This window comes from Streptacidiphilus jiangxiensis (assembly GCF_900109465.1).
GTDB lineage: Bacteria > Actinomycetota > Actinomycetes > Streptomycetales > Streptomycetaceae > Streptacidiphilus > Streptacidiphilus jiangxiensis.
On the sequence record NZ_FOAZ01000038.1, the window covers coordinates 1 to 49,871 of the forward strand.

The following is a 49,871-nucleotide window of genomic DNA, read 5'->3' on the forward strand; positions in this document are numbered from 1 at the left end:
GTCGCGGACCACGGGGGTCAGGCCGAGCTGGAAGCGCGGGCCCTTGCTGCGCAGCCCCCTGCGGGTGCTGCGCATCCGCGGGTTGACGATCTCGTCGATGCCGAAGTTGAGCAGCGCCAGGGCGATCCCGACGAAGGCGACGCACAGGGCCGGCGGCCCGTACCACCACCAGGTGCCGCTGGTGGTCGCGCTGAACTGCTGGGCGGTGTTGAGCATGGTGCCCCAGGAGGCGGTGGTGGGATTGATCAGACCGAGCCAGGCGAGCGAGGCGTAGGCGCCGATCCCGTAGATCACCGTGAAGATGAACGAGGAGGCCAGGATGGGCAGCAGATTCGGGAGGATCTCGAAGACGATGATCCGCACCCGGCTCTCGCCCACGACCCGGGCGGACTCGACGTAGTCCTGGTTGCGCAGGGCCAGCGTCTGCGCCCGCAGGACCCGGGCCCCCCACGCCCACGCGCTGAGGGCGATGACGGCGCCGATGAGCAGCGGGTTGCCGGTGTCGCCGTCCGGCATCATCTTCATGACGACCATCAGGATCAGCAGGCCCGGCAGCGCCAGGAAGATGTTGGTCAGGATCGACAGCACCTCGTCGGCCTTGCCGCCGAGAAAGCCGGCGCTCACGCCGACGATCACGGACAGCGCGGTGGCGACGAGCCCGCCCACGAAGGCGATGAGCAGCGTGTCCCGGCCACCGGCCAGCAACTGCGAGAACAGGTCGTGCTGCTGCACGTCCGTGCCGAGCCAGAACTGCGACGAGGGCGGGTGCGGCACGTTGTCCAGCGTGGACGCCTGCCACTCGGGCGAGTGCGGGGCCACCATCGGCCCGAAGACCGCCAGCAGCACGAAGAAGAGCAGGATCAGCGAACCGGCGGCCACCTTGGGCGAGCGCAGCCAGCGTGGGCGGCTGCCACTGCCGCCGGAGCGACGTCGGGGTCGAAGGACAGGGGACACGGCTCAGGCCACCTTCCTCGCGCGCGGGTCGAGCGCGACGTAGACGATGTCCGCGAGCAGGTTGGCGCCGAGCACGGTGAACGTGACGACCAGCAAGATGCCCTGCATCACGGGGTAGTCGGCGGCCTGGGCGGCATTGAAGATCTCACGCCCCACACCCGCGTAGTTGAAGACGATCTCGGTGACGATCGACCCGGTGACCACAAGACTGATCGACAGAGCGAAGTTGGAGATGCTCGGCAGCAGCGCGTTACGGGCGGCGACACCGACCACCCGCCAGCGCGGCAGACCCTTGGCCGCGGCCACCAGGACGTAGTCCTCGTCCATGGTGGTGATCATCATGTTGCGCATCCCGATGATCCACCCGGCGATCGAGGCCAGCGCGACGGTCGCCGCCGGCAGCGCCGCGTGGTCGATCACGTTCGCGATGAACGGCCCGTTCCACCCGGGCGTGACCGTCGCGAAGCGGCCGGTGTCGTACGCGCCGCCCGTCGGGAACATCCCACCGTAGAAGCCCAGGGTGAGCATCAGCAGCGACGCGAGGATGAAGTAGGGGACGGCCTGGAAGAAGGTGGCCGCCGGGAGCAGCGAGTCCAGCAGACCGCTGCGCCGCCACCCGGCCAGCACGCCGATCAGCGTGCCGACCAGGAAGGCGATCACCGTGGCCGAGCCGACCAGGCCGATCGTCCAAGGCAGGTCGTTGCCGAGCACGGTGGAGACGGGCGTGGACAGCGAGGTCGACATGCCCAGATTGCCGTGGAACAGGTTGCCCAGGTAGGTCAGATACTGCGCCACCAGCCCCTGGTGACCGCCGCCGTACTGGGCCTCAAGGGCCTGGAGCTGGGACGGGGTCAGCGAGGCGGTGTTCATCTTGGCCAGGAAGTTCTGCAGGGCACTGCCCGGCACCATCCGGGGAATGAAGAAGTTGAGCGTGATCGCGGCGAACGCGGCGACCAGGTAGAACCAGAGCCTTCGCAGGAGCGCTCTCATGTCGGCCTCCGCTCAGACGAGGCGACGCCAGAACGGCGTCGCGGGGTCGGGGGAACAGCCGCAGCTCTCGCGGCGGACCGGCCGGGTGGGCAGAACGATGTCGGTGCTTGCCTCAGCGGGGACGGCGTACAAGCCGACCGCAGGCGTGACCGGAGGAGCTGAAGTGATCATGGAGTGCAGGACCTCGAAGGCTCGCGCGCCGATCTCCTGGATCGACTGACGCACAGTGGTGAGTTGCACCGAGGACGATGGAAGCGCCTCAAGCGAGCGCTTACAGGATCGATGCGGAAAAACTAGGTGCGCTTTCCATCAATTTCAAGAGCTGCCATGCGGTGTTACGGTACTGTGATGCCCCGGGGGGTATCGTGGCACGCAGGAACTCAGGGCAGCCAAAGGCGAATGATCAGCACACGGACAACGTCTGGCCTGCTGTCCTCCGAAGGGAGAAATGGCAGGTCAAGGCCGCATAAGCGATGCATCAGTAAAAAGCGCGTCAGTTTCCAGGCCGGGGAATCGCCCCCTTACGCGCCGCCTCCCCGTACCAGTGCGCGCTCGACTTGAGTGTGCGCCGCTGCGTGGCGAAGTCCACGTAGATCATGCCGAAACGCTTGGCATAGCCGTAGGCCCATTCGAAGTTGTCCAGCAGGGACCACTGGAAATAGCCGCGGACGTCGATACCCGACGAGATGGCGCGATGGACGGCCGCCAAGTGGTCGTGGAGATAGCCGACGCGTTCCGGATCGCGCACCTCACCCTCGGGGTTCGGGTAGTCCTCACAGGCCATGCCGTTCTCGGTGATCAGCAGCGGCAGATCGGGCCGCTCCCCGTGCACGCGGGAGAGCAGGTCGAACAGCCCGGTGGCGTCGATCGGCCAGCCCATGCTGCTGGCGGGGCCCTCCGGCTGATGAAAGGCGACGGACTCCGATCCCGGCCACGGCGAGCCCCCGCCGGTGCCGTGCGTCGTGCTGGTGCTCGCCCCGTCGGCCGAAACCCATGCCGGGGTGTAGTAGTTGATCCCGACCGAGTCGAGCGGGGCGTGTACGGCGGCGAGGTCTCCAGGCCGGACCAGTTCGTCCCAGTCGACCAGGTGGGCGGTGTCGGCGAGCAGGTCCTCGTCGTAACGGCCGTGCAGCATCGGCCCCGTGAAGATCCGGTTGCCCACGGCGTCGATGCGTCGGGCCGCCTCGGCGTCCGCCGCACTGTCGGTCAGCGGCCGAACCTGGTGCAGGTTGAGACTGACGGACAGACGGGCGTCCGGTACTGCGGCGCGGATCGCCGCGGCCGCCCGCCCGTGGCCCAGGTTGAGGTGGTGCGCGGCGCGGAGGGCGTCGGCCGGATCGGTCCGGCCGGGCGCGTGCACGCCGGAGCCGTAGCCGAGGAACGCCGAGCACCACGGCTCGTTCAGCGTGGTCCAGCAGGTCACCCGGTCGCCCAGAGCCTCCGCAGCCAGGGCCGCGTAGGCGCCGAAACGCTCGGCCGTGTCCCGGGCCGGCCAGCCGCCCCCGTCCTCCAGTTCCTGCGGCAGATCCCAGTGGTACAGGGTGGCGACCGGGGTGATGCCGGCCTCCAGCAGGGCGTCCACGAGCCGGCGGTAGAAGTCGAAGCCCCGCTCGACGGCCGGGCCGTGACCGGTCGGCTGGACCCGGGGCCAGGAGATCGAGAAGCGGTAGGCGGTGAGGCCGAGATCGCGCATCAGGGCCACGTCCTCGCGGAAGCGGTGGTAGTGATCCACCGCGATGGCTCCCGTATCGCCGTGATGCACCTTGCCAGGCGTGGCACAGAAGGTGTCCCAGATGGAAGGCGTGCGCCCGTCCTCGTCGGCCGCGCCCTCGATCTGGTAGGCCGAGGTCGCCGCGCCCCACAGGAAACCGGATGGGAAGTGCAGCAGGCCGTCGTCAGCCGGCAGGGACCGCGGCGCGGCCAGGAGGCCGGGCCGGCGAAGGGATGGCGAGGCGCCGACGGAGGTCATTGCAGCGGGCTCCCGAGGTTTCCGAGGCGGATGCGGTGAGGCGGAGATCGAAGGCGCTCCGGTTGCAGCCGGTGGTCGACTCCGGGCGAGGCCGGATGGGAGCGCTCCCAAATCTTTCCGTGCCGGAAGCCTGAATCTTCCTGCATGCGGATGTCAAGACCCTCCCGGACATCTGCCCGAAATCTGGGAGCGATCCCAGATGACGGATGCGTTATGGTGAGAACCACGAGGCCAGCGACTCGGACCCGTGCGCAACACCCCGGGCACAACCTGGCCACGCCCCGGTCGCAGCTGGGGCGATCCAGGGAAGGCCGTAGTGGGCGCGCTCCCAAATCGCTCTCGCGGCGACGGCGTAGACTCCGGGCCCACGACGGCCACGCCCCCGAGCGAGCCGGGCCGACGGGTCCTGGCGGGCCATGTGGAGACCAGGGTCCGCCCACCGGCTGTCTGTCAGTGGCCGGCGGCAGGACGGACGTTGCGCCCACATCACGACCATGGACAGCAAAAAGGAGCGGCAGGATGGGCAGCAGGCTCGGCGACCGCGGCACGGGACGACCGACGCTGGAGGCTGTGGCCGCGCTGGCCGGCGTCGGCCGCGGCACGGTGTCGCGCGTGGTCAACGGCGCCGCCGGGGTCAGCCCCCGGGCGCGGTCGGCGGTCGAGCACGCGATTGCGGAGCTCGGCTACGTGCCGAACCGAGCCGCCCGCTCCCTGGTCACCAGCAAGGCCGACGCGATCGCATTGATCATTCCGGAGACCGAGACCCGGCTCGCCTCCGAGCCCTTCTTCGCCTCGATCATCCGCGGTGTGGCCAGCGAGCTCTCCGACACCGAGCTCCAGTTGCTGCTGATCCTCGTCAGCACCCAACGCGAGCGCGAGCGACTCGCGGGCTTCCTCGACGGGCGCCGGGTCGACGGGGTGCTCATGGTCTCCGTCCACGCGGACGACCCCGTGGCCGAACTCGTGGAGCGGACCGGCCTGCCGGCCGTTCTCGGCGGCCGCCGTTCCGAGATGGAACCTCTCAACTACGTCGATTCGGACAACCTTCGCGGCGCCTGGGCCGCTGTGCGGCATTTGGTGGGCCTGGGGCGGCAACGGGTGGCGACCATCACCGGTCCGCCGGACATGGAGGCTTCCGGCGTCCGCCTGGAGGGCTACCGGAGGGCCCTGGAGGAGGCCGGGCTCGCTGTCGAGGCCAAGCTGATCGCTCACGGAGACTTCTCCGAGGCCTCCGGTGAGCAGGCCATGGCCGAGCTGCTGGAGCGGGAGCCGGCCGTCGACGCCGTCTTCTGCGCCTCCGACCTCATGGCCGTCGGCGCGATGCGCGCACTACGCCGCGCCGACCGCCGCATCCCGCAGGACGTCGCGGTCGTCGGCTTCGACGACTCGCCCGTGGCTCGCCACACCGAGCCCCCGATGACCAGCGTCCGCCAGCCGAGCGAGGAGATGGGCCGGGCCATGGCCCGGCTCCTGCTGGAGGACATCGCCACCCCCGGCCGCAGCCACCGGCAGATCATCCTTTCCACGGAACTCGTGGTCCGCGAATCCGCCTAGCCGGCGCCGAGCCGGCCTCCACGAAGTCTCCGCCGTGCGACTGCCGCCGATGAGCGAGCGCGAACCCACACCGTCTTCCGCGGCCCGTGAACCGGACGCCCCATCGGTCCCCCGCCGTCGGTGGGCGGCCGGTACGTCGACGACGGTGGGAGTAGTCCCACCGCTTCGCGATCAGCCTGCGGTGCCACGCCAGCAACGTCCCCCGGGGTGACCGCGAAGACACGGCTCCAGTCGCAGCGCGGTATCAGCGACGACAGCGCGGCCAACCAGACCCGGTCCGCGGGCTCGTAACGGACCGGACCCGCGAGCTGACGGCGCAACACCGCGTTCTCATGCCGCAGCACCAGCAGTTCGGCGTCCTTGGCCGTGTTGCGGCGCAGCAGGACGCCCGGCACGGACAGCAACGCGCGGGTGATCCGGTACACCGTCGAGATGATCACCCGCGCAGCATCCCCGCCGCTGGCGAACGCCTCTCACGCGGGCCCCACCTGCAGCGATGACTTTGCGAGCCCCACAGGGTCGCGACCACCCGTTGGGCGTCCAGGTGAAATCGGTCCCGACCCACCGGCAAGGACGCGGCATTTCGACCTGAGCCGCCCACAATCAGGCGAAGTACCTGATTCCGATCTCCAGAAGGAGCTGCCGAGATGTCCGAGCCCGTAGCGCCTCCCCAGGTCAACCCGACTTCACCGACACGGCGGGGTGTCCTGGTCGCCGGAACGACAGCGCTCGCGACAGCATCGCTGTGGTCAGCTACCACCGCGGGGCCGACACCCAGCGCCTACGCGGCCGAGACTGACACCGGGGCCGGTGGCGTGGCCGGTGGCGGCCCACTCACCCCGGAGCGCGTCCTGCACATCCTCGAAGACGGGAACCGGCGCTGGGTCGCAGGACGACTCCAGCACCCGCACCAGAGCGTGGCGCGTCGTCAACAGGTAGCAGCCGGCCAGCATCCGCTGGCCACAGTCTTCTCGTGCATCGACTCACGCGTTCCCCCCGAGATCGTGTTCGATCGGGGTGTCGGTGACCTGTTCGTGGTGCGGACCGCCGCACAGACGAACGACGGACTGGTCCAGGGCGCAGTGGAGTACGGCGTACAGGAAGCACTGACGCCGCTGCTGGTCGTGATGGGTCACCAGCGCTGTGGCGCAGTCGTGTTCGCGGTGGAGACACTGAACGCCGGGCGGGAGGCACCCGCCCATCTCAAGGACGTCGTGGACGCACTGCGCCCGGCCTACGAGGCCGCCAAGGGACTTCCGGGCGACCAGGTCGACAACACGGTCCGCGCCCAGATCCGGCTGACCGTTATGCAGTTGCAGCACGACGCACTGCTGGAACCTTTCGAGCGCGTCGGCCGCGCCCGAGTCATCGGCGCCTACTACTCCCTGGACACCGGAACGGTCGACTTCTGCCTCTGATCCGCACCGACCCGCGCGGAAATCCGCCGTCGGACAGGTCTCCGTGCGGGGGTAGGACCGGACAAGCGGAGCGTAGGGCTACTGCCCGAGCCGGGGTCGACGTCGTGCATGCGCGGCTCCTTTCATGATGGGCGTCCCGTTCCGAAGGGCGTCTGGTCCGGTTGGCAGGTCGTGCCGTTGGCGGGGGTGACGAGATCGACGAGGTAGCGCACCCTGGCCTCGTCGACGCATGTGCTGGGGACCTGGTAGCTGGGGTGGCCGTAGCCGTTCAAGGTGAGCAGCACGGCGTTGCCGAGTCGCCGCTGCGCTGCCTGGGCGCTGCGGTATCCGGTGGCGGGGTCGTAGCGGGCGTTGATCAGCAGAATCGGGGTTCTGGTCCTGGCGTTCCAGGGTCCGGCGTAGCGGTCGGCGTCGGGGGACGGCCAGTGCGAGGCGCACGGTGACCACAGCCACCAGCCCAGCACCGCGCCCCAGAGCTTGCTGGTGTCGGTGAAGTCGGCGATCTGTCGGGTCCAGGCGGAGGACGGGACGCGGGCCGCGGCGTCCGCGCAGGAGATCGCCGACGAGGTCGTCGCGCCGACGCCCAGGGCCTCGGGTGTCTGCTGGGCCTCTGCCGCTCTCTTCAGGTTCGACGCGTCGCCGCCTACTGCGGCCTCGAGGTCACGCGCGAAGGCGGGCCAGGTCAGCGGCGACCGCAGCGGGTTGAATGTGGAGACCTGCAGGTCTCCGTAGGTGAGCAGCCCGGGCGGGTTGGCGTGGCGGGCGGGGATCGGCGCCCGGCGGGCGGTGGCGAACAGCCCCGTCACGCGGTGCGCGACCGTGTCGCCGTGACCGGCGAGCGCGCAGCGCCCGGGACCCGCCTGCTGGCACAACGCTTCGAACTGGGCCAGCACTTGGTCGGTGGAGGAGACAGCGCTGGTGATGTTCGCCTCCATGCTGGTGGTCTGGGCCACCGTGTCGACGATGCCGTCCAGCATCATCGCGCGCACCCGGCGGGGGAACAGGTTCGCGTAGGTCTGGCCGATCATGGAACCGTAGGACAGGCCGACGTAGGTGAGCTCGGGGTCGCCGACCAGGGCGCGGAGTCGGTCGAGGTCGCGGGCGGTGTCCGCGGTGGAGATGTGCGCGAGCAGGTCTCCGCTGAGCTTGGCGCACCGGGACGCCAGCTCTTCGGCCTTGCGCTGGTACGCGACCGATTCCGCCGTTGTGCTCGGGATCGACACGCCCTTCCAGAACCGATCCCGCTCAGCGCGGCTGGTGAAGCACTCCACATGGGTGCTGGCATTCGAGCCGCGAGGGTCCCAGCCCACCACGTCGAAGCGTCCGTCGCCGAATCTGTCGAGCTCCTCTCCCGAGTCCCGTACCAGTCCAACACCGCTCTGGCCCGGGCCGCCGGGATTGACGAACATCGACCCGATGCGCGCGTCCGGTCTGGTCGCGAGACGGCGGATGACGGCCAGTTCGATCTGCCTGTCGGTCGGCCGGTTCCAGTCCAGCGGCACCGGAACCCGCGCGCACTGGAACTCCCTGCCCAGTCCGCTGCAGCTCGTCCAGGCGATCGCGTCCGGTCGGGCAGCAGCTTCGGTGCCGAGCGTGCCGTGCGTGCCGTGCGTGCCGTGCGTGCCGTGCGACGCGCACGCGGCTGCGGCCAACGACACGAGCACCGCCGCGACGGCCGGCCCCGCGCGCCGCCCCCATCGAGCGGCCCGCAGGGACGGTGGGGTGGTCTCGTCAGTCATCCGTCAGCCGGTCCTCGGCTCAGCATCCAGTTTGCCTGAGCCAGCCTCCGGCGCGAGCAGGCGATGAGCGCGACGCCTCGCCGATCCCGGTCCGCAACCCACCCGCTTGGTGCACCCGCCTCGCTCGCCTCCACCCCGTCACGCCTGCCGGCTCCTTCTCGCCACGCCGACCAGATCGACGCACTTGCCGCGCTCTCTCCGGCCACGCGGTGACCTGCGCCTTCGCGCCGATCCGCCGCCTGGGACGGATGCGAGGAAGCCGGGGCGAATCGGCCCCGGCCTCCCGCTTGGTGGTGCTGCCGGTCAATCAGTTGGCGAGCAGAGGCACCGGGTCACTGGTCCCAGCGACGTCCGGCGAGGCCGGGAAGAACCTTCGTGTGCTCAACCTTGACGGCTGTCAGCTCGTGCGGGTTGAGCCCCAGAACGGACAGGATCGTGGGGGCGACCTGGGTGGTCTCGACCGAGGCGGACTCGACCTGAGCGGGGATGCCCGGGCCGTCGACAATCATCAGGACGTGCCGGTCGCCGGTGTTCATGCCACCGTGCTCGGCCAGCTTGGTCGGCTTCGCGTAGACGATGCCCTGCTGGACCTCGCCGAAGACGTCCGGGTAGTGGCCGTTGTTCACCGGGACGCCGAAGAAGTGCGCGGCGGCTGCGCCGGCCCAGATCTGCGCCAGGCCCGAGTGCTTGACGGTGACCGGCTTCTTGTTGACGTCGTAGCCCTGCGCGGTGTGGTCCCACAGGTAGCGCTTGACGAAGTCGCTGGCGGCCTGCGAGTTGTCCGACAGGTAGGACTGCCACAGGTCGTCGTCGGTTCCGGCCACGATGAGGCTCTTGTTGCTCGGGTGCGTCTTCGCCCAAGCGGCGTTGATCGCGCTGACGATCGGACCGTCCTGGACGGTGACGAGCTTGTTGGGGTCCTGCGGGGACTGACCGTGCTTGGCCGTCACAATGATCGTCGTCGAGCCCGCGAGGCCGTCCTTGTGAATGGCGCGGACCATGCGGCCGAGCTGGGCGTTGACATAGTCCAGCGCGCTGGACAGCACCGGCCCGGGGACCAGCTTGCCGTGCACCCACTGGTAGCCGCCCGCTTCCGGAGCGCTGGTGGTGTAGTTGCCGTGGGCGTCCGGACCGATCAGCGTCGTCGGGGTCGAGCGGATCTTCTGCGCGACCGAGACGGTCTGGAAGTTCATGCCGAAGATCGCCGGGGTGCCGACCTTGGTCTTGCCCGAGTGGTCGCGGCCGCCGATCTCGTCGAGGACGGCCTGGACCTTGTAACCGTCGTACTGCTTGGTGGCGGCGTCGATGTGGGCCCAGTCGTCATCCTGCGGGTACGGGACGCCGTTCGGCATGACAGCCTGCGAGTCGATCTCCGGCGAGAAGAGGTCGTCGATGCTCTGACCGTTCGAGCCGGGACCGTTGAAGGACGCGTAGACCTCGTGCTTGTCGGACCACGCGGTGCGCAGGCCGGCGTTGTGGATGACCTGGAAGATCGTGTTGTCGCCGAGGTAGTCCCACGGGGTGATCGGCTTGCAGGTCTTGGGGTCGACCGGGAACGTCTTCGGGTTGAGCGACGTCTTCGGGTCGAACTTCAGGTTCATGATCGCGGCAGGGTTGGTGTCGACACCCTGGGCGTAGACCGAGCCGTTCTCGTCGAACGACGGGAAGGTGCCGTTCGCCGGGTTGATGAAGTCGTTGACGTTCGCGAGTGCGTCGTCCGGCGAGTCGTAGATGACGTCACCACCGGTAGCCGGCCGGCCGGGCGTGCAGGCGGCCCCGGGCTCGTCCGTCTTGTGGCTGTACTCGACGTCGTAGTAGACGCCGGTGGATCGGGGGTTACCGCCGGTCATCAGCGCGGTGCCGCCCGGGTCGGAGTCCGACGGGTTGGACGTCTCCGCATTGGTGTACTCGCTGCCGGTGTGCGTCAGTCTGGCGAGCGTTGAGCCCGGGTGGTTGGCGATGTACCAGTCGAGATCACTCTGGTGCATGCCGTCGATCGAGATGAGCAGGACGTGCTTACTGGCGGACGGGCGTCCCTCGGCGGCGTTGGCATTCAGGGCCGGAAGTCCACACAGCGCGGCTGCGGTCGCCGTGGCCAGTCCGACCAAGGCCGGACGGGTGTACCTGGGCATCGTGCTCTCCCTGCAAGTCGAGCCAATGAAGTCGCACATTTGCAGTGCGCGCGTATGCTCCACCGCCCAGACGGGCACACGAGAAAGACTGGGTGTCCATCAAGCAACCGTCAGGCCACGTCCGGATGTTGCGGAACCGTGCAAACCGTCGCCGGGCACCACAGACAGACACACGTCGCCCCGGCCTCCCGACGCGAGCAGCTTCCTGAGATGAGACAAAGGCCCGTCAGTGGACGATCCGCAGATCCCGCTTCCGCTCGCCCTGGGGGACCACTGAGGGGCCAGCGGCCACTTGGGCTATCCCTCGTCGCCGTGTCCACGCAACGCTTACGCGTACCCGAAGGAGGGCGAATGCGACACGGACAGACGACTGTCGTCGACGATCCGGCAGCCGACGGACCACCTGCGACGGAGAGGCTGATTCTCCGGTGGCTCGGAGTCTCGGGGTGGGAACTTCGCTTCGGAAGGAGCGGGATCCTCTTCGATCCGTACCTGAGCCGGATGCCTTTCCAATCGCCCGACGGAGCGATCGATCCATCCCTTCCCTTACGACTCGACCGGGCGGCCGTTGCAGGGATCGCGGGGCACCGCCTCGCGGGCCCTCCTGACCTGGTCCTCGTCAGCCACGGCCATTTCGACCACCTGGCGGACGTCCCGCAGTTGCTCGCGCATCCCGGCTGGGCCGGGCACCGCATCCGCACCCTGTGCGACGAGACCGTCGACCACCTTCTGGCCGCACTGGGCACCCCCGCCCGACGACTCGCCGACGTCATCCGCGTGCGAGGCGGGGAGCATCTGCGGTTCCCCGGCTTCAGCGTCGCGGTCCTCCCGAGCCTTCACAGTCAGCACAGCGATCACGGCTACTTCGCGCCCGGCACACGGGTACTCCCGCCGTCGGCTCCACGTTCCATCGGCGACCTCGTCGAGGGTCGGACCCTGGCCTACCTCATCAGTTTCGACGAGGGCCCGTCGGTCTACCTCGCCGGGACGAGCAATCTCGTGGAGCGGGAACTCGTCGGGCTTCGGCCGGATGTGGCTGTCGTCGGAATGACCTCGTACTCGGCCGTGGAGCGGTACCTCGACCGCCTGCTGGACGCGCTCGGCGACCCGCGGCTGCTGATCCCGACCCACCACGACGACATGATCTCCCCGTTGCCGGGGGCCAACGAGGGCACGGCACGGGAAAGCGCCACCACCAGGTCATCGGCGGCCCTGCTGCTGGAAGAGTCCGTCGCGGCCCGAGGAGCCGCCGGGACGCTGGTGGTTGATCCCGTCCCGCTGCGGCCTTTCAGCGTCTGACCCCCAGGGCCGCCGGCGGGTACCAGCTCCCGCACCTGCCGATGAGCTCATCCGCTCCGGCGGGGACATGGGCGCCTACTGAGGTGGCCCGGTGGCCGCCGGAGCCGACGCGCCGGCAGGGTCCTTGCGTGATCGGTGCGGCCGCTGCGGCTTACCGCGTGCGCTCGGTGCGGTCGTCGTATGCCTCGCGGGCGGCGATGACTTCCCCGATGTGCTGCACCGACCAGTCCGTCAGCGCCTTCAGCGGCTCCCGTAGCGTCTGGCCCAGCGCGGTCAGTTCATACTCCACGTGCGGCGGCACCTCCGGGTAGACGGTCCGGCTGACCAGACCGTCGCGTTCGAGGGTGCGCAGCGTCTGGGTGAGCATCTTCTCGCTCACGCCCGCCAGCGCCTGCCGGAGCCGGCTGAACCGGGAAGTCCCGTTCCGGCCGAGCTCGCCCAGTACGAGGACCGCCCACTTGCTGCCGATCTGGTCGAGCAGGTCCCGCGACGGGCAGCCGCGCTCGTACGGATCGAAAGACGGTGGGGGCGCGGTTACCTTCCCGACAGTCGCCATGCGGCTCACCTCAATGCTTTCGTTCGGGTAAGTACCCTACCAAGAAGTGGCTACTTCCGAATGGAGAGTGTGCAGGTCATCCTGAGTTCCGCCCCGCCGCAGACGAACCGCGACTGGCGCGCGAGGCACGCGCGGAAGGAAGGAATGACCATCATGTCGATCGTCGTCACCGGAGCCACCGGCCAGCTGGGCAGGCTCACCGTCGAGGCGCTGCTGCGGCGCGGGATCCCGGCCGCGGACATCATCGCGACGGGCCGGGACATCGCCGGGATCAAGGACCTGGCCGACCGAGGTGTCACGGCACGGCGCGCCGACTTCGCGGACGCCGACAGCCTGGCCGAGGCCTTCGCGGGGGCGGAGAAGCTGCTGCTGATCTCGGCCTCGGTCCCCGTGGACGAGCGGGTCGCCAACCACCGCCGCGTGACGGACGCCGCGGTGGCCGCCGGCGTGTCGCTGGTGGCGTACACGAGCACGACGCACGCGGACACGGCCACCACCGTCATCGGCGCCACGCACCGCGAGACCGAGGCGTACCTGCGGGACCGCGGAATCCCCAGCGTGGTGCTGCGCAACGGCTGGTACCTGGAGAACTACACCGGCCAACTGCCGCAGATCCTGCAGCACGGCGCCGTCGTCGGCGCCGCGGGCGAGGGGCGGATCAGCGCCGCATCGCGCGCCGACTACGCCGAGGCTGCGGCGGTCGTCCTCACTGCCGAAGGCCATGCGGGCGCCGTGTACGAGCTCGGCGGCGACGCATCCTTCACGCTGGCTGAGCTCGCCGCCGCGATCTCTGTTGCGACCGGGGAGCAGGTGGCCTACGCCGACCTCCCGGTCAGGGAGTTCGCGCAGGTCCTGGCCGCCGCAGGCCTGCCCGCCGAGCTGGCGGAGGTCCTCGCCGACGCCGACCTCGGCCTGAGCCGCGGTGAGATGTACACCGATTCCGGCGACTTGCGCCGCCTGATCGGCCGCCCGCCCGTGACCCTGACCGAGGCACTCGCGGCGCTGCAGCCTCTCTAGTCGCCGGGCGGCTGCGGAACGCGAGCCCGTAGCGAACCCGGACTAGTTGTCGGGGGCTGAGGACTACCGTTCGCCCGGGGTCACCAGGCCGCTCTCGTAGGCGGTCACCACGGCCTGGGCCCGGTCCCGCAGGCCGAGCTTGGCGAAGATCCGACCGACGTAGGTCTTCGTGGTCTGCTCCGCGATCACCAGCGCGCTGCTGATCTCGGTGTTGGACAGGCCGCAGGCGATGAGCCGCAGGACCTCGGTCTCGCGCTGGGTGAGCACGTCGAGGGCAGGTGAGGACGGCGGGTCGAGGCGTGGGGTGCGCGCGAAGTCGGCGATCAGACGTCGGGTGACCGACGGGGCGAGCAGCGCCTCGCCGGAGGCCACCACCCGGACGGCCTGGACCAGTTCGGCCGCGGTGGCGTCCTTGAGGAGGAAGCCGCTGGCTCCCGCGCGCAGGGCCGCGTAGACGTAGTCGTCGACGTCGAAGGTGGTGAGCATGAGCACCCGCGGGCCCGCCGGTCCGCTCGCGGCGCGCAGGATCTCCCGGGCGGCCTGGAGGCCGTCCAGCACCGGCATCCGGACGTCCATCAGCACCACGTCGGGCGAGAGTTCCCGGGCGAGGGACACGGCGGCGGCGCCGTCCGCGGCCTGGCCGACGACCTGAAGGTCGGCCTGGGCGGCCAGCACCGCGGCGAAGCCCTCGCGCACCATCGCCTGATCGTCGGCGATCAGGCAGCGCGTCAGGGCGGGGCCCGCGTCCGGGCCGACGGCGCTCATCCGAACTCCCGCAGCGGCAGCACCGCGGACACCTCGAAACCGCCGGCCGACGTCGGTCCGGCCGCGAGCGATCCGCCGAGCAGGGCCACGCGTTCGCGCATGCCGGTCAGGCCGTGGCCGTGGGCCTCTTGGCCGGCGGGGCCGGCTGGGCGCGCGGGCCCGGCCGGCGGTGGACTCGGTCGGTCGACCGGGGCGCCGGGGCCGTTGGCCACGCGCACCAGCACGGTGTCCATGCCCTGGTCCACCGTCACGGTGACAGTGGCGCCCGAGGCGTGGCGGCTCGCGTTGGAGAGCGACTCCTGCACGATCCGGTACGCGCACACGCCGACGCCCGCAGGCACCGCGTCCAGCCCCGGCGACACCGACAGGTCGACCGCGACGCCCGCGCGGCGGGCGCTGTCGACGAGTGCGGGCACCTCCGTCAGCCGGGGCTGCGGCGCGAGCTCGGCGGACCGGTCCTGGCGCAGCACGCCGAGCAGCCGTCGCATCTCGGTCAGCGCCTCGCGGGCCACCTCGCTGAGGGCGGCGAACTCCGCGCGGGTCGGCTCCGGCAGCTCCCCCAGACGGAACGGCGCCGTCTCCGCCTGGACGGCGATCAGCGAGAGGTGGTGCGCCACGACATCGTGCAGCTCCCGGGCGATCCGGGCGCGCTCCTCGAGCACGGCGCGCCGGGCCCGCTCGGTGTCGGTGCGGACCGTCTGGGTGGCCAGCGCACTCTGCGCGCGCAGGCGGGAGCCGACGCTGCTGACGGCGATCGTCACGGCGGTGAACACCAGCGTGGCGCTGGCCGGGCCGTTCAGGTTCGGGATGTCCCGCACCAGCCACCAGCCCCACGGCAGCACCGACAGCCCGAACATCCACCACAGCACCGGGCGTGGCTGTCGCATGCCGGCCACGCAGAAGGCGACCAGCAGCACCAGCAGCTGCGGTGCCGCCCACGGCCAGCCTCCCCACCAGCCGGCGGACAGCAGCGGGGAGAGCAGCAGCGCGAGCCAGCCGAGCCGCCAGGCGAGCATCGGCCGGGAGGGGACCAGCAGCAGCGGCAGCACCACAGCGACGGCGACCAGTACCTGCTCCGTGCTGGCCGGGTCCCGGGCGACGCCGGCAGCAGCGTACACGTGCGTGCCGTTGAGGGCGGCCAGCAGCGCCGTCGCGAGGACGAGCGCGGCGTGACCCGCCGCGCGCCTGCGGCGCGAGCCCGGGCGTCTCGAGCCTGCCGGGGCCGGCTCCGCGCCGACCGACACCTGGACGGGGGGCCGACAGGCGGCCCGGAGCCACTGTTGCAGCCGATTCACGGACTCAGCGTAGGGGGGCGCGGCCGCCCGGACATCCCGCCTGGATGGTCATACCCAGGTATGACCCGGGCCCGGAACGATGCCTGATGTCCCCTCCGGTACCACCGCGGTTCGCCCGCTCCGGTGCGACGACCCGGCCCCCGTTCCCGGGGCAACCTGGCGTCGTCACCGCCCGGCGTGCGACCGGGACGACGCCACGCAGGACGACAGCAGGACGACGAGGGGGAACGAACACGATGAACGTCGAGATCAGCGCGCTGACGCGGCGCTTCGGCACGGTTCAGGCCGTGGCCGGGGTGGACCTGCAGGCCGGTCCAGGGGTCTTCGGCCTGCTGGGGCCGAACGGCGCGGGCAAGACCTCGCTGCTGCGGATGATGGCCACGGCGCTGCCGCCCTCCTCCGGCACCCTGCGGCTGCTCGGCCGGGACCCGGGCAGCCACCGCCCCCGCTGCGAGATCCGCCGCCGGCTCGGCTACCTGCCGCAGCACCCCGGCTACCTCCCGGGGTTCACGGTGACGGAGTACGTCGAGTACTTCGCGCTGCTGAAGGAGGTGCCGTCGGCCCGGATCGGCGCGGCGGTCGCCACCGCCGTCGAGCGGGTGGGCCTCGGCGACCGGAGGAAGGCCCGACTGCGGACCCTGTCGGGCGGCATGCTCCGCCGGGCCGGCATCGCCCAGGCCATCGTCAACCAGCCGGACCTGCTGCTGCTCGACGAGCCGACCGCCGGCCTCGACCCGCAGCAGCGCGTCTCCTTCCGGGCGCTGCTGCGGGAACTCGGCGAGCACGCCACCGTGGTGGTGAGCACCCATCTGGTCGAGGACGTCGCCACGGCCTGCGCGGAGGTGGCCCTGATGGACCGGGGCAGGATCGCCTTCCAGGGAACGCCTGCGGGCTTGGCCGCGCGGGGTGACGAACGGGACGTCGGCGACACCCCGATCGAGCGCGGCTACAGCGCCGTCCTGTCGGAGGCACGGTCGTGAGCGCGGGAACGTCGGCGACGGCGGCTCCGGCGGCGATCGCGCGCCCGCGCCGGGTGACGGCGCACCTGCGGCGCCTGCTGCGGCTGCTCCAGCTGGAGCTGCGGCACTCCGCGATGGTCTGGATGCTGCCGGTGGCGATCGCGCTGTTCTGGCTCACCACCTATCGCAAGGACATGGCCATGCCGCCGCTGTGGAACCTGCGCGCGGCCGGGCTGCAGACCGGCGCGGTGGCCTGCTTCGCCGTCCCGGTGACCGGCGCGGCGGCCTGGGAGGCCTCGCGCGAGGCCCGGCGCCGCCTCGGCGACCAACTGACCGTCACCGTCCGTCCGCGCTGGGAGCGGCAGGTCGCGTCCTGGCTGGCCATCACGGTCTGGGCCACGGCGGCGTATCTGGGATGCGTCGCCTGCCTCTACGGGGTGACTGCCAGTCAGGCATCGTGGGGTGGTCCGCTGTGGTGGCCCGTCGTGGTCGCCGGCGCGAGCCTGCCGGCGTTCGGCGCCCTCGGGTTCGTCCTGGGGACGCTGTTGCCGGGGCGGTTCACGGCGCCGGTGGCGACCGTCGCGGTCTTCTTCGCCCTCGTGCTCAGCACCCAGCCCATTCACGGGGGCCGGTCCGCCTGGCAGGTCACACCGATCGTCACCGGCGGCGGAGGCATGGGCCTGTTCGGAGGATCGGCGACCTTCCACCCGTTCGCCGCCGACCTCGCCAAGGCGCAGGTGATGTTCCTGGCGGGGCTCACCGTCGCGCTGCTCGGGCTCCTCGCCCTGCTCCCCGGCGCGGCCGGCCGGGCGGCGCGGTGGGTCGGCGCCGCCCTGGCCGGCGCCGGGTTGGCGAGCGTCGTCACCGCGGTCGCCCTGACCGGAACGGGCACCCTCGGCGTCGACGGGATGCTCGACATCCCGGCGCTGCACGATCCCGCCACGGACCGGCCGCTCCGGTACACCCCCGTCTGCGACCGCGGGCCGATCCCGCTCTGCGTCAACCCCGCCTACGCACCCCTCCTGCAAGCCACCTCGCACGCGCTGGCACCGGTCACCGCCCAACTGGCCGGACTCCCTGGCGCGCCCACCCGGATCGTGCAGACGTCGACGACCTACGGCCAGGACGCCGGCAGCAGCCGGACCACCGGCCGCGGGACCGGAGCGCGCGGGGACGGAGCGCGCGGGGGTGACGGGGCGAGCGGTTTCCATCTGATCCTCCCCGTGCAACAGCCGGGGCCCACCATGACGGCCGACCAGATGGCGGCCCAGGTGGCGGCGGACTACGGCCCGCAGCTGGTGGCGCGCGTGGTCGGTGACGGCCCCGACGCCTCCGATGCGCAGAACGCGGTGGCCAGGGCGCTGCTGCTCGCGGCGGGCCTGGCTGACCCGGCGGCATCGTCCGGTGCGGCCGGGCCGGGTCACCCCGGCCTGGATGCGCCCGACTGGCCGACCCTGACGCGGGGATCGGCGGCGTACGCGGCCTGCGAGCGTTTCACCGCCCTGCCGGAGACCGCGCGTCGGGCCTGGCTGGTCCAGCACCTCGCCGCGCTCCGGGCCGGCTCGCTCACGCCGGAGCAGCTGCCGTGAGCGCCCGCCTGCTCGTGCTCCACGCCCTGGGGCGCCGGGCGCACGTCGCCCTGCTCGTGATCGCGGGCTGCGCCCTCGGACTGCGACTCGCGCTGCTCGGGCACTGGGACGCCTACGGGGCGCTGCAGCTGCCGCTGATCTTCGAGACGGCAGCCGCCGTCGCCGTCGCCGCCGCGACGGCGAGCCCGTTCGGCGAGCCGGAGCGAGTGGCGGGGCGGTGGCTGCCGCACCTGCGGGTGGCCGTCACGCTGACGTTGACCGCCGCGGCGGTCGGGCTGCTCGCCACCGCCGGTCTCGGCGGCCACCTGGCCGACGGCACCGCGGGCGTGCTGCGCAACGTCACCGGGATCACCGGCATCGGTCTGCTCTGCGCTGCCGCACTCGGCGGGGGCCTGTCCTGGACGGGACCGACCGGGTTCCTGGTCGCGGCCCTCTACGCCCTGTACGCGCGGTGGCATCCGCCCGGGCTGACCACCCCGTTGCTCTGGCCCGCCCGCCCACCGCACGACCTGGGCGGCGCCCTGTGCGCCGGGTTGGTGTTCGCCGGCGGGCTGACAGCGGCGACCCTGCGCGGCGCCCGCGACCGACCCACCGACCCGGACGCGGCCTGAGCCTGTCAGGCAAGGTCCTGGCTCTGGCCATCGGTCCCTCTGGGAGCCCGCTTCAGGGCGGTCCGGCAGCGCGGACACAACTGACCGACTTCGATGTCTTCGCCGTCAGCATCGGTGATGGGGCGCACCTCCGCGATGGACGACAACAGTCTGTGGCACAGGGTGGCGCCGTCGGCGTCGGGGACGACGTGCCACAGTACGGCGGTCGCGACTCCGTATTCGGCTTTCAGCGTGGTCATGGCCGGTGGCCTGCTTCCCCTGACTCCTGGTGCACCCGCGCGTGGACGGAGCGGATGAGTCGTTGCTGAGGTTCGCTCAGTCCACACAGGCCGGTCATGGTGTCACCGGGTACGTCATGGGTGCCGCAGATGGCCAGGGCGCCGTGGATCGGCGGATCGGGGCCACCGAAGGCGGCCACGAGCGCCTGGCCGACCGGGTTGGGGGGCCGGCCGGAGGCGCGGAAGTCATCCTCTGTGCAGCCACACAACCCTTGGGCTCTGCCCCGGGCACGCAGAATGGTGAAGGCCACGGTGCTCGCGTGCGCGGCGTCGGGGTCCATGAGCATCGCGCGGGTGTCGCCGTCACGGAAATGCAGCCGTCCGTCCGGATCGATGAGGGCATAGATGCCAGGTATGGCGGAACATCCTCCTGTTCCAGGAGGTTCGGGCGCCAGTTCCGGACGCGGCGACGTGCCCTCCCGTTCGCTGACCTCGACGTCTGTCGTCGGCCGAGGCCCGTTCCCGCACGGTCGATCACCACCCTCACCACGCATGACTGAGTGTCACCAACCATGATGATCAAAGCTGTTCGGGCCACGCTGCCTGGCCGGCTTCATCGCGGTGAGCAGCATCCACCAGGCCGCGTCCGCCAGCAGGACCGTGACGGCCGACAGAAGGACATCTGCGTTTCGCAGGGTGAGGGCCACGGTGAGCAGGAAGGCGCCGAGTGCCAGCCCGACGAGCCCGACCACGCGGCGGGCACCGCGGCGGTGGTGTCGCGGCGGAGCCCAGGCATGGAAGCACTCCAGCAGGTACGCCAGGTCGGGTTCGCTCGCGCTCAGATGCTGCTCGATGTCGGACAATGCGCGTCGCTCCCGCTGGGAAATCATCGCGTGCGCCTCCCGTGTTCCGGTTCTGGGACTTCGGCGCCGACAACAGACCGGCTTGCCATCGGGCCGGCCCAACCGCGCCTCCTGAGATCAGCCACGGTCGGGCACGTCCGGGCAGCATCGTCGCCGGCGCGATCCACGCGCTTCCGAGGAGTTCCCCACCGCTGACCACGCCCGCCCGCTTCGCCGACGACCCCCGTGCGGCGTGTGAGCGGCCCGCGTGCGTCCCTGACCGGGCGGCGATGCTGTTCGCTGACATCCGGACTCCTCGGCTGTCTCGTCTGGACACCGCCGGGGTCTGGGGCAGCAGGAGCGCTCGCCGCTGGAGCGGCCGGCTCAGTCGGTCCGGCCGAGACGCCGGAGCCCAGGGCTTCGGGCGCTCGAACCCGCCAACAACGCGCTTCCGCCACCGACTCTACGCCGGACCGCGGCAGCCCGATAACGCACGGACCGGCCGGAAGAAGCCGAAGCACCCGTCGGCGTGGCCGGGGGCGTCTCGTCGGCTCCCGCGTCCGTGGAGATGAGCGTCGTCAGCGGTCCTCGCCCATGTCGTCCAGGGACAGCAGAGGGGCGTCGGTGCAGACCAGCGCGATCAGCCGGGCCACGACGGGTCTCGGGTGGTGCAGCCGCAGGGACACTCCGGCCGCAGCGGCTCGATCGTAGGCCTGCAGCAGCGCGCTCAGCCCGCTGCAGTCGCAGAAGCTGACCCGGGTGAGGTCCACCTCGATGGCGCGCACGCCGTCGGCCACGCATCGCGACAGTGCGTGGCGGACGATCGGAGCGGAGTCCATGTCGATCTCGCCGACCAGGGTGATCTCGGCTCGGCCGTACCAGTCGTGCCGCTCGACGGTGAGTGTCCCCGTCGGCCTTGCGGCGCCGCGCTGGGGCGACGGGCGATGGCGGACCGTCATCGAGCGGGCGGTGATGCGGTTCGTGGACATCCAGATCTCCTCGGCCGTCTCCTCTGGAGCGCCGCCGGGGTCTGGGGCAGCTGGAACGAGCACGGCCGAAGCGGCCGGCACCGTCGGTCTTTCCGGAGGCGCCTCGACACAGGGGGCCCGAATGCTCACACCGGACAAGAACGGGTGTTCCACTACGGACTGTACGGCTTCCCGGAGCGGACCGATACCGTGCCACCTGGACACCTGACGTCCGCCAGGGCCGCGTCCCGCCCGAGCCAGATCCGGATGGCGTGGAACCCCGCCCCACGGGTGTCACCGGCGTTGATCGGTGCCTCGCCGACCATGACGACGCAGCACACCCCGGAGGGCGCAGGCCCACGCCCCTGAGCCTGCGCGTGCTCCATGAGCGACTGAGGGACCGGCGCGGCAGCCATGATCCGGACTAGGCTGTGGAGGTGCTTCTTTCCGCGCCCCGAGCGAGCGGCTCGGTGCGTCCGGGGGCGAGCCGAGTGCGGCGAGGATTGCTGTCCGCGCAGCTGAGGTCGGCGGCGGTGCTGGATCATCCGGCCTGCCGCCACACCGCTGCGCCTCAGCTTCGCCGGAACAGGACGACGACTGGTGATCAGTGACGGCATGGCCGAGGTGCTGCGCCTGCTCCAGCTCGACGTCGGGTTCGACGCCGCAGCCGAGGTCGCCGCGCGTGCAGCCGAGACCCTGGGCGTGGACGGCCTTACGGTCTCTCTCGCGACCGGGGGTGACCGGGCAGAGCTGATGTGGTGCACCGACCAGGCCGCCGGCCGCTTCGAGGACGTGCAGTTGACCCTCGGCGAGGGCCCTGGCCCCGAGGCCGCCCGCACCGGTGCGATGGTGCTGGTGCCTGACCTGGCCCAGGTGCGACCGGAGCGCTGGCCCGCGCTGAACGGTGAGACTTCGGGGCTGGACGTCCGCGCGGTGTTCTGTTTCCCGATGGGCATCGGGGCCATCCGCGTCGGCGTGCTGACCGTGGTACGCCGGACGGTGGGGCCGTTGACCGATGGACAGGTCGGCGACGCGCAGGTGCTGGCGCACGCCTTGACCGGGCGCGCGCTGGGCAGCGTCGTCGCGGGCCTGGACGGCACCGTTCCGGCCGACTCCGCCGACACTCTGCTGCACGCGGTCGTGCACCAGGCGACCGGCATGGTGAGCGTCCAGCTCGACGTGCCCCTGTCCCAGGCTCTGCTGCGGCTGCGCGCGCATGCCTACAGCAGCGGCCGCCCCTTGACCGACATCTCCCGGGACGTGGTCGCGCGGCGCCTGCGCCTGGACCACAACGGCAACGACAACGGCAACGGCAACCCGTTGCCCGTCTCAGACAAGGACTGATCGCCATGGCACGCGAACAGGAGATCACCAAGGTCTTCGTCGAGGTCGCCGACTCCCTGATCGACGATTTCGACCTGATCGACTTTCTCCAGCAACTGTCCGAGCGTTGTGTGGAACTGCTGGACGTTGCCGCGTGCGGGGTGCTGCTGGCCGACGAGCACGACGTGCTGCAGGTGCTGGCCGCCTCGGACGAGGACACCCGGCTGCTGGAACTGTTCGCCCTGCAGCACGACCAGGGCCCCTGCGTCGACTGCTACCGCAGTGGCCTGCCACGCACCAGCATCAACCTCGAAGACCCGAACGCCCAGCAGGCCTGGCCGCAGTTCGCCCCTGCCGCCCGCCAGTCCGGCTTCGTGTCCACCAATGCGATCCCGATGCGGCTGCGCCGGAAGGTCATCGGCGCCCTCGGCCTGTTCCAGACCAGCGGTCGTCCCCTCAGCGACGCGGACGCCACCCTGGCCCAGGCGCTGGCGGACGTGGCCACCATCGCGATCCTTCAGCAGCGAACCCTGGCCCACAGCGAGACCGAGCGCAGCCAGCTCCAGTACGCGCTGACCAGCCGCATCGTCCTTGAGCAGGTCAAGGGCATCCTCGCCGAACGCTGGCAGGTCACCACGGACGAGGCGTTCGTGGCGTTCCGCGCGTACGCCCGCGCCCACCATCACCAGCTCTCGCACCTGGCTCGCCTGATTGCCGACGGAGCATTCGACACCGAGCAGATCCCCCGCCCACCCCAGCATCGCTGACCTCGCCGGCTCCGGGGTACGGAGCGGTGCATCGACGGGGTGGTGTCGCGTCAGCGGTCCACCGGCGGATCAGAGTTCGTCCGGCGCCGATCCGCTGTGCGTCGGGGCCGCCTTGGCGTCGCGCCGTTGCGGGGAGCAGGCACCCCGCCGGGTGCGTGCCGCGGCGATCTCCTGTTCAGCCGCCGACCGGCCGAGCCAGGAGGCACCGTCGAAGGACTTGCCGGGTTCCAGGTCCTTGTAGACCTCGAAGAAGTGCTGGATCTCCCGGAGGTCGTGGGCGAAGACGTCGCCGAGCTCGTGCAGGTGCTTCATGCGGGGGTCGGTCGCCGGGACGCACAGCACCTTGTCGTCCTCACCCTGCTGGTCGTTCATGCGGAACATGCCCAGCGCACGGCAGCGGATCAGCACCCCCGGGAAGGTGGGGTCGCCACCCAGGACGAGTGCGTCCAGCGGCTCGCCGTCCAGTCCGAGAGTGCCTTCGACGTAGCCGTAGTCGGCCGGATAGCGGGTGGAGGTGAAGAGCATCCGGTCCAACCGGATGCGCCCGAGATCGTGGTCCATCTCGTACTTGTTGCGGGATCCCTGAGGGATTTCAACGACGACGACGAAGTCCATGTCCCGCTCCTGCCGACGGCACGGATCAAACTCCAGGCTACGACCCGGGCACCGGGGTGGCCTGGGCGGGTGGGTCGTCTCGCGCATCCGGCGCGAGCCGCGCAGGCTGGGGTGCATGACGATGGACATCGACCTGGAGGCCCTGACCGACCGGATCATGGACGAGGCCCGCAGGGGCGATCGGGCGGCCGTCGAGAAGTCCCTCGCTGCTTGGGGGATGAAGGGCATGGCGGCGGGATTCCTGGTCGCACAGCAGCAGGACGTCCGGCTTCTCCTCGACGGCCAGGTCGAGCGGCTGCTCGACTACGCGAGGGCGAACGGGGCCACGCCGGAAACACTGAAGTGGCTGCAGGAACAGCTGTCCCCATAGACCGCCTCCCCCACGCCGATCTTGTGATCGCCCGGGTCCACGACGTCCCAGGGCCCCCGGCTCCGGTCAGAGCCAGTCCTTGCGTCTGAACGCGACGTACAGCAGGACCGAGAGGGCGACGATGACGAGAGTGGAGACGAGGAATCCCCACCGTTGCCCGAAGCCGGGGTAGGGCAGGTTCTGCCCGTAGAAGCCGGTGATCGCGGTCGGAACGGCGATGATCGCCGCCCAGCTGGTCACCTTCTTCATGATCATGTTCATTCGGTTGGCCTGGACCGAGAGGTTCGTCTCCACCAGCGACGTGAGCACGTCCCGCAGCGACTCCGTCCACTCGGTGACGCGCAGGACATGGTCGTAGACGTCGCGGTAGTACGGCATCAGCGGCTCCGGCACCACCCCCAGGTCCGGGCGCATCAACGAGTTGACGACCTCCCGCATGGGAAGCACCACCCGCCGCAGGCGGACCAGCGACTTGCGCAGCTGGTAAGAGCGCTGCTGCACCTCCTGGATCTGCCTGCGTTCCTCTCGGAAGAGCAGTTCGTCGAGCTCCTCGATGCGGTCGTCGAAATGCTGCACAGCGGCGAAATGCCCGTCCACCAGATAGTCCAGCAGGCCGTACAGCAACAGACCCACGCCGGGTGCCGAAGTGGCAGGCGCTCGGTCCCAGCGCGCCACCACCTCGTCGATCGGCAGGCCAGCATCCTTCCGGACGGTGATCAGCGCGTTCGCGGTGATCAGTACGGCGATCTCCCTGGTCACCAGGCTCACGTCGTCGGGCGCGACAGAGACCGCGTAGGCGCTGAGGAACTGGTGGGACCGGTAGCTGTCCAGCTTCGGGCGCTGTCCGGCGTGCACGGCGTCCTCGAGGGCGAGCTCGTGGAGCCCCAGCTCCTCGCCCACCGCCGCGAAGTCGGCCGGCTCCGGTTGGCACAGGTCCAGCCACACGACGGCGTTCGGCTCCGCCAGATACCGCGAGACGTCGCCGACCGGGAAGCCCTCGAGGGCGAGGACGCCGCTTCGGTAGAGCCGGGTACGGGCCATGCCCCGACCATAACCGCGACACTCCGGCATGCACCGATGCGCCCGACGCCTGCGGAGTGTCGCCGCGAACGGACCCACGGCCCGACGAACGGATCAGGCCCCGGGTTCCGCTCTGTGCGTCGAATCGCGCCTCCGCGCTGCCGTGTCTCCCCGGATCCGGATCCGGATCCGGGGAGGGGGGTCATTCCACCGGGCCGAGGTGTCGGGTGCGTGCCGTTCCCTCGCCGTCGGCGACGGCGCGGGAGGTGCCGAGGTTCTGCCGGACCGACTCCAGGATCGTCAGGCCCTGCCCGACCAGCCCGGCCGCGATCTCGCCGAGGCCGTCCGCGCCGTTGAGCACGTTGACGTTGGCGCCGGCCAGACCGCCCGCCGCCTCCTTCACGATCAGCGGGAGCTGGTCGATCAGCATCCGGTCGAGGGCGACGCGGTCGTGCGACGCCGCCGCCTCCGCCTGGATCTTCATCCGCTCGGCCTCCGCCAGCGCCAGCACCCGGATCCGCTCCGCCTCCGCCTCGGCGGGGCGTACGACCTCGGCGACCAGTTGCTGCTCGCGCAGCTCGGCGGCCCGCTGGGCCAGTTCGGTCTGGGCCGCCAGCACCTCCTGCTGGGCGTGCGCGGCGGCCAGCGGACCGGCCTGCGCGGCCTGCGCCTGGGCGCGTTCCACCTCGGCGCTGTACTGGGCCCTCACGATCGCCGTCTGCCGGGCGTACTCGGCCTGGTTCCGCGCCGCGGCCTGCTCCGCCTCGGCGGAGGCCTGGGTGGCCTGCGCCTGGGCGATCTTCGCCTGCCGCTGGATCGCGGCCTGGTGCGGGGCCGCCATCGCCGCGATGTAGCCGGTCTGCCCGTCGTCGATCGACTGGATCTGCAACGAGTCGACGATCAGGCCGATCTTGGCCATCTCGGCCTTGGAGGTCTCCAGCACCTCCGTGGCCAGCTTCTGCCGCTCGGTGACGATCTCCTCGACCGTCATCGAGCCGATGATCGCCCGCAGGTGACCGGCGAAGATCCTCCCGGTCAGCACCGACATCTGGTCCTGGTCGGACAGGAAGCGCTGGCCCGCGTTGACGATGCTCTCCGTGTCGTTGCCGACCTTGAACGCGATCACCGCGCGCACCGTCAACGCGATGCCCTGGTGGGTGACGCAGTTCTCGTCCACCTCCGCCTCGCACATCGCCAGCGTCAGGAAGCGGGTCTTGCGGAAGACCGGCGACACGAACGTGCCGTGGCCGGTGACGACGCGGAACGGCGCCGCACCCATCCCCCGCCGGCCACCGGAGATCAGCATCGCCTGGTCCGGAGCGGGAACTCGATAGCCGAACATGCTCATCTCCTCGGGCGACAGCGCCCCCGCGGGATCCGATCAGGCCGCCGGTGGCGACCCGCTCCTCCGGACGGCGCCGCGTCCGAGGCACTCGATCGAGCCTCGGCCTGCGCTGCCCCGGGCCGAAGGGGAATCCACTGGGGAGTACATGCCGATTCGGAGATCAGGGGTGTGTCACTCCCATGGTGCACCCGGCGAGGCGCTGGGCGGCAGGGTCGCGGGCACGTTCTTTGCCGTGGCGGCAACTTCGCCGCACGGCCCCCGCGACCACCCCCGCCGGACACCCTCAGGTCCGGCCGTTCCGGGTAGTCCCTCGGGGATCGCGGTCCCGGGACATCCCCGTCGCCGGGCGGTCCACGGGTCACGCGGCGGGTGTGATGCCGGTCTTGACGAAGATCTGCCGGGCCGAGTCGGAGGCTCCGGCCAGCACCGCCGCGGCCATGGCGGCCTGGGCGGCCGTGGGGTCGGTGTCGGGAGGGACGACCAGGAGCAGGAAGTGGTCATGGTCGCCCCGGGTGAGGATCACCGTGTCGTCGCCGACGGGGAACCAGTCGATGTGGACGACACGATCGTCGACGATCATCCGTCCCGGCACCTGGTCCCACGCGGCGGCGTCCAGGCCCACCCGCTCGATCGGCCCCACGGACTCCGCCACCGCCGTGATCAGGGCCGGAAGTTCCGCGGCCAGGTCGCGTGAGCGCGGCCACCAGGCCCCGTCGTGGGCCCCCAGCCGCGAGGCGGTCGTCTCCAGCCGCAGGACCACCGCGCCAGGCGCGTGCGGCCAGTCGCTCGTGTCCGGCAGCAACCTTCCCGCTGCCGGTGTCGAAGGATCGACATTCATGGAACACCGCCCGTCCGCCGCGGACCGCCGCGCCCGAAGGCCCCCGCCGACCAGCCGCCAGGCCGATCCGCCGACCCGCCGAGCCGCTCCAGGGCCCCATTCCACGCTACTCCGGCAGGGCCGGAGTAGCGTGGCTGCCGGCCGGCCGTGCCAGGCCAACAGGACGTCGTGGCTCCCGGTGTGCCCGGGTCCGGCGGTGTCCACGGACGGACGGACCCGGAAGCCCGTCAGCCGTCGGCCACCGGCCGGTCGGCGCCATGCCGTCCGTCCTGTCTCATCCCGGCGCGAACTGCCCGGTCCACTCCGACGACCGGGGACCTGGGCTCGGTTGCCCCCGCGCCCTGGCATTCCGTCGAGGTCAGAGACGGGTCCTGCCGACAGCGGGGTGGGTACCGGTGCGGGGAGCGGTCATGTCGAGCAGGATCATGGCGTCGTGGTCCGGGGTGCCGGGTTCGGCGACGTAGATGCCCAGGCGCTGGCCGGGGGTGCCTTCGAGTTGCATGCCCTGGAAGGAGAGGGTGATCTCGCCGACCTGGGGGTGGTGGAACGTCTTCGGCTTCTGCGCGTGGCGGGCTCGCGCGACGTCGTAGCGGTCCCAGAGTTTGGCGAAGTCGGCGCTCTTCAGCAGGAGTTCGCCGACGAGTCCGGCCAGGTCGGGGGCGTCGGGGTCGGTGCCGGCCAGGGCGCGCAGGCGGGCGACGCAACCGCGGATCTGGGTGGACCAGTCGGCGTAGAGGTCCGGGGCCTGGGGGTGGAGGAAGAGGTACCGCGCAAGATTGCGTTGCCGGACCGGCCACTCCTCGATCCCGGAGTACAGCGCGAGCGCGCCGGGGTTGGCGGCTAGCAGGTCCAGGGTGCGGCTGGTGACGTAGGCCGGGCTCGGTCGCAGGTTCTCCAGCAGCAGTCTGACCTTGGGGCTGACCGTGCGGCTCGGGGCGACCGGAGGCACGGGCGCGTGACGGGCGGCGCGGACGGCGAGGTTGCGCAGATGGCTCTGCTCGTCCTCGTCCAGCTTGAGGGCGCGACCGAGTGCCTCGACCACGGCCAGGCTGGGGTGGGTCTCCCGGCCGCGCTCCAACCGGGTGTAGTAGTCGATGCTCACCCCGGCCAGCGCGGCGACCTCCTCGCGGCGCAGTCCCGGGGTACGCCGCACACCGGCCCCAGGGGTGAAGCCGACCTCGGCCGGGGTCACCTGGGTGCGCCGGGCGCGCAGAAAGCGCCCCAGCTCCGTGCCGCCGCTGTCGGACTGCTGCCGCGCTGGTGCCATGGCACCAGTGTGGCCCGCGCGCGACGTGGACGCCGCCATCCAGGGGGGCCGTGCCGCACCCCCTCTCGCGCTCCCCGGAACGGCTCGCCCTGCCGCGTGGCCGTCCCGCCGGGCACGGTTTAAGAAGAGAGCAGATCAGTGATCCACGATCCGCCTCACCGTGCGGGACCGCGCGAAGGCCAAGGCGCGTGACAGCAGCAGAGGCGCCGCGAACCGCGACCCGCGGACCACCCCGAAGCCCCGAAAGCCCCCGCAGCCCCCGAGGAACAGGCCCCCGAAATGCGCGCAACACTGCTCTACCAGGCCGGCGACATCCGCGTCGAGGACGTCTCCGACCCCAAGCTCCAGCAGCCCACCGACGCGGTCGTCCGCATCGTGGCCGGCTGCGTCTGCGGCAGCGACCTGTGGCCCTACAAGTCCGCGCCGCTCACCGACACCCCCCGCCACATGGGCCACGAGTTCATCGGCGTGGTCGAGGAGACCGGCACCGAGGTGACAACCGTCAGGTCCGGCGACCTCGTCGTGGTCCCGTTCACCTATTCGGACGGTACCTGCGAGAACTGCCGCCGGGGCCTGACCACCTCGTGCCGCCACGGCGGAGCCTGGGGTGTGGGCGGTCTCGACGGCGGGCAGGGCGAGGCCGCCCGCATCCCGTGGGCCGACGGCACCCTCGTCAAGCTCCCCGTCGGCGAGGACTCCGAGCTGCTGCCCGACCTGCTGACCCTCTCCGACGTGCTGTGCACCGGCTACCACGCCGCCCGCACCGCCGGGGTCCAGGCGGGCGACACCGTCACGGTGATCGGCGACGGCGCGGTCGGCCTGTCCGCGGTCATCTCGGCGAAGCTGCTCGGCGCCGAGCGCATCATCCTGATGGGCCGTCACACCCAGCGTACGGACCTCGGGCGCGAGTTCGGTGCCACTGACGTCGTTGCCGGACGCGGCCAGGACGGCGTCGAGGCCGTGCGCGAGCTGACCGGCGGCTTCGGTACCGACCAGGTGCTGGAATGCGTCGGCCTGAAGGACGCCCTCCTCCAGGCTGCCGGCGTGGTCCGCGACGGCGGCGTGATCAGCCGTGTCGGCGCCCCGCAGTACCCCGAAGTGCCTTTCGGCTTCCCCGAGTTCCTGCGCAACATCACCCTCACCGGCGGCGTCGCACCCGCCCGCGCCTACATCGACGAGCTCATGCCGCACATCCTGAACGGCGACATCCACCCCGGCCGCGTCTTCGACCGCACCGTCCCCCTGGACCAGGTCGCCGAGGGCTACCGCCTGATGAACGACCGCGAGGCCCTCAAGGTCCTCGTCCGCCCGTGAAACCCGCTTCGAAGCACAGCAAGGACATGACCATGGAACGAGTGACCTTCCAGAACAAGGGCAACACGGTCGTCGGCAACCTGTTCCGGCCGGACGGCTTCGAGCAGGGCATGCGGTACCCGGCGATCGTGGTGACCCACCCCTTCGGCGCGGTCAAGGAGCAGGTCTCCACGACCTACGCGAAGCTGCTGGCGGCGCAGGGCTTCGTCACCCTCGTATTCGACGCCTCCTACCAGGGTGAGAGCGGCGGCGAGCCGCACTTCTCGGAGTTCCCCGCCTCCCGCGTGGAGGACATCCGCTGCGCGGTGGACTTCCTGAGCAACCACCCCGACGTGGACGCCGACCGGATCGGCGCGCTGGGCATCTGCGCGGGCGGCGGCTACACCGTCAACGCTGCGCAGACCGAGCTGCGGATCAAGGCGGCGGCGGGCGTGAGCACCTTCAACATCGGTGCCGCCCGCCGCGACGGCGTCGGCCCGCTCGGGGCGCAGACCGCGGAGTACCGCACCGGCCTGCTGGAGCGGTCGGCCAAGGCCCGCACCCGCGAGGCGGCCGGTGGCGAGGTCGAGATGTTCTCCCTGATCGCCGACAACCCGAGGTTCGACATGAACGACCTGTCGACGATCCCCGCGATGTACCTGGAGGGCTACAGGTACTACTCGGAGATCGACCCCAACCCCCGGTTCATGGGGACGTTCGCGTTGTCCAGCCTGAGCCAGCAGATGGCCTTCTTCCCGTTCGAGGGGATCGAGCTGATCTCCCCGCGCCCGCTGCTGCTGATCGCCGGCTCCGAGGCCGACACCCTCTCCTACAGCCAGGACGCCATCGCGAAGGCGAAGGAGCCCAAGGAACTCCATGTCCTCGACGGCGCCTCCCACATCGACCTGTACTGGAACCCCGACCACGTCCCGCAGGTCGCCGAGAAGCTCACCGAGTTCTTCACCAAGCACCTGTGAGCGATCGATCGCCCGAGAGCTGACCACGGCTCACATGGGCATGGCCGGGGGCAGGTGGAGACCGGGGACCAGGCCCGGGTGCCCGGGGACGAAGCAGGCGAAGCCGATCAGGGCGACCCCTGCGACGAGGCTGAACACCTTGCCGTGGCGCCATGTCTTCTCCAGGAACACCACCACGGCCAGGCCGGCCATCCAGGCGAGGTTCATCACCCCGACCACGATCAGGACGACCATCAGGCCCCAGCAGCAGCCGACGCAGTACCCGCCGTGGTACAGGCCGACCCGCAGGTCGCGCAGACGCCCCGAGTAGGTGCCGAAGTGCAGGAGGAAGCCCAGCGGTGAGCGGCAGTGGCGCAGACAGCGGTCCTTGAGCGGGGCCAGCTGGTAGAGACCGGCCCCCGCCAGCACGACGGCGCCCACCCAGGGCGCGGCATTCGGGGCCCTGGCCGCGAGTTCGCCGCCGGCCCAGGCCGCGGCGAACGCGGCCAGACCGAAGGCCTCCCAGGCACACAGGTAGCCGATCACCAGGCCGGTGCTGCGGCCCGCGCGCCTCCAGCCTCTCGCCTGCGACCGCAGCGTCCGTAGATAGAGCGATACGACGGGCGCGACCGAAGGGAGCATCATCGCGGCCATCATCAGGCCCCACAGGGCCAGGAACCCCCACAGGTCCCTGCCCATCGTGCCCGGGCCCGCCGCCATGCCGGACGCGCTGCGGACCGTCAGGATCCAGGCCAGTGCTGCGGCCGCGAGCAGGGCCGCCCAACTCGCCGGGGCGACGGCCCGCCGGACCGACGTCGGCGACATTCAGGCCGCCCAGGAGAACGGCGCCGAGAAGGCGTTCTTCCCTTCGTTCTCGAAGGCGAGGCCGAACGCGTTCACCCGCGACCTGGTCGCGGTTCCGGCTGCGAGGGTGTCCGCGGGGAAGCCCACCCCGCTGACCCGGACGCCCTTGCCGGTCGCGTCCAGCGGAGAGACGAAGTCCTCGACCTCCAGGTCGACCGCGTCGCCGATCCTGACGCGGTGGCTGCGCCCGTCGTCGGCGTACTCGATCCGGGCGACCTCCAGCCCGAGCATCTCACCGACCAACGGACCGAGGCCCGCCATCGGACCGCCCCGCTGGCCGGAGAAGACCCCACCGAGCGCCTCCGCCTGAGCCGGCGAGGCCGCCTCGTCCATGAAGAGGCCCATCCGCCAGCCGCCCTCGCTCATGAGGGGTGGGGTGTCGGCCACGACGCCGACCGTCAGACCGCTCACCTCCACGTCGTCGACCTGACCGGAGGCGACGTGGAACGCCAGGACGACCAGACACCGGTCGTGGTCCGCAGGCGCCGAGAGGCCGGATGTCGAGCAGGGGCAGACCATGTCGCAGTTGCAGTTCTCGAAATACGTCCCTTCGATGTGCCATGCCATCGGAAGCTCCTTCCTCTTCCTGAGGCACACTTCTGGTCCCTCATTCTCCGCTCCCGGCGATCACCGGGCAACGGTGGTTCGCTGGAGACAAGGCGTCCTCCGGAAGGGAGCGGTCCCATGTCAGTCGAAGCGCCACGACCGCGGTTCCCGGGCGAGAGCGAGGAGTACCGGGCCGCCCGCGAGAGATTGCTCGAGGCCGAGGTCGGCCTGCGCCGTCAGATCGAGGCCGTGGCGGAGCTGCGGCGCGGTCTGCCGCCGGGTGGGGAGGTCCCCTCGGACTACGTGTTCGAGGAGTGGGACGAACAGGCGCAGGCGCCACGCGAGGTGCGGATGTCCGAGCTGTTCGGCCCGCACGAGACCCTGTTCCTGTACAGCCACATGTTCAACCCGGGCGAGACGGGCACACCGCTGGAGGCACCCTGCCCGCTCTGCACCTCGATCATCGACGGGATCGACGGAGCCGTCCCGCACATCAGCCAACGCATCGCGTTCGGCGTCGTCGCGAAGGCCCCGCTCGAACGTCTCCGCGCGCATGCGCGGCGGCGGGGCTGGCGCAACGCCCGACTGCTGTCCTCGGCGCACTCCCGCTACAACCGCGACTACCTCGCCGAGACCTCCGACGCCGACCAGTACGCCATGGCGACGGTCTTCACCCGCCGGGACGGCGCCGTCCGCCACGTCTGGAGCAGCGAGCTGTGGTTCGTGCCGCCCGAATCCGGGCAGAACCCGCGCCACGTCGACTTCATGTGGCCGCTCTGGGCGGTGCTCGACCGCGGCCCCGAGGGCCGCGGCCAGGAGTGGTGGCCCGAACTGGAGTACCGCTGAGCCCGGAGGGTTCAGTCCGCGGCAGCCGGACCGTCGATCTGGCGCACGACCACCAGGCGCACGGTGCCGTGTGCGGATGCACGGTCGCCGTCCGGCGCCGTCGCGTACACCGTGCCGACGTGCCTCCGGATCACGTCGAGCAGCGCCAGATCCTGGGAGACGAGTTCGAGCCGGGAGATGCCGTCCGAACGCTCCCGAGGCTCGGTCACCTCGTGTTCCTGGGGCGCGGCGGAGCTCGCGCCGAGCAGGATCGGCGCGTAGGCCTCTCTGACCAGGGCTGCGATCCGACCCACGGTCCCCGGATCACCAGTGATCCGGACGTCCAGGACCGGTTCGGCCACCCCACCGTCCTCACCCACCAGGATCCGCGTCTGCACGTGACCGGCCGTCGTGCCCATCCCTGTCTCCTGTCGCCCTGTCTCCAGTGGTGGCGTCCCCGGACCACACTGGGGCGACCGGCGGCCGGGCGCACCTGGGGTGACCTGGGCGGGTGTCGGTCCACCGGGCCGAGGTGTCGGGAGTGTGCCGTTCCCTCGCCCTCAGCGACAGCGCTGAGGGGCCGAGGTTCTATCGGACCGAGTCCAGGATCGGCCGGGCCCGACGTCTGGCCGCTGTGCTCTCCCGCTGCTCCCGCTGCTCCCGGCCACGCCGGAATCGGGGGGCCCGGAGTCGGCCCCGTGCGACCCGATGCGGAGTAGGCTGACAGTACCGAGGGTTTTCCGAACACTGGCTGCAGTGCCCCTGTCGTTCTCGGCGAACGCCGACGCCGGGCCTGCGCGCAGGCCCGAAGACGGGACCGCGCACCATGTCCGTGCCACTGCTGCGACCGCCCTCCGTGCCCCTCCCCCCGCCGCGGGCGGAATCTCCCCCACTGCGCCTCGTGCTGCGGCCCGCCGCCGGCGGCGGCGGCCTCCGCGTCGGTGCCCTGGACGGCGCCTGGTGGCCCCGCTCCGACGACCTCCAGCATGAACTGCCCTCTCTCGTAGCCGTGTTGGACCGGGAATGGGGACGCATCACCCGAGTCGCCGTCAACCCGACCCACTGGCAGCCCCTGCCGCGGGAGGTCTCGGCACAGGGACACGTGGTCAAGGTCGGCTGGTTCACCACCGAGCAGGATCCTCACAAGCTCCTGCTCCTCTCCTACCGCATCGGCCGCTGGGACCTGCTCGTCGTCCCGCCGCGCACCAGCCAGGCGTCCGCCGCGCGACTGATGGCCGCCGCCGCCGATCCGGCCGGCGCACCCTCCGCGAGCGCCCTGATCGCGGCCGAGGACGGCCGTCGCGACACCGAGACCCCGCCCCGCGACACCGGCGCGGAGACCGCATGGGAGTCCGAAGGCGGCGCGCCCGTGTCGGCAGCGCTGGTCATGCCGATCGGGCCGGTCCGCGTGTCCGGGGGAGGGTGAGAACGATGGCAACCCTCTTCACCGTCCTCGCGCTGGCTGCGATGTTGTGCGCCTGCGTCATGCTGATCCAGCGCACCAACGCCCGGCACACCAAGCGCCGGCCTTGATGCCGGAGAAGGCGGTCAGCACCATGAGCACGCACCCCGCCCCCGCACCCACGCCCGGTCCGCAGGCCCGACCCTGGCTGCGGTTGGCCCTGACCTCCGACGGTCCACGGTCCCGGCTCAGCGGGGCATGGTGGCCTCACTCACGCAATCTCTCCGATCAACTCCCCTACCTGATCGCAGAGTTGGACGGCGTCTGGGGTCGCATCACCCGGGCCGCCGTCCAGGACACCGCCTGGACCGAGCTGAGCCACAGCGTCCCGGCCGGATCCCACGACGTACGGGTGAACTGGTACGACCCCCTCCAGGACCCCCACGCGATCACCCTCTTCTCCTACCGCATCGGGGAGTGGGAACTGCTCGTGGTGCCACCGGAGAGCTCCCGCCGCCGGGCGCACCAGCTCATGACAGCCGCCACGCACCCCGGCAACCAGCGGACCGCCCGCGCGCTCGTCCACGACGGTCCCGCGGCACCTCCGGCCACCGCGCCACGCGCACACATTCACATCCTCACCCGGCGCGCCCACAACGCCGAACCCACCACCGTCGCCTCCCCGCCACCCGCCACGACTCCCTGACAGGGCAACGACAGCGAGGAGAACGCACCTTGCCAACCCCGGCAGCCGTCATCACCACCATGACGAGCGACACGTACCACTCCCGGGAGGACTGCAAGCTCTTCCTGGCGGGCCAGGACACCGCGCGCGCAAGCGGCGGAGTTGCTCCCACCGTCATCCTGATCCCGCTCGGCGAGGCACTGGCGCACCGCCATCCCTGCCCCGGATGCCTGCGCTGAGAAGCTGAGAGGGAGGCCCTCGTGGAACAGCAGGCTGACCCCTATCGACCCGCCGTTGTCCGCTTCGCCGGCGACGTGGAGGTGGACGGACGGACCTTCAGCGACAACATGCGCCTGGCCGTCTGGATCCAGGGCGACTGGATCCACGTCCGGGTTCCCGGCACGGCAGCACCGCACTACTGCCTGCCCGTCCATGCGGTGGCAGGGGTGCACTGGGAGGACTGACAGGGGGCCAGGTTCGACCGGTCAACGCCATTCGATCATGAACAGGGTGGCGTCGTCGCTGGTCCTGCCGCCCCGCTTCTCCTTCAGACTGTGGGAGAGCGCACGCACGATCGGCCGCACGCCCGCGTCGCTCCGCTCCACGTGGTTGACGGCGTCGATGAGCTGCTCCTCGCCGAACTGCTCCCCGCCCGCGCCGCGTTCCTCCACCAGGCCGTCCGTGAAGCACAGGACCTGGTCACCGTGGAGCAGCGCCCGCTCGCTCACCACCGGCGCCTCGCCACCGAAGCCCACCGGCAGCGTGGTCGCGCCCTCCAGCCGCTCGACGACGACGCGGTCCCGGATCAGCAGGGGCGCGGGATGGCCCGCGTTCACCCACTCCAGGAGGCCGGTCTCGGTGTCCAGGCGCATCATCTGCGCGGTCACGAAGTGGTCGGGCCCGAACTGTTCGGCGATGGCGCCGTCCATGAAGGAGTAGATGTCGGCCAGGCCGATGTCGGCGCGCCTGGCATGCCGGTAAGCGCCGATGGCGACCGTCGCCATCGTGGCGGCGTCCAGCCCGTGACCCATCGCGTCGATCGTGGCGACGTGGAGGAGGTGGTCGTTCAGGGCGTAGTCGAAGCTGTCGCCCGCCACCTCGTACGCGGGTTCGAGGATGCCGGCCACGGCGACGCGGGGGACGGACATCGAGAGCGGGGGCAGCAGGGACCACTGGATCTCGGCGGCGACGCTCATCGGTTCGAGGCGCCGGGTCTGGCACAGCCGGTCGGTGTAGCCGTTCTTGGCGAGCAGGAGTCCTGCGGCCAGGCCGGCGAACCGGTGCAGCATCCTTCTGACGGCGTCGTCCACGGCGTCCACCGTGAGTGCCATCACTCCGACCTGGTTGCCGCTGTCCGACAGGGGCAGGTACACGCGCACACCGTCTTCCTGCGCGACCTCGGCGCGGGCGCCGCCCAGGAAGGTGGCGCCTGCGATGGTGCCGAGGATCGGTTCGGGTGTTCCGACGCTCAGCCCGCCGTCCGGGAGCGGAACCAGCGCCGTCTGCCCGTAGTCCGGCAAGAGGATCGACAACTCCCGGCCGCCGAACCGGCGCGCGGTGCCGACGAGCAGGGGAGCGAGCAACTGGGGCGGCAGGTCCTGGGCCATGTCCAGCATGGTTCCCAGCAGGCGCTCACCGAGCCCGGCCGGGCCCGTTGGCTCCGCCCCGGAGGGCCACCACTCATCGCTCATTCTCGGCCACCGTCCGCTTCGTCCCCGTCCGCGCGGGCACCGACCGACCTCGATCGACTCAGGCGCGGTTCACCGGCCGGTCCTTCCATTACGCCCGACATCAGCGCATCGCGCCTCCGCAGCGGCCCTCGCCGGTCCACCCACCCGGGTCACCCGGAGCAAGCAGGCTGCGGCGAGCGCGGGCGGAGTACGATGGACACAACCGAGGAAGCGCTATCCCACCAACAGTCGCGCTGGTGCCGCCCTAGGTCATGACAGGTCCGCTCGCGGACCGGACGGGCGACCACCCATGGCGCCGATGAACCTGGCTTCCTATCCCCCTCCTCTGCGGCAGGACGCGCTCGGCGCCCCGCTCCTTCCCCGGCTGTTGCTCGAAGCGACGCTGTCGCGCACCGGCCTGTTCGACGGCGCATGGTGGCCGCGTTCGCGGCATGTCCGGAACGAGTTGCCCGACCTGGTCACCGCACTCTCCGCCCACCTGGGCAGCGTCCTGCGAGTCGGCCTCGACACCGTGACCTGGGACGAAGTCCCCCGCACGGTCACCGTGGACGGCCGCGTGGTCCGGATCAGCTGGTTCTCCGGCTGCGACTGGACCATCAGTCTCACCCGCGGCTTCCAGGACCACTTCCTGCTCCTGGTCATCCCGGCGGCAACGGACGCACGCACGGCGTCAGCCGCGATGGAAGGAGCCGCCATGCTCGGCAACCGCAGGACCGCGGCCCAACTGCTCACCTCAGGTCTGTTCGACTGATGCTCGGGCATCGCACCGTGGTTGACGACAGATCAGCGGACACCTTGACCGGATCCGGGGTGGCTGGGGTTCAGCGGGGCTGCCCGGCGGTCGGGGCTGGACGCCGGCCGAGGAGTTCCGCAGCAGGTCGGTGGTTCTCGGTCACGGAGGCCTGGGCCATCGCGGCCGACGCTGTCCGGTCGTCGGTCCCGGGCGGGACGACCAGGAGCAGGAAGTGGTCCTGGAAGCCGCGGGTGATGCTGACCGTACCGTCGCACCCGGCGAACCAGTTGATCCGCACCACCAGGCCGTTGGCCATGACCGTGCGGGGAACCTCGTCCCAGGCGCCGATGTCGAGGCCGACCCGAAGGATGCGCCCGACGTGTGCGGCAAGCGCGGTGATCAGGTCCGGCAGCTCGACCCGGACGCGGTTCGAGCGCGGCCACCAGGCGCCGTCGAACATGCCGGAGCGCGACAGCGTCGGCTCGAGCAGCAACCTGGGCAGCAGCGGGGCCCCGAGGGCGTCCGCACCCAACGGCGGAGTCAACGGCGGAGGCAACGACGAAGCAGGGAGGGAAGTCGGCGCCATGGAAGGCCGCCCGTCCGGTCCGTGAAACGGACCTGTCATGACCCAGGGCGGCACCAACGCGGTTGCTGGTGGGAAGGCGCTTACTCGGTACCTCCCACCCTACTCCGGCCAGGCCACCGGGGGCCGCGAACGTCAGCAGGCACGTCAGGCCGCGCCGGCACCGGTCTCCGCCGTGATGCCTGCCTGCTCCAGGAGTTGGACGACGGCGCGGCGCTGCTGAGGCAGGACGAGCGTGACGACCGTGCCGGGCGCCCCGGCGCGGGCGGTGCGTCCACCGCGGTGGAGATAGTCCTTGTGGTGCCCGGGCGGGTCGACGTTGACCACCAGGCCGAGGTCGTCGACGTGGATGCCGCGGGCCGCGACGTTGGTGGCGACCAGGGCCGTGACCCGGCCCGCCTTGAAGTCCTCCAGCGTCCGCGAGCGTTGGGCCTGCGACCGGCCGCCGTGCAGGGCGGCCGCAAGGACCCCGCTGTCCAGCAGGTGCTGGGTGAGCTCGTCGACGACGTGCCGGGTCTCCAGGAACAGGAGGACCCGCTCGCCACGGGCGGCGATCTCGGTGACCACGGCTCGCTTGTCCGCGGCGGCGACGTCCAGGAGGCGGTGCTCGGTCGCGGCGAGCGCGTCGGCCGAGGGGTGGACCTCGTGGACGACCGGATCGGTGAGATACCGGTCGACCAGCTCATCGACGTCCCGGTCCAGGGTGGCGGAGAACAGCAGGTACTGGCCCCCAGGCGGAACCCGGTCGAGCAGGGCGGTGATCTGGGGCAGGAAGCCCAGGTTTGCCATCTGGTCGGCCTCGTCCAGCACGGTGACAGTGATCCGGTCCAGACGGCAGTCACCTCGTTCGACGAGATCCGCCAGCCGGCCCGGCGTGGCGACCACGACCTCCGCCCCGGCCCGCAGCGCGCGGGCCTGTCCGCTGATCGACCGGCCGCCGACCACACTGACCACCCGCAGACGCAGCGATCGGGCGTAGGGGGTGAGCGACTCCGTCACCTGCTGGGCGAGTTCACGGGTGGGGACCAGGACCAGGACGAGCGGCCGGCGGGTGCTGCCCCGCTGCCCTCTGCTCCGGGCCAGCACGGCGAGCCCGAACGCGAGGGTCTTCCCGGAGCCGGTGCGCCCGCGCGCGAGGACGTCGCGCCCGGCGAGACCGTCGGGGAGGGTGGCGGCCTGGATCGCGAACGGCGCGGAGATGCCCTGGTGGGCGAGTTCCCTGACCAGGGCGGGCGGCAGCCCCAGGCCCGCGAAGGACTCACCGGACCGGTCCGGCAGTGTCGGGTCGTTCCTGGGGTGCGGGCCATTCATGGCAGAGCCTTCCTCGAGCGGGCGCGTCGAGGAATTCGCGGCCGGCGACTGCGGCGCGAATTGCAGAACGAACCGGAACAACGGAAACGGCGCCGAAAATCATCTTTTTCTCGGGGCGTGGAGGCATCCCGGGCCGACAAAATGACAAAAACTCCGGGCCGCTCGACCGGCAGAACCCGGGCCGGGCTCCGAAAAGGTGGTGCCGCGCGCGAGAAGCGCGCGAAAAGCAGACGCGGCCGGGGCCCGCACCCCTGGGATGCGGGCCCCGACCGCGTCGGACGCGTCGGCGTCAGGCCGGGATGATGTTCTCCGCCTGCGGGCCCTTCGGGCCCTGGGTGACGTCGAAGGTCACCTTCTGGCCCTCGGCGAGCTCACGGAAGCCCTGGGTGGCGATGTTCGAGTAGTGGGCGAAGACGTCGGGACCGCCGCCCTCCTGCTCGATGAAGCCGAAGCCCTTCTCCGCGTTGAACCACTTGACAGTGCCGGATGCCATCTTGAATCTCCTTCAGGGGCAATACCCGGGAACCGCACTTTGCGGACCCGCGGTCGCCGCGATGATTGCCCCGTCCGGAAGCACCGGAATTACAAAAGCACCCCGATCGGCCCTGGGAGCACGAGCGGGGACTCGAAATTTTTGGGAACCACAACTGCAACTGATATCGACAGTAGCACGGAAAGCCATCGAACCGACGACCGCGCGGAGGCGGATGTGCGTCTTTCCGAGATCCCCGACGGAGGTTCCACCCGGCGGCCCTAGCCAGACACCCCCCTCGTGCGCGAAGCTTCCAGGGAAGGCCCACGGCAAGCACGCGCCATGCAGCGCTCGCGTTCTCGTCAAGACGGCTCCCGCCGATGCTCACACGAGAAGGTGCCTCGTGCTCCGAACTCCAAGCCCACGCTGTCCTGCCCTGGTCCCGATGGCGGCACTCGACGGGCTTTCTCCGACTGCGGTCCGGTGACCACCGACGACGGCGCCCGGTTCCGTCCCGAACGGCTCGCCGTGGCGGAGGCCTCCGACGCCGCCGACGGGTGGCGCTTTCTCACCGTCGACAACCTCGCGCCGAACGGCCACGCCGACGCCCTGCGCTACGAGAAGGCACTCGATGCCTTCGACCGCGCCGCCGGCGACCTTGAATGTCGGCATCGGGGCCGTCGCCACGGCCTCACCTTCGGCATCCGCGGCGACGACGCCGAGCAGCGCATCGCCTGGCTCCGGACGCGCCTGGAGGAGCTCAGGCCACCGACCCTGCCGGGCCACGGCACGTGGGACATCCGCGACGGAGCACGCTGAGAGCCCGACGGAACGCGCCTCTCCCCGGCTCCGCCCGGCGAGGCCGGGCGCTGCCGAACCACAGACCACCCGCTTGGCGGGAAACCGACAGGACACCGCCACGGCGCGGTGCGCGAGAGAAGGCCCACATGCGGGACCCTTATGGTGCAAGCGACTTCGACATCTACACCGCTCAGAGCCTCCACACCCGTCAGCAGGCCCGCCTGCTGGTGGCCTCGAAAGCACGGAGCTCTGAGGACTGCCTCGACCTCCTCCACGCCCTGGACCTGATCGACGCCAATGCGGCGGGGATCACCCGCCGGTGCCCCCGCTGCGGCACCCCGCACGAACGCTGGGGCAACAGCGCGCGCAGCCGCTTCTGCTCCGGCGGCTGCGCCGACATGCAGCCGGACGGCGCATAGGGACGACCCCAGGACACAGGTCGGAGGCCGTTCCCACCGAGGGGTGGGGATGGCCTTTCGTTCGTGGCGATACTCGTCGCACCGGGGCGGCGCCACTGCCACGCTGTCGACATGTCCCCAGAGACCTCCCCCCGCCCCACTGCACCGGACCCGTTCCGGCGGACACGGAGCCCACCGGGCCTCGCCGCCGGCTCGATCGCCGCGATCCGACCGCACGACGGTCGTTCCGACCCGTTGCCGAGTGGTGAAGTCCCTGCGAGGATACGCGTCGACCGTCGTTACGGCCCGGTAACTTCCCTTTAGAGAAGGGGTGTTGCCCTGCGCCGAGCCCAGCTGACGCCGATTCGAGGGAGCACCACATGACCGGAGTTCGCCGCGTCGCCTCGCGTGCCGTGCTTGTCGCGATCGCGCTGACCTGCCTGGCCGGCACCACGGCGACGCCCGCCCTGGCCGACCAGACGGCGGGGTACTCCCACGACAGCAGCATCGGGCTGACGGCCACCGACTGGATGGCCCGGTTGCCCGACTCGACGCTGCTGAGCGAGTTGTCCCTGCCCGGCACCCACGACAGCGGCGCCTCCGTCTTCGGCGGGGACATCGCCTTCACGCAGTCGATGGACCTGCCGACGCAGTTGAACTCGGGGATCCGGGCCTGGGACATCCGGCTGGGCGAGTCCTCCGGTCGCCTGGAGCTCTTCCACGGCGTCGCCCGGCAGGGGCAGGACTTCCAGAACGACGTTCTCGCCACCGCCGACGCCTTCCTGCGAGCGCACCCCACCGAGACGGTGCTGATGCGCGTGAAGGAGGAGCAGACCGTCACCGACTTCGCGGCCCAGGTGCACGGCTACCTCGCCGCCGACCCGCGCGTGTACCGCGGCACCGGCGACGATCCGCAGCTGGGCGACATCAGGGGCAAGATCGTCGTGCTCCAGGACTTCTCCTCCCCGGACCGGGAGGGAATCCCCTGGGCCAACAGCGGCTGGTCGGTCCAGGACAACTACACCCTGTCCAACAACTGGGCCCTGGCCGACAAGTGGCACAGCGTCTCGGCTCAGTTGGACGCCGCCGCATCCGGACCGGACACCGAGACGTACGTCAACTTCCTCAGCGGGTCGGGCGGATCCTTCCCCTACTTCGTGGCCAGCGGCCACTCCAGCCCCGGGACCGGCGCACCCGACCTGCTCACCGGCTGGACCCGGGGCATCATCAACTCCTGCGGCTCGTCGTCCAGCTGCATCCCGGAGTATCCCAGCGTGAACTGCTTCTGGGGTACCTGCTCGGTGGCCTTCCAGGGCGTGAACGTCATGGCCATGGAGCGGATGGATGCGGCGTCCGGCACACACCACCGCTACGGGATCGTCTACGCCGACTTCCCCGGGGCCGGCCTGATCCAGGACGTCATCAACGCGAACTCCGGCTCCGCCGGCTGACCTTCGCGCACGCGACGTCAGTCACCGCAGACCACGCGCAGATCGTGCAGAGTGGCGGCCAGGGCGCCGGCCAACAGGGCGAGGCAGCAGCCCACGGCCACGGAGATCAGGTCGGGGTCGGGGCGGCCGAGGCAGGCGGTGAGCGCCACGGCCCCGGTCAGCAGGCTGCCCGCGGTCAGACTCCACAGGCCGAGGCGCAGGCTCGCGGCGGACGGCGGGACGAGCACGGCGCCGCCGACGTCCGAGACCGCGCGGCAGGCCTGGACCGCGGCCGCAGCCAGGGAGAGCCACCAGCAGCCGACCGCCAGGTGCTCCCACAGCCCGGCCGGCCCCGTGTCGACCCGCGCGAGCGCCACCACGCCTGCCCCGAGCAGCACGGGAACGCCGAGACGACGGACGGCGCGACCCGCCAGAACGCGCAGCGCGCCCGCCGAGAGCTTCGGGCGCGGCGCGGCGAGCGCGAGGCCGAGCAGCAGCAAAGCGGCACAGGCGCGCGCGGGCCAGGGCCCGCCCGGCGCGTCGGCGAGGCGGGTGCCCTGCTCCCCCACCGCGTGGCCGAGCAACGCGGTGAACAGCGCGACCGCGAGGCCGAGCGTCGCGGCGCGCCCGAGGCGCCGGTCGCGGGCGCCGGCGGATCGAACCTCAGTGGACCCGGACTCGCGGGACCCAGCCTCGGCAGGCCCAGCATCGACAGGTGCGCGGTCGACAGGAGTGAGGTCGACAGGCCAGAGCACCGGGTGCAGCCACAGGTCCGCGGCGCCGCGTAGCGCGTCGGACCAGCCGCGCCAACCAGCCGCCCGGACCTCCTCGACCATGGACTCGCCCCAGCGGTCGCGGAAAGCGGCCGGGTAGAGCCGCACCAGGCGGTCGGCGACACTCATGCCGGGCTCACCCCCAGACTGCGCAGCCCTGCGGCGGCCACCTTGGCCATGGACCGCAGCTCCCGTTCGAGCACCGCCCGCCCCGCCGCGGTCAGGCGCACGGGGCGCTGCCGGCCCGACTCCTCGACGGGCTCGACCGGCTCGACGAGCCCTTTGGCCTCCAGTCGGGTGAGCGCACCGTAGAGGCTGCCGGGCCCGAGGCGCTCCCCCACCAACTGCTCGATGGCCGCATTCACGGCGTAGCCGTGCAGCGGGCCGTCGGCCAGGGCACAGAGCACCAGCGTCTGGGCGTCGTTGGCCTGCATGCCGTCCGCCTCCCTCCGTTCGCCTGCACCCAGATTACTACGCATGGCGTAGTACGCGGCGTGTACTATTGCGTCATGCCGAACCGCCCCGACCCGCCGTCGGCCGCCGACGCCGACGTGACGCTCCCCGCCGGTGATCCCGCCCGGGCCGCGGTGCGCCGGGCAGCGCGGGACGGCCTCGCCGCGGCTGTGCTCTTCACCGCCTTCGCCGAGGCCACCTCTCACATCCGAACCGTGCGCGCGGGTAACCCGTGGCAGGACGACCCCTACGACGCCGTGGTCTCGTTCACCCTGTTCCTCGTCCCGGCCCTGGCGGCGCTCGCCGCCGCCCGGTCCGTCCTGCTGCGACGGGACGAGCCGCAGCCGGGCTTCCGGATCGGTCAACTCCTGCGCGCCTGGGGCCTGTCCGCCGCACTGATCGCAGCCACCGCGCTCACCGACTGGACGGCCGTGGCGTTGCGCGCCGACCGAGGCCACTGGAACGCCGTGACGCCCTGGATCGTCGCGTCCCTGACGCTCCCCACGGCGGCAGCCGCTGTGGCGGGCGCGCGGGTCCTGCGAGCTCGCCGGCTCCTGCCACCGGGCCTGCGCGGGCCCGGGAGGGGTGCGGTGGCGGGCGACTGGCTCGACGATCTGGCGCCCCTGGCCCGGGAGCTGGCCGCGCACCTCCCGGCGCCGTGGACGCGCGCGGTGGACGGGGCCGTGACACACCGGCGCTTCACCTCCGCCGTGCGGTTCGGCCGCCGGCACGTCGTGGGACTCGCCGGGGCGGCGGCCGGGCTCGGCGGCGCGCTGCTGGCGGCAGCGGAGGCCGTCGGCGAAGGCTGGACCGACCCGCTGCTCTGGCTCACCGCCGCGTTCGTCCACGCGGGCGGGTTCTTCGCCTTCGCGATGCTCTGCAACGCGACACTGTCCATTGCCGTGCCCCGCACGACCGGCCGCACCCACGGGCCCGCGCGGGCTACGCGAACCGGGCGGGCCGCGCGGGCCGGGCGCCGCGCGGTCACCGCGGCGGCTCTCGCCGTGCCGCTCAGCGGAGCCCTTCGGGCGCCGCTCCGTCCGCTGATCGGCCGGATCGACACCGTGCCGGCCCTCGCCGAACTGGTCCTCGCCGGTGCCGCCGTCGCGGGCGTGCTCACCTTCGTGGTCGCTGTCGCACTCGGCTCCGACTGAGGCCCGTTCGGTTCGGAGGCGTGCCCGGGGTGGCTCCCCTCCGTCGCCGACGCCGGCGGACTGCTGCCAACACTAGAGCAGTGGGCCTGCGTTGAGCCGGCCACCCGCTGCCGTAGCGTGGCTGCATGGATCTACGCATCTTCACCGAACCCCAGCAGGGTGCCGACTACGAGACGCTGCTGCGGGTGGCCCGGACCGCCGAGGATCTGGGCTATGACGGGTTCTTCCGTTCGGACCACTACCTGAAGATGGGCGACGCGGACGGACTGCCGGGGCCCACCGACGCCTGGATCACGCTCGCGGGCCTGGCACGGGAGACCTCCCGGATCCGCCTGGGGACGCTCATGACCGCCGCGACCTTCCGGCTGCCCGGGGTCCTCGCCATCCAGGTGGCGCAGGTCGACCGGATGAGCGGCGGCCGCATCGAACTCGGGCTCGGCGCAGGCTGGTACGCGGCCGAGCACACCGCCTACGGCATCCCCTTCCCGGCCGCCAAGTTCGGCCGACTGGAGGAGCAGCTCGCGATCGTCACCGGGCTGTGGCGGACCAAGCCCGGCGAGACCTTCGACTTCGACGGCCGCCACTACCAGCTCAAGGACTCCCCTGCGCTGCCGAAGCCCGCGCAGGAGCGGGTTCCCGTCATTGTCGGGGGTATGGGCGCGCAACGCACGCCTGAGCTCGCCGCCCGGTTCGCCGACGAGTTCAACCTCCCCTTTGCGTCCGTGGCCGACAGCGCCACCCAGATCACCCGCGTCCGCGAGGCCGCCACCGCGCACGGCCGGGCGCCGGACTCCTTGGTCTACAGCAACGCACTGGTCGCCTGCGTGGGCCGCAACGACGCCGAGGTGGGCCGCCGCGCCGCCGCCATCGGACGGGACGTGGCGGAGCTCAGGGAGAACGGTCTGGCCGGCAGTCCCGCCGAGGTGGTCGAGAAGATCGGCCGGTATGCCGAGACCGGCAGTACCAGGATCTACCTGCAGATCCTGGACCTTGACGACCTGGAGCACGTCGCGCTCATCGCGGATCAGGTGATGCCGCAGCTGAGTTGAGCCTCCTGGGCTCGAAGCCGGCCGAGCGGGCGGGCCCCGGGCAGGTCCGGGCCGGGCGACGTAGGGCTAGCCCTACCCCCGGCCCGGTGACTCGCCCCATGGTTCCTGGGATGCCGCTCCAGCAGGCTGGACGCGAGGGCGCAAGCCCCTGTCCAGCAGGCCGTCGAGCACACAGTCGAGCACTCAGGAGTCCCCAGTGACCACCTCCGTATCGAGTCCCCCGGCCCGGGGCAGCGACTCGCACGCAGCAGTCGCGGCCCGCGCACGCGGGCTCACCAAGGCGTACGGCAGCGGCGAGACGCGGGTGGTCGCGCTCGACGCGGTGGACGTCGACATGCCCCGCGGGCGGTTCACCGCGATCATGGGCCCGTCGGGGTCCGGCAAGTCGACACTGATGCACTGCCTGGCCGGTCTCGACACCGCCTCCAGCGGCCGGATCTGGGTCGGCGAGACGGAGATCACCAAGCTCAAGGACAAGCGGCTGACCCGACTGCGCCGCGACAGCATCGGCTTCGTCTTCCAGGCGTTCAACCTGCTGCCCACGCTGACGGCGCTGGAGAACATCACGCTGCCGATGGACATCGCCGGCCGCACGCCCGACCGTGCCTGGCTGGACCGCGTCGTGACGACCGTCGGGCTCGCCGGACGGCTGAAGCACCGCCCGGCGCAGCTCTCCGGAGGCCAGCAGCAGCGTGTGGCCGTGGCCCGGGCGCTGGCCGCGCGCCCCGAGATCATCTTCGGGGACGAGCCGACCGGGAACCTCGACTCCCGTGCCGGAGCCGAGATCCTCGGCTTCCTGCGCCGGTCGGTCGACGAGCTCGGCCAGACCATCGTCATGGTGACCCACGACCCGGTCGCCGCCTCCTACGCCGACCGCGTGCTCTACCTCGCCGACGGCCGCATCGTCGACGAGATGCACGCCCCGACGGCCGACGCCGTCCTGGAGCGGATGAAGTCCTTCGACTCGCGCGGGCGGACGTCATGACCGTGCTGCGGACCTCCCTGCGCAACTTCCTCGCGCACAAGGGCCGGATGGCCCTCTCCGCGGTCGCGGTGCTGCTGTCGGTGGCGTTCGTCTGCGGGACGCTCGTCTTCACCGACACCATGAACACGACCTTCGACAAGCTCTTCGCGACCTCCGCCTCCGACGTCACCGTCAGCCCGGCGAAGGTGGACAACGCGCAGCAGACCGGGACGCCGGACAGCCTGCCCGCCTCGCTGCAGGCCGGGCTCGCGCGGGTCCCCGGCGTGGCGGCGGTCGTGCCCGAGGTGACCAGCCAGCAGGCCACCGTCGCCGACAGCCACAACCAGGACATCGGTTCCACGACCGGCGCGCCGACCATCGTCGCCAACTGGAACCCGACCCGGACCAGGACCGTCGGCATCACCTCCGGCCACGTCCCGCTCGCCCCGGGTGACGCCGTGCTGGACGCCGACACCGCGGCCGAGCACCACCTGCGCATCGGCGACACGCTCCGCGTCATCGCCGGTCCCGGCGACTTCAAGGTGACCGTCACGGGCATCGCCACCTTCAAGACCACCAACCCCGGCGCGGCCGTCCTCTACCTCGACACCCCGACCGCGCAGCAGGGGCTGCTGGGCTCCCGCACCGCGTACACCGACTTCGCCCTCGACGCCGCGCCCGGCGTCAGCGACGACCAGCTCAAGGCACGGGTCGACGCGGCGATCGGCCACGGCTACCAGGTGCAGACGGCCGCCGAGCTGAAGGCCCAGAACCAGAAGGACATCGGTTCCTTCCTGGGCCCGATGAAGGACGTGCTGCTCGGCTTCGCCGGGATCGCGGTCCTCGTGGGCGTCTTCCTGATCGTCAACACCTTCTCCATGCTGGTGGCTCAGCGCACCCGCGAGATCGGACTGATGCGCGCCATCGGTTCCAGCCGCCGCCAGGTCAACCGCGCGGTGCTGGTCGAGGCGGTGCTGCTCGGCGTCGTCGGCTCCGTCGCCGGGATCGGCGCGGGCATCGGCCTCGCCGTCGGCCTGATGAAGCTCATGGGCGCGTTCGGGATGCACCTGACCACCGCGGATCTGACGATCAAGGCGGCGACGCCGCTGATCGGCCTGACCGTCGGCGTCGTGGTGACGGTGGTGTCCGCGATGCTGCCCGCCCGCCGCGCCGGAGCGATCTCCCCGATGGCCGCCATGCGCGACGCCGGCACCCCGGCCGACGCCCGCGCGGGTCGCGTCCGTGCGGCGCTCGGAGTGCTGCTCACGGCGGCGGGCGGGACCGCCCTCGCGCTGGCCGCGACCGCCTCCTCGGCGTCGGCGGGCTCCGGGCTGCTCGCGATCGGCGTGCTGCTGACACTCGTCGGCTTCGTCGTCGTCGGCCCGCTGCTCGCCGGGATCGTCGTGCGGATCCTGGGCGCCGTCACGCTGCGCTGGTTCGGCCCGGTGGGGCGGCTCGCCGAGCGCAACGCGCTGCGCAATCCGCGTCGCACCGGAGCCACCGCGGCCGCGCTCATGATCGGTCTGGCGCTGGTCGCAGGGCTGTCGGTGGTGGGCGACTCCATGGTCGCCTCGGCGACCGCCCAGATGGACCGGTCCGTCGGCGCCGACTTCATCATCCAGGCCGGGAACGGCAATCCGATCAGCCCGGCCGCCGCGAAAGCGATCCACGCGGCCGGCCACCTGGCCCATGTCACCGACCGCACGGACGTCGTCGCGACCGTCACCGCCCCCGACGGCACGAAGGACCGGACGGTGATCGCGGCCGCCACGCCGTCCTACACCGACGACCTCCAGGCCAGGACCGTGCAGGGGCGCCTGATCGACGCCTACGCGCCCGGCGCGATGTCGGTGCCCGAGGGGTGGGCCAAGGCCCACAAGGTCGCCCTCGGCGACCGGCTCGACGTCGCCTTCACCAGCGGCAGGACGGCGCGGCTCACCGTGAACGCGATCACCTCGGACGACACGGTCTTCGACAAGGGCGCGATGTACATGAACATCGCCGACGCGAGGACCTACCTCCCCGCGGACAGGTTCCCGGCAAACGACATGATGTTCGCCGCGGCGCTCCCCGGCCAGCAGAGCCAGGCGGCCGCCGCACTCAAGGCCGCCACCGCGGACTACCCGCAGGTCAAGGTCCGCGACCAGGCCGACTACAAGAACATGATCCAGCAGCAGCTGGACCAGTTGCTCAACATGATCTACGCCCTGTTGGCTCTCGCCATCGTGGTCGCCGTCCTCGGTGTGGTGAACACCCTCGCCCTCTCGGTCGTCGAGCGCACCCGTGAGATCGGCCTGATGCGCGCGATCGGGCTCTCCCGCCGCCAGTTGCGCCGGATGGTCCGCCTGGAGTCGGTCGTCATCGCCCTGTTCGGCGCGGTGCTCGGTGTGGGCCTGGGTATGGGGTGGGGCGTCGCAGCCCAGAAGCTGCTGGCCCTGTCGGGACTGGGAGTGCTCAGCATCCCGTGGACCACGATCGGCGTCGTCTTCCTCGGCTCGGCGCTGGTGGGCCTGTTGGCCGCGCTCTTCCCGGCCTTCCGCGCCGGCCGGATGAACATCCTCAAGGCCGTCGCAACGGACTGATCAGCCCTCCTGACAGGTGGTCCCGTTCCCGCCGTGGTGACGCCCGGCGGGAACGGGGCGGCGCGCCGCGGCCTGACCGGTGCAGGTGCCCGACCAGCGTCAGCCGGTCGAGGTGCCTCCGGTCTGGGCGGAGGCGTACAAAGCCGCCGCCTGGGTCGCGGTCAGGGCGTTGTTGAACACGGACACCTCGTCCAGGTCCTCCTTGCCCGGGTCCTTGGCGGTACTGCCGATCGAAGCCCTGCCCAGGGACACGCTGGCGGCGATCGTGCCCACCGACTGGCCGTCGGCGTAGACGGTGATCTGGCTCCCGTCGTCGACGAAGGACACATAGGTCCACGCGTTCAGCGGCGCCTTGTAGTTGACCGTCCAGTCCGACGCGCCGTACTTCGTGGCACCCAACTCCCCAGTGCCGTTCCACTGCTGGACCTTCAAGGCCATCGTCGAGCTCGACAGCAACGACACACTCGCATTCGACGCGGTCGGCTC

At 71.3% G+C, this 49,871-nt stretch carries 51 protein-coding genes and 2 pseudogenes; 25 read left to right on the forward strand and 28 right to left on the reverse strand.

Annotation, left to right across the window (positions count from 1 at the left end; all coding sequences use genetic code 11):
• The 4 genes from BMY61_RS40045 to BMY61_RS40060 form a co-directional block, all read right to left on the reverse strand.
• Nucleotides 1-954: ABC transporter permease (locus tag BMY61_RS40045; RefSeq protein WP_143094758.1), on the reverse strand; the 954-nt coding region annotated here is incomplete at its 3' end.
• 3 nt (nucleotides 955-957) lie between these two features.
• Nucleotides 958-1,944, reverse strand: a complete 987-nt coding sequence (locus BMY61_RS40050; protein ID WP_042443457.1) for an ABC transporter permease — start codon at nucleotides 1,942-1,944, stop codon at nucleotides 958-960.
• Nucleotides 1,945-1,956: 12 nt separating this feature from the next.
• Nucleotides 1,957-2,184, reverse strand: a complete 228-nt coding sequence (locus BMY61_RS45665) for a LacI family transcriptional regulator (RefSeq protein WP_042443455.1) — start codon at nucleotides 2,182-2,184, stop codon at nucleotides 1,957-1,959.
• A 253-nt stretch (nucleotides 2,185-2,437) separates the two neighbouring features.
• Nucleotides 2,438-3,913 (reverse strand): GH1 family beta-glucosidase, encoded by a 1,476-nt coding sequence (locus BMY61_RS40060; RefSeq protein ID WP_042443453.1) that lies wholly within the window; start codon nucleotides 3,911-3,913, stop codon nucleotides 2,438-2,440.
• 519 nt (nucleotides 3,914-4,432) lie between these two features.
• On the opposite strand from BMY61_RS40060, the gene BMY61_RS40065 reads away from it, so the two are divergent.
• Complete coding sequence (locus BMY61_RS40065; protein WP_042443451.1) at nucleotides 4,433-5,467, forward strand: LacI family DNA-binding transcriptional regulator; 1,035 nt, start codon at nucleotides 4,433-4,435, stop codon at nucleotides 5,465-5,467.
• A 115-nt stretch (nucleotides 5,468-5,582) separates the two neighbouring features.
• Here the strand turns inward: BMY61_RS40065 and BMY61_RS40070 are convergent.
• Nucleotides 5,583-5,907, reverse strand: a pseudogene (locus tag BMY61_RS40070) (integrase core domain-containing protein); the annotation flags it as partial.
• Between the two features lie 207 nt (nucleotides 5,908-6,114).
• Between BMY61_RS40070 and BMY61_RS48515 the strand changes: the two are divergent.
• The gene (locus tag BMY61_RS48515) at nucleotides 6,115-6,885 is read left to right on the forward strand and encodes a carbonic anhydrase (RefSeq protein WP_042443449.1); all 771 of its coding nucleotides are present in this window, start codon (nucleotides 6,115-6,117) and stop codon (nucleotides 6,883-6,885) included.
• A gap of 122 nt (nucleotides 6,886-7,007) precedes the next feature.
• On the opposite strand, the gene BMY61_RS40080 is transcribed toward BMY61_RS48515, so the two are convergent.
• Together BMY61_RS40080 and BMY61_RS40085 are read right to left on the reverse strand one after the other, a co-directional pair.
• Nucleotides 7,008-8,624, reverse strand: a complete 1,617-nt coding sequence (locus tag BMY61_RS40080; RefSeq protein ID WP_075004247.1) for an alpha/beta hydrolase — start codon at nucleotides 8,622-8,624, stop codon at nucleotides 7,008-7,010.
• A 332-nt stretch (nucleotides 8,625-8,956) separates the two neighbouring features.
• Nucleotides 8,957-10,756 carry an alkaline phosphatase family protein gene (locus tag BMY61_RS40085; RefSeq protein WP_042443444.1) on the reverse strand — a complete coding sequence of 600 codons (1,800 nt, stop codon included), beginning with the start codon at nucleotides 10,754-10,756 and terminating at the stop codon, nucleotides 8,957-8,959.
• Between the two features lie 312 nt (nucleotides 10,757-11,068).
• On the opposite strand from BMY61_RS40085, the gene BMY61_RS40090 reads away from it, so the two are divergent.
• Entirely contained in the window at nucleotides 11,069-12,055 is a 987-nt protein-coding gene (locus BMY61_RS40090; RefSeq protein ID WP_236655884.1) for an MBL fold metallo-hydrolase, read from the forward strand.
• Nucleotides 12,056-12,206: 151 nt separating this feature from the next.
• Here the strand turns inward: BMY61_RS40090 and BMY61_RS40095 are convergent, their stop codons facing one another.
• The gene (locus BMY61_RS40095) at nucleotides 12,207-12,611 is read right to left on the reverse strand and encodes a winged helix-turn-helix transcriptional regulator (protein WP_042443442.1); all 405 of its coding nucleotides are present in this window, start codon (nucleotides 12,609-12,611) and stop codon (nucleotides 12,207-12,209) included.
• 144 nt (nucleotides 12,612-12,755) lie between these two features.
• Between BMY61_RS40095 and BMY61_RS40100 the strand changes: the two genes are divergently transcribed.
• Nucleotides 12,756-13,628, forward strand: a complete 873-nt coding sequence (locus BMY61_RS40100; RefSeq protein WP_082014777.1) for an SDR family oxidoreductase — start codon at nucleotides 12,756-12,758, stop codon at nucleotides 13,626-13,628.
• A 63-nt stretch (nucleotides 13,629-13,691) separates the two neighbouring features.
• Here the strand turns inward: BMY61_RS40100 and BMY61_RS40105 are convergent, their stop codons facing one another.
• Both BMY61_RS40105 and BMY61_RS40110 read right to left on the reverse strand, forming a co-directional pair.
• Entirely contained in the window at nucleotides 13,692-14,393 is a 702-nt protein-coding gene (locus BMY61_RS40105; protein ID WP_042443440.1) for a response regulator, read from the reverse strand.
• A complete protein-coding gene (locus tag BMY61_RS40110; RefSeq protein WP_083555261.1) occupies nucleotides 14,390-15,688 on the reverse strand; it encodes a sensor histidine kinase in 1,299 nt (432 codons plus the stop codon). Before BMY61_RS40110 ends, BMY61_RS40105 begins: the two co-directional genes overlap by 4 nt.
• A 236-nt stretch (nucleotides 15,689-15,924) precedes the next feature.
• Between BMY61_RS40110 and BMY61_RS40115 the strand changes: the two genes are divergently transcribed.
• From BMY61_RS40115 to BMY61_RS40125, 3 genes are read left to right on the forward strand one after another with little or no spacing between them, the layout of a single operon-like run.
• Nucleotides 15,925-16,668 carry an ATP-binding cassette domain-containing protein gene (locus tag BMY61_RS40115; protein WP_042443438.1) on the forward strand — a complete coding sequence of 248 codons (744 nt, stop codon included), beginning with the start codon at nucleotides 15,925-15,927 and terminating at the stop codon, nucleotides 16,666-16,668.
• Nucleotides 16,665-18,236 (forward strand): hypothetical protein, encoded by a 1,572-nt coding sequence (locus tag BMY61_RS40120; protein WP_042443436.1) that lies wholly within the window; start codon nucleotides 16,665-16,667, stop codon nucleotides 18,234-18,236. The genes BMY61_RS40115 and BMY61_RS40120 overlap by 4 nt, the downstream gene beginning before the upstream one ends.
• Complete coding sequence (locus tag BMY61_RS40125; protein ID WP_052438383.1) at nucleotides 18,233-18,847, forward strand: hypothetical protein; 615 nt, start codon at nucleotides 18,233-18,235, stop codon at nucleotides 18,845-18,847. Before BMY61_RS40120 ends, BMY61_RS40125 begins: the two co-directional genes overlap by 4 nt.
• Before the next feature lie 5 nt (nucleotides 18,848-18,852).
• On the opposite strand, the gene BMY61_RS40130 is transcribed toward BMY61_RS40125, so the two are convergent.
• The 3 genes from BMY61_RS40130 to BMY61_RS40145 all read right to left on the reverse strand — a co-directional run bounded on the left by BMY61_RS40130 (nucleotide 18,853) and on the right by BMY61_RS40145 (nucleotide 20,896).
• On the reverse strand, nucleotides 18,853-19,086 hold the full coding sequence (locus tag BMY61_RS40130; RefSeq protein WP_042443434.1) for a hypothetical protein: 234 nt from the start codon (nucleotides 19,084-19,086) through the stop codon (nucleotides 18,853-18,855).
• 542 nt (nucleotides 19,087-19,628) lie between these two features.
• Complete coding sequence (locus BMY61_RS40140; RefSeq protein ID WP_075004248.1) at nucleotides 19,629-19,955, reverse strand: DUF3040 domain-containing protein; 327 nt, start codon at nucleotides 19,953-19,955, stop codon at nucleotides 19,629-19,631.
• A gap of 530 nt (nucleotides 19,956-20,485) precedes the next feature.
• On the reverse strand, nucleotides 20,486-20,896 hold the full coding sequence (locus tag BMY61_RS40145; RefSeq protein WP_236655883.1) for an STAS domain-containing protein: 411 nt from the start codon (nucleotides 20,894-20,896) through the stop codon (nucleotides 20,486-20,488).
• A 579-nt stretch (nucleotides 20,897-21,475) separates the two neighbouring features.
• Between BMY61_RS40145 and BMY61_RS40155 the strand changes: the two genes are divergently transcribed.
• Both BMY61_RS40155 and BMY61_RS40160 read left to right on the forward strand, forming a co-directional pair.
• Nucleotides 21,476-22,219, forward strand: a complete 744-nt coding sequence (locus tag BMY61_RS40155; RefSeq protein WP_042443425.1) for an ANTAR domain-containing protein — start codon at nucleotides 21,476-21,478, stop codon at nucleotides 22,217-22,219.
• 5 nt (nucleotides 22,220-22,224) lie between these two features.
• Nucleotides 22,225-22,965 carry a GAF and ANTAR domain-containing protein gene (locus tag BMY61_RS40160; RefSeq protein WP_042443423.1) on the forward strand — a complete coding sequence of 247 codons (741 nt, stop codon included), beginning with the start codon at nucleotides 22,225-22,227 and terminating at the stop codon, nucleotides 22,963-22,965.
• A 69-nt stretch (nucleotides 22,966-23,034) separates the two neighbouring features.
• Here the strand turns inward: BMY61_RS40160 and BMY61_RS40165 are convergent, their stop codons facing one another.
• Complete coding sequence (locus BMY61_RS40165; protein ID WP_082014776.1) at nucleotides 23,035-23,580, reverse strand: inorganic diphosphatase; 546 nt, start codon at nucleotides 23,578-23,580, stop codon at nucleotides 23,035-23,037.
• Nucleotides 23,581-23,695: 115 nt separating this feature from the next.
• On the opposite strand from BMY61_RS40165, the gene BMY61_RS40170 reads away from it, so the two are divergent.
• Nucleotides 23,696-23,950 carry a hypothetical protein gene (locus BMY61_RS40170; protein ID WP_042443421.1) on the forward strand — a complete coding sequence of 85 codons (255 nt, stop codon included), beginning with the start codon at nucleotides 23,696-23,698 and terminating at the stop codon, nucleotides 23,948-23,950.
• Between the two features lie 66 nt (nucleotides 23,951-24,016).
• Here BMY61_RS40170 and BMY61_RS40175 read toward each other — a convergent pair whose 3' ends face one another.
• From BMY61_RS40175 to BMY61_RS40190, 4 genes are all read right to left on the reverse strand, one after another.
• Nucleotides 24,017-24,991 carry a magnesium transporter CorA family protein gene (locus BMY61_RS40175; protein ID WP_042443419.1) on the reverse strand — a complete coding sequence of 325 codons (975 nt, stop codon included), beginning with the start codon at nucleotides 24,989-24,991 and terminating at the stop codon, nucleotides 24,017-24,019.
• Nucleotides 24,992-25,172: 181 nt separating this feature from the next.
• Nucleotides 25,173-26,312 carry an SPFH domain-containing protein gene (locus tag BMY61_RS40180; protein WP_042443417.1) on the reverse strand — a complete coding sequence of 380 codons (1,140 nt, stop codon included), beginning with the start codon at nucleotides 26,310-26,312 and terminating at the stop codon, nucleotides 25,173-25,175.
• A gap of 361 nt (nucleotides 26,313-26,673) precedes the next feature.
• On the reverse strand, nucleotides 26,674-27,153 hold the full coding sequence (locus BMY61_RS40185; protein WP_042443415.1) for a DUF5994 family protein: 480 nt from the start codon (nucleotides 27,151-27,153) through the stop codon (nucleotides 26,674-26,676).
• Between the two features lie 358 nt (nucleotides 27,154-27,511).
• Nucleotides 27,512-28,420, reverse strand: a complete 909-nt coding sequence (locus BMY61_RS40190) for a helix-turn-helix transcriptional regulator (protein WP_042443413.1) — start codon at nucleotides 28,418-28,420, stop codon at nucleotides 27,512-27,514.
• Nucleotides 28,421-28,699: 279 nt separating this feature from the next.
• Here BMY61_RS40190 and BMY61_RS40195 point away from each other — a divergent pair, with 279 nt between their 5' ends.
• Both BMY61_RS40195 and BMY61_RS40200 read left to right on the forward strand, forming a co-directional pair.
• The gene (locus tag BMY61_RS40195) at nucleotides 28,700-29,734 is read left to right on the forward strand and encodes a zinc-binding dehydrogenase (protein WP_042443410.1); all 1,035 of its coding nucleotides are present in this window, start codon (nucleotides 28,700-28,702) and stop codon (nucleotides 29,732-29,734) included.
• Between the two features lie 32 nt (nucleotides 29,735-29,766).
• Complete coding sequence (locus BMY61_RS40200; protein ID WP_052438382.1) at nucleotides 29,767-30,690, forward strand: alpha/beta hydrolase; 924 nt, start codon at nucleotides 29,767-29,769, stop codon at nucleotides 30,688-30,690.
• Nucleotides 30,691-30,720: 30 nt separating this feature from the next.
• Here the strand turns inward: BMY61_RS40200 and BMY61_RS40205 are convergent, their stop codons facing one another.
• Both BMY61_RS40205 and BMY61_RS40210 read right to left on the reverse strand, forming a co-directional pair.
• Nucleotides 30,721-31,494, reverse strand: coding sequence for a DUF2182 domain-containing protein (locus BMY61_RS40205; RefSeq protein ID WP_042443405.1), 774 nt, complete (start codon nucleotides 31,492-31,494; stop codon nucleotides 30,721-30,723).
• The gene (locus BMY61_RS40210; RefSeq protein WP_042443403.1) at nucleotides 31,495-32,100 is read right to left on the reverse strand and encodes a DUF1326 domain-containing protein; all 606 of its coding nucleotides are present in this window, start codon (nucleotides 32,098-32,100) and stop codon (nucleotides 31,495-31,497) included.
• A gap of 117 nt (nucleotides 32,101-32,217) precedes the next feature.
• Here BMY61_RS40210 and BMY61_RS40215 point away from each other — a divergent pair, with 117 nt between their 5' ends.
• Entirely contained in the window at nucleotides 32,218-32,925 is a 708-nt protein-coding gene (locus BMY61_RS40215) for a DUF899 family protein (RefSeq protein WP_042443402.1), read from the forward strand.
• Between the two features lie 11 nt (nucleotides 32,926-32,936).
• Here BMY61_RS40215 and BMY61_RS40220 read toward each other — a convergent pair whose 3' ends face one another.
• Nucleotides 32,937-33,323 (reverse strand): hypothetical protein, encoded by a 387-nt coding sequence (locus tag BMY61_RS40220; RefSeq protein WP_042443400.1) that lies wholly within the window; start codon nucleotides 33,321-33,323, stop codon nucleotides 32,937-32,939.
• A 482-nt stretch (nucleotides 33,324-33,805) separates the two neighbouring features.
• On the opposite strand from BMY61_RS40220, the gene BMY61_RS40225 reads away from it, so the two are divergent.
• From BMY61_RS40225 to BMY61_RS40240, 4 genes are all read left to right on the forward strand, one after another.
• Nucleotides 33,806-34,330 carry a DUF5994 family protein gene (locus tag BMY61_RS40225; protein WP_236655882.1) on the forward strand — a complete coding sequence of 175 codons (525 nt, stop codon included), beginning with the start codon at nucleotides 33,806-33,808 and terminating at the stop codon, nucleotides 34,328-34,330.
• A gap of 130 nt (nucleotides 34,331-34,460) precedes the next feature.
• Nucleotides 34,461-35,012: a DUF5994 family protein gene (locus BMY61_RS40230; RefSeq protein WP_143094760.1), complete on the forward strand. Its 552-nt coding sequence runs from the start codon at nucleotides 34,461-34,463 to the stop codon at nucleotides 35,010-35,012.
• A gap of 29 nt (nucleotides 35,013-35,041) precedes the next feature.
• Complete coding sequence (locus BMY61_RS40235; protein ID WP_042443396.1) at nucleotides 35,042-35,230, forward strand: hypothetical protein; 189 nt, start codon at nucleotides 35,042-35,044, stop codon at nucleotides 35,228-35,230.
• Between the two features lie 21 nt (nucleotides 35,231-35,251).
• A complete protein-coding gene (locus BMY61_RS40240) occupies nucleotides 35,252-35,455 on the forward strand; it encodes a hypothetical protein (protein ID WP_042443394.1) in 204 nt (67 codons plus the stop codon).
• 21 nt (nucleotides 35,456-35,476) lie between these two features.
• Here the strand turns inward: BMY61_RS40240 and BMY61_RS40245 are convergent, their stop codons facing one another.
• Entirely contained in the window at nucleotides 35,477-36,682 is a 1,206-nt protein-coding gene (locus BMY61_RS40245) for a PP2C family protein-serine/threonine phosphatase (RefSeq protein ID WP_042443392.1), read from the reverse strand.
• A 298-nt stretch (nucleotides 36,683-36,980) separates the two neighbouring features.
• On the opposite strand from BMY61_RS40245, the gene BMY61_RS40250 reads away from it, so the two are divergent.
• Complete coding sequence (locus BMY61_RS40250; protein WP_236655881.1) at nucleotides 36,981-37,433, forward strand: DUF5994 family protein; 453 nt, start codon at nucleotides 36,981-36,983, stop codon at nucleotides 37,431-37,433.
• 70 nt (nucleotides 37,434-37,503) lie between these two features.
• Here BMY61_RS40250 and BMY61_RS40255 read toward each other — a convergent pair whose 3' ends face one another.
• The 3 genes and pseudogenes from BMY61_RS40255 to BMY61_RS40265 form a co-directional block, all read right to left on the reverse strand.
• A complete protein-coding gene (locus tag BMY61_RS40255) occupies nucleotides 37,504-37,947 on the reverse strand; it encodes a DUF5994 family protein (RefSeq protein WP_052438380.1) in 444 nt (147 codons plus the stop codon).
• A gap of 216 nt (nucleotides 37,948-38,163) precedes the next feature.
• Nucleotides 38,164-39,390, reverse strand: a pseudogene (locus BMY61_RS40260) (DEAD/DEAH box helicase); the annotation flags it as partial.
• Nucleotides 39,391-39,598: 208 nt separating this feature from the next.
• Entirely contained in the window at nucleotides 39,599-39,802 is a 204-nt protein-coding gene (locus BMY61_RS40265; RefSeq protein ID WP_042443388.1) for a cold-shock protein, read from the reverse strand.
• Nucleotides 39,803-40,264: 462 nt separating this feature from the next.
• Between BMY61_RS40265 and BMY61_RS40270 the strand changes: the two genes are divergently transcribed.
• From BMY61_RS40270 to BMY61_RS40280, 3 genes are all read left to right on the forward strand, one after another.
• Entirely contained in the window at nucleotides 40,265-40,600 is a 336-nt protein-coding gene (locus BMY61_RS40270) for a hypothetical protein (protein WP_042443386.1), read from the forward strand.
• Nucleotides 40,601-40,728: 128 nt separating this feature from the next.
• Nucleotides 40,729-41,001, forward strand: a complete 273-nt coding sequence (locus BMY61_RS40275; protein ID WP_042443383.1) for a DNA gyrase inhibitor YacG — start codon at nucleotides 40,729-40,731, stop codon at nucleotides 40,999-41,001.
• A gap of 359 nt (nucleotides 41,002-41,360) precedes the next feature.
• Nucleotides 41,361-42,431: a phosphatidylinositol-specific phospholipase C gene (locus BMY61_RS40280; RefSeq protein ID WP_052438377.1), complete on the forward strand. Its 1,071-nt coding sequence runs from the start codon at nucleotides 41,361-41,363 to the stop codon at nucleotides 42,429-42,431.
• Between the two features lie 17 nt (nucleotides 42,432-42,448).
• On the opposite strand, the gene BMY61_RS40285 is transcribed toward BMY61_RS40280, so the two are convergent.
• Together BMY61_RS40285 and BMY61_RS40290 are read right to left on the reverse strand one after the other, a co-directional pair.
• A complete protein-coding gene (locus tag BMY61_RS40285) occupies nucleotides 42,449-43,312 on the reverse strand; it encodes a hypothetical protein (RefSeq protein WP_042443381.1) in 864 nt (287 codons plus the stop codon).
• Nucleotides 43,309-43,617 (reverse strand): PadR family transcriptional regulator, encoded by a 309-nt coding sequence (locus BMY61_RS40290; protein WP_042443379.1) that lies wholly within the window; start codon nucleotides 43,615-43,617, stop codon nucleotides 43,309-43,311. The genes BMY61_RS40285 and BMY61_RS40290 overlap by 4 nt, the downstream gene beginning before the upstream one ends.
• Before the next feature lie 75 nt (nucleotides 43,618-43,692).
• Between BMY61_RS40290 and BMY61_RS40295 the strand changes: the two genes are divergently transcribed.
• The 4 genes from BMY61_RS40295 to BMY61_RS40310 all read left to right on the forward strand — a co-directional run bounded on the left by BMY61_RS40295 (nucleotide 43,693) and on the right by BMY61_RS40310 (nucleotide 49,385).
• Nucleotides 43,693-44,790, forward strand: a complete 1,098-nt coding sequence (locus BMY61_RS40295) for a hypothetical protein (RefSeq protein ID WP_042443376.1) — start codon at nucleotides 43,693-43,695, stop codon at nucleotides 44,788-44,790.
• Nucleotides 44,791-44,915: 125 nt separating this feature from the next.
• Complete coding sequence (locus BMY61_RS40300) at nucleotides 44,916-45,839, forward strand: LLM class F420-dependent oxidoreductase (RefSeq protein ID WP_042443373.1); 924 nt, start codon at nucleotides 44,916-44,918, stop codon at nucleotides 45,837-45,839.
• A 196-nt stretch (nucleotides 45,840-46,035) separates the two neighbouring features.
• Nucleotides 46,036-46,824, forward strand: a complete 789-nt coding sequence (locus BMY61_RS40305; RefSeq protein WP_042443371.1) for an ABC transporter ATP-binding protein — start codon at nucleotides 46,036-46,038, stop codon at nucleotides 46,822-46,824.
• Nucleotides 46,821-49,385: an ABC transporter permease gene (locus BMY61_RS40310; RefSeq protein ID WP_042443368.1), complete on the forward strand. Its 2,565-nt coding sequence runs from the start codon at nucleotides 46,821-46,823 to the stop codon at nucleotides 49,383-49,385. The genes BMY61_RS40305 and BMY61_RS40310 overlap by 4 nt, the downstream gene beginning before the upstream one ends.
• A gap of 99 nt (nucleotides 49,386-49,484) precedes the next feature.
• Here BMY61_RS40310 and BMY61_RS40315 read toward each other — a convergent pair.
• Nucleotides 49,485-49,871 (reverse strand): LamG-like jellyroll fold domain-containing protein (locus tag BMY61_RS40315; protein WP_218162007.1); only part of this gene is annotated, 387 nt, incomplete at its 5' end.

Bases quoted from the DNA above. Each gene is read 5' to 3' on its own strand.
- BMY61_RS40130 (WP_042443434.1), bottom strand. From the start codon at position 19,086: ATGACCACGCTGAAAGCCGAATACGGAGTCGCGACCGCCGTACTGTGG.
- BMY61_RS40295 (WP_042443376.1), top strand. From the start codon at position 43,693: ATGCCGAACCGCCCCGACCCGCCGTCGGCCGCCGACGCCGACGTGACG.
- BMY61_RS48515 (WP_042443449.1), top strand. From the start codon at position 6,115: ATGTCCGAGCCCGTAGCGCCTCCCCAGGTCAACCCGACTTCACCGACA.
- BMY61_RS40145 (WP_236655883.1), bottom strand. From the start codon at position 20,896: ATGTCCACGAACCGCATCACCGCCCGCTCGATGACGGTCCGCCATCGC.
- BMY61_RS40280 (WP_052438377.1), top strand. From the start codon at position 41,361: ATGACCGGAGTTCGCCGCGTCGCCTCGCGTGCCGTGCTTGTCGCGATC.
- BMY61_RS40050 (WP_042443457.1), bottom strand. From the start codon at position 1,944: ATGAGAGCGCTCCTGCGAAGGCTCTGGTTCTACCTGGTCGCCGCGTTC.
- BMY61_RS40285 (WP_042443381.1), bottom strand. From the start codon at position 43,312: ATGAGTGTCGCCGACCGCCTGGTGCGGCTCTACCCGGCCGCTTTCCGC.
- BMY61_RS40140 (WP_075004248.1), bottom strand. From the start codon at position 19,955: ATGATTTCCCAGCGGGAGCGACGCGCATTGTCCGACATCGAGCAGCAT.
- BMY61_RS40245 (WP_042443392.1), bottom strand. From the start codon at position 36,682: ATGAGCGATGAGTGGTGGCCCTCCGGGGCGGAGCCAACGGGCCCGGCC.
- BMY61_RS40215 (WP_042443402.1), top strand. From the start codon at position 32,218: ATGTCAGTCGAAGCGCCACGACCGCGGTTCCCGGGCGAGAGCGAGGAG.
- BMY61_RS40080 (WP_075004247.1), bottom strand. From the start codon at position 8,624: ATGACTGACGAGACCACCCCACCGTCCCTGCGGGCCGCTCGATGGGGG.
- BMY61_RS40170 (WP_042443421.1), top strand. From the start codon at position 23,696: ATGACGATGGACATCGACCTGGAGGCCCTGACCGACCGGATCATGGAC.
- BMY61_RS40310 (WP_042443368.1), top strand. From the start codon at position 46,821: ATGACCGTGCTGCGGACCTCCCTGCGCAACTTCCTCGCGCACAAGGGC.
- BMY61_RS40185 (WP_042443415.1), bottom strand. From the start codon at position 27,153: ATGAATGTCGATCCTTCGACACCGGCAGCGGGAAGGTTGCTGCCGGAC.
- BMY61_RS40275 (WP_042443383.1), top strand. From the start codon at position 40,729: ATGCGGGACCCTTATGGTGCAAGCGACTTCGACATCTACACCGCTCAG.
- BMY61_RS40195 (WP_042443410.1), top strand. From the start codon at position 28,700: ATGCGCGCAACACTGCTCTACCAGGCCGGCGACATCCGCGTCGAGGAC.
- BMY61_RS40210 (WP_042443403.1), bottom strand. From the start codon at position 32,100: ATGGCATGGCACATCGAAGGGACGTATTTCGAGAACTGCAACTGCGAC.
- BMY61_RS40290 (WP_042443379.1), bottom strand. From the start codon at position 43,617: ATGCAGGCCAACGACGCCCAGACGCTGGTGCTCTGTGCCCTGGCCGAC.
- BMY61_RS40300 (WP_042443373.1), top strand. From the start codon at position 44,916: ATGGATCTACGCATCTTCACCGAACCCCAGCAGGGTGCCGACTACGAG.
- BMY61_RS40165 (WP_082014776.1), bottom strand. From the start codon at position 23,580: ATGGACTTCGTCGTCGTCGTTGAAATCCCTCAGGGATCCCGCAACAAG.
- BMY61_RS40250 (WP_236655881.1), top strand. From the start codon at position 36,981: ATGAACCTGGCTTCCTATCCCCCTCCTCTGCGGCAGGACGCGCTCGGC.
- BMY61_RS40205 (WP_042443405.1), bottom strand. From the start codon at position 31,494: ATGTCGCCGACGTCGGTCCGGCGGGCCGTCGCCCCGGCGAGTTGGGCG.
- BMY61_RS40065 (WP_042443451.1), top strand. From the start codon at position 4,433: ATGGGCAGCAGGCTCGGCGACCGCGGCACGGGACGACCGACGCTGGAG.
- BMY61_RS40220 (WP_042443400.1), bottom strand. From the start codon at position 33,323: ATGGGCACGACGGCCGGTCACGTGCAGACGCGGATCCTGGTGGGTGAG.
- BMY61_RS40175 (WP_042443419.1), bottom strand. From the start codon at position 24,991: ATGGCCCGTACCCGGCTCTACCGAAGCGGCGTCCTCGCCCTCGAGGGC.
- BMY61_RS40105 (WP_042443440.1), bottom strand. From the start codon at position 14,393: ATGAGCGCCGTCGGCCCGGACGCGGGCCCCGCCCTGACGCGCTGCCTG.
- BMY61_RS40190 (WP_042443413.1), bottom strand. From the start codon at position 28,420: ATGGCACCAGCGCGGCAGCAGTCCGACAGCGGCGGCACGGAGCTGGGG.
- BMY61_RS40095 (WP_042443442.1), bottom strand. From the start codon at position 12,611: ATGGCGACTGTCGGGAAGGTAACCGCGCCCCCACCGTCTTTCGATCCG.
- BMY61_RS40160 (WP_042443423.1), top strand. From the start codon at position 22,225: ATGGCACGCGAACAGGAGATCACCAAGGTCTTCGTCGAGGTCGCCGAC.
- BMY61_RS40265 (WP_042443388.1), bottom strand. From the start codon at position 39,802: ATGGCATCCGGCACTGTCAAGTGGTTCAACGCGGAGAAGGGCTTCGGC.
- BMY61_RS40200 (WP_052438382.1), top strand. From the start codon at position 29,767: ATGGAACGAGTGACCTTCCAGAACAAGGGCAACACGGTCGTCGGCAAC.
- BMY61_RS40085 (WP_042443444.1), bottom strand. From the start codon at position 10,756: ATGCCCAGGTACACCCGTCCGGCCTTGGTCGGACTGGCCACGGCGACC.
- BMY61_RS40100 (WP_082014777.1), top strand. From the start codon at position 12,756: ATGACCATCATGTCGATCGTCGTCACCGGAGCCACCGGCCAGCTGGGC.
- BMY61_RS40180 (WP_042443417.1), bottom strand. From the start codon at position 26,312: ATGTTCGGCTATCGAGTTCCCGCTCCGGACCAGGCGATGCTGATCTCC.
- BMY61_RS40060 (WP_042443453.1), bottom strand. From the start codon at position 3,913: ATGACCTCCGTCGGCGCCTCGCCATCCCTTCGCCGGCCCGGCCTCCTG.
- BMY61_RS40230 (WP_143094760.1), top strand. From the start codon at position 34,461: ATGAGCACGCACCCCGCCCCCGCACCCACGCCCGGTCCGCAGGCCCGA.
- BMY61_RS40115 (WP_042443438.1), top strand. From the start codon at position 15,925: ATGAACGTCGAGATCAGCGCGCTGACGCGGCGCTTCGGCACGGTTCAG.